50 protein-coding genes and 1 pseudogene (1 of these 51 running past the window's edge) are annotated in these 48,584 nt (G+C 66.5%); 31 read left to right on the forward strand and 20 right to left on the reverse strand.

Annotated elements, in window-relative coordinates; genetic code table 11:
* Positions 1–226, reverse strand: the 5' portion of a protein-coding gene (locus ACFWF1_RS33240; RefSeq protein ID WP_379290550.1) for a LysR family transcriptional regulator. It extends 677 nt beyond the left edge of the window; only the first 226 of its 903 coding nucleotides appear in the window; the start codon lies at positions 224–226; its stop codon lies off the left edge, out of view.
* Between the two features lie 103 nt (positions 227–329).
* Between ACFWF1_RS33240 and ACFWF1_RS33245 the strand changes: the two genes are divergently transcribed.
* From ACFWF1_RS33245 to pcaC, 10 genes are read left to right on the forward strand one after another with little or no spacing between them, the layout of a single operon-like run.
* Positions 330–1,562, forward strand: coding sequence for an MFS transporter (locus ACFWF1_RS33245; protein WP_379290548.1), 1,233 nt, complete (start codon positions 330–332; stop codon positions 1,560–1,562).
* Positions 1,559–2,737 (forward strand): 4-hydroxybenzoate 3-monooxygenase, encoded by a 1,179-nt coding sequence (locus ACFWF1_RS33250; protein WP_379290546.1) that lies wholly within the window; start codon positions 1,559–1,561, stop codon positions 2,735–2,737. Before ACFWF1_RS33245 ends, ACFWF1_RS33250 begins: the two co-directional genes overlap by 4 nt.
* Before the next feature lie 25 nt (positions 2,738–2,762).
* On the forward strand, positions 2,763–3,587 hold the full coding sequence (locus ACFWF1_RS33255; protein ID WP_379290544.1) for a CoA transferase subunit A: 825 nt from the start codon (positions 2,763–2,765) through the stop codon (positions 3,585–3,587).
* Positions 3,584–4,330 carry a CoA-transferase subunit beta gene (locus ACFWF1_RS33260; protein ID WP_379290542.1) on the forward strand — a complete coding sequence of 249 codons (747 nt, stop codon included), beginning with the start codon at positions 3,584–3,586 and terminating at the stop codon, positions 4,328–4,330. Before ACFWF1_RS33255 ends, ACFWF1_RS33260 begins: the two co-directional genes overlap by 4 nt.
* On the forward strand, positions 4,327–5,508 hold the full coding sequence (locus ACFWF1_RS33265) for a thiolase family protein (protein ID WP_379290540.1): 1,182 nt from the start codon (positions 4,327–4,329) through the stop codon (positions 5,506–5,508). The genes ACFWF1_RS33260 and ACFWF1_RS33265 overlap by 4 nt, the downstream gene beginning before the upstream one ends.
* Positions 5,505–6,233, forward strand: coding sequence for a protocatechuate 3,4-dioxygenase subunit beta (gene pcaH / locus ACFWF1_RS33270; RefSeq protein ID WP_379290539.1), 729 nt, complete (start codon positions 5,505–5,507; stop codon positions 6,231–6,233). Before ACFWF1_RS33265 ends, pcaH begins: the two co-directional genes overlap by 4 nt.
* Positions 6,223–6,768, forward strand: coding sequence for a protocatechuate 3,4-dioxygenase subunit alpha (gene pcaG, locus ACFWF1_RS33275; RefSeq protein WP_379290537.1), 546 nt, complete (start codon positions 6,223–6,225; stop codon positions 6,766–6,768). The genes pcaH and pcaG overlap by 11 nt, the downstream gene beginning before the upstream one ends.
* Positions 6,761–8,107: a 3-carboxy-cis,cis-muconate cycloisomerase gene (pcaB, locus tag ACFWF1_RS33280; RefSeq protein WP_379290535.1), complete on the forward strand. Its 1,347-nt coding sequence runs from the start codon at positions 6,761–6,763 to the stop codon at positions 8,105–8,107. Before pcaG ends, pcaB begins: the two co-directional genes overlap by 8 nt.
* A gap of 13 nt (positions 8,108–8,120) precedes the next feature.
* Positions 8,121–8,897, forward strand: a complete 777-nt coding sequence (gene pcaD / locus ACFWF1_RS33285) for a 3-oxoadipate enol-lactonase (RefSeq protein ID WP_379290533.1) — start codon at positions 8,121–8,123, stop codon at positions 8,895–8,897.
* Positions 8,894–9,277 (forward strand): 4-carboxymuconolactone decarboxylase, encoded by a 384-nt coding sequence (pcaC, locus tag ACFWF1_RS33290; RefSeq protein ID WP_379290531.1) that lies wholly within the window; start codon positions 8,894–8,896, stop codon positions 9,275–9,277. The genes pcaD and pcaC overlap by 4 nt, the downstream gene beginning before the upstream one ends.
* A 16-nt stretch (positions 9,278–9,293) precedes the next feature.
* On the opposite strand, the gene ACFWF1_RS33295 is transcribed toward pcaC, so the two are convergent.
* From ACFWF1_RS33295 to ACFWF1_RS33315, 5 genes are read right to left on the reverse strand one after another with little or no spacing between them, the layout of a single operon-like run.
* A complete protein-coding gene (locus ACFWF1_RS33295; protein WP_379290529.1) occupies positions 9,294–10,742 on the reverse strand; it encodes an NAD-dependent succinate-semialdehyde dehydrogenase in 1,449 nt (482 codons plus the stop codon).
* Entirely contained in the window at positions 10,735–12,027 is a 1,293-nt protein-coding gene (locus tag ACFWF1_RS33300; RefSeq protein ID WP_379290527.1) for an aspartate aminotransferase family protein, read from the reverse strand. Before ACFWF1_RS33300 ends, ACFWF1_RS33295 begins: the two co-directional genes overlap by 8 nt.
* On the reverse strand, positions 12,024–13,259 hold the full coding sequence (locus tag ACFWF1_RS33305) for an MFS transporter (RefSeq protein ID WP_379290525.1): 1,236 nt from the start codon (positions 13,257–13,259) through the stop codon (positions 12,024–12,026). The genes ACFWF1_RS33300 and ACFWF1_RS33305 overlap by 4 nt, the downstream gene beginning before the upstream one ends.
* Positions 13,256–14,518 carry a 5-aminolevulinate synthase gene (hemA, locus tag ACFWF1_RS33310; RefSeq protein WP_379290524.1) on the reverse strand — a complete coding sequence of 421 codons (1,263 nt, stop codon included), beginning with the start codon at positions 14,516–14,518 and terminating at the stop codon, positions 13,256–13,258. Before hemA ends, ACFWF1_RS33305 begins: the two co-directional genes overlap by 4 nt.
* Before the next feature lie 38 nt (positions 14,519–14,556).
* A complete protein-coding gene (locus tag ACFWF1_RS33315) occupies positions 14,557–16,275 on the reverse strand; it encodes an acetolactate synthase catalytic subunit (RefSeq protein ID WP_379290522.1) in 1,719 nt (572 codons plus the stop codon).
* A gap of 129 nt (positions 16,276–16,404) precedes the next feature.
* Here ACFWF1_RS33315 and ACFWF1_RS33320 point away from each other — a divergent pair, with 129 nt between their 5' ends.
* Positions 16,405–17,286, forward strand: a complete 882-nt coding sequence (locus tag ACFWF1_RS33320; RefSeq protein WP_379290520.1) for a LysR family transcriptional regulator — start codon at positions 16,405–16,407, stop codon at positions 17,284–17,286.
* Here the strand turns inward: ACFWF1_RS33320 and ACFWF1_RS33325 are convergent.
* The 11 genes from ACFWF1_RS33325 to ACFWF1_RS33375 all read right to left on the reverse strand — a co-directional run bounded on the left by ACFWF1_RS33325 (position 17,283) and on the right by ACFWF1_RS33375 (position 31,098).
* On the reverse strand, positions 17,283–18,119 hold the full coding sequence (locus ACFWF1_RS33325; protein ID WP_379290518.1) for a hypothetical protein: 837 nt from the start codon (positions 18,117–18,119) through the stop codon (positions 17,283–17,285). The genes ACFWF1_RS33320 and ACFWF1_RS33325 overlap by 4 nt on opposite strands.
* Positions 18,120–18,164: 45 nt before the next feature.
* Entirely contained in the window at positions 18,165–18,938 is a 774-nt protein-coding gene (locus tag ACFWF1_RS33330) for a DUF4239 domain-containing protein (protein WP_379290517.1), read from the reverse strand.
* A gap of 13 nt (positions 18,939–18,951) precedes the next feature.
* Positions 18,952–20,034, reverse strand: coding sequence for a polyprenyl synthetase family protein (locus ACFWF1_RS33335; protein WP_379290515.1), 1,083 nt, complete (start codon positions 20,032–20,034; stop codon positions 18,952–18,954).
* Complete coding sequence (gene ispG, locus ACFWF1_RS33340; RefSeq protein ID WP_379290513.1) at positions 20,031–21,155, reverse strand: flavodoxin-dependent (E)-4-hydroxy-3-methylbut-2-enyl-diphosphate synthase; 1,125 nt, start codon at positions 21,153–21,155, stop codon at positions 20,031–20,033. Before ispG ends, ACFWF1_RS33335 begins: the two co-directional genes overlap by 4 nt.
* Positions 21,152–22,105: a 4-hydroxy-3-methylbut-2-enyl diphosphate reductase gene (gene ispH, locus ACFWF1_RS33345; RefSeq protein ID WP_379290512.1), complete on the reverse strand. Its 954-nt coding sequence runs from the start codon at positions 22,103–22,105 to the stop codon at positions 21,152–21,154. The genes ispG and ispH overlap by 4 nt, the downstream gene beginning before the upstream one ends.
* Entirely contained in the window at positions 22,102–24,411 is a 2,310-nt protein-coding gene (locus tag ACFWF1_RS33350; RefSeq protein ID WP_379290510.1) for a germacradienol/geosmin synthase, read from the reverse strand. Before ACFWF1_RS33350 ends, ispH begins: the two co-directional genes overlap by 4 nt.
* 29 nt (positions 24,412–24,440) lie before the next feature.
* Positions 24,441–25,463 (reverse strand): polyprenyl synthetase family protein, encoded by a 1,023-nt coding sequence (locus tag ACFWF1_RS33355; protein WP_379290678.1) that lies wholly within the window; start codon positions 25,461–25,463, stop codon positions 24,441–24,443.
* Positions 25,464–25,595: 132 nt separating this feature from the next.
* Positions 25,596–27,020, reverse strand: a complete 1,425-nt coding sequence (locus ACFWF1_RS33360) for a family 2B encapsulin nanocompartment shell protein (protein WP_379290508.1) — start codon at positions 27,018–27,020, stop codon at positions 25,596–25,598.
* A 403-nt stretch (positions 27,021–27,423) separates the two neighbouring features.
* A complete protein-coding gene (locus tag ACFWF1_RS33365; RefSeq protein WP_379290506.1) occupies positions 27,424–29,007 on the reverse strand; it encodes a regulator in 1,584 nt (527 codons plus the stop codon).
* A 16-nt stretch (positions 29,008–29,023) separates the two neighbouring features.
* On the reverse strand, positions 29,024–29,713 hold the full coding sequence (locus ACFWF1_RS33370; RefSeq protein WP_379290505.1) for a cysteine hydrolase family protein: 690 nt from the start codon (positions 29,711–29,713) through the stop codon (positions 29,024–29,026).
* Positions 29,710–31,098, reverse strand: coding sequence for an allophanate hydrolase (locus tag ACFWF1_RS33375; RefSeq protein WP_379290503.1), 1,389 nt, complete (start codon positions 31,096–31,098; stop codon positions 29,710–29,712). Before ACFWF1_RS33375 ends, ACFWF1_RS33370 begins: the two co-directional genes overlap by 4 nt.
* Positions 31,099–31,223: 125 nt before the next feature.
* Between ACFWF1_RS33375 and ACFWF1_RS33380 the strand changes: the two genes are divergently transcribed.
* The 11 genes from ACFWF1_RS33380 to ACFWF1_RS33430 all read left to right on the forward strand — a co-directional run bounded on the left by ACFWF1_RS33380 (position 31,224) and on the right by ACFWF1_RS33430 (position 39,284).
* Entirely contained in the window at positions 31,224–31,505 is a 282-nt protein-coding gene (locus tag ACFWF1_RS33380) for a DUF2277 domain-containing protein (protein ID WP_357390138.1), read from the forward strand.
* A 100-nt stretch (positions 31,506–31,605) separates the two neighbouring features.
* The gene (locus ACFWF1_RS33385; protein WP_379290501.1) at positions 31,606–32,190 is read left to right on the forward strand and encodes a biotin transporter BioY; all 585 of its coding nucleotides are present in this window, start codon (positions 31,606–31,608) and stop codon (positions 32,188–32,190) included.
* Positions 32,183–33,298: a class I adenylate-forming enzyme family protein gene (locus ACFWF1_RS33390; RefSeq protein WP_379290499.1), complete on the forward strand. Its 1,116-nt coding sequence runs from the start codon at positions 32,183–32,185 to the stop codon at positions 33,296–33,298. The genes ACFWF1_RS33385 and ACFWF1_RS33390 overlap by 8 nt, the downstream gene beginning before the upstream one ends.
* On the forward strand, positions 33,295–34,428 hold the full coding sequence (locus ACFWF1_RS33395; protein WP_379290498.1) for a thiolase family protein: 1,134 nt from the start codon (positions 33,295–33,297) through the stop codon (positions 34,426–34,428). Before ACFWF1_RS33390 ends, ACFWF1_RS33395 begins: the two co-directional genes overlap by 4 nt.
* Entirely contained in the window at positions 34,425–35,105 is a 681-nt protein-coding gene (locus ACFWF1_RS33400) for an energy-coupling factor ABC transporter ATP-binding protein (protein ID WP_379290496.1), read from the forward strand. The genes ACFWF1_RS33395 and ACFWF1_RS33400 overlap by 4 nt, the downstream gene beginning before the upstream one ends.
* A complete protein-coding gene (locus ACFWF1_RS33405; protein ID WP_379290494.1) occupies positions 35,102–35,704 on the forward strand; it encodes an energy-coupling factor transporter transmembrane component T family protein in 603 nt (200 codons plus the stop codon). The genes ACFWF1_RS33400 and ACFWF1_RS33405 overlap by 4 nt, the downstream gene beginning before the upstream one ends.
* A complete protein-coding gene (locus ACFWF1_RS33410) occupies positions 35,697–37,130 on the forward strand; it encodes a class I adenylate-forming enzyme family protein (protein ID WP_379290493.1) in 1,434 nt (477 codons plus the stop codon). The genes ACFWF1_RS33405 and ACFWF1_RS33410 overlap by 8 nt, the downstream gene beginning before the upstream one ends.
* A 48-nt stretch (positions 37,131–37,178) precedes the next feature.
* A complete protein-coding gene (locus tag ACFWF1_RS33415) occupies positions 37,179–37,508 on the forward strand; it encodes an ArsR/SmtB family transcription factor (protein ID WP_379290491.1) in 330 nt (109 codons plus the stop codon).
* Complete coding sequence (locus tag ACFWF1_RS33420; RefSeq protein WP_379290489.1) at positions 37,508–38,200, forward strand: cation transporter; 693 nt, start codon at positions 37,508–37,510, stop codon at positions 38,198–38,200. The genes ACFWF1_RS33415 and ACFWF1_RS33420 overlap by 1 nt, the downstream gene beginning before the upstream one ends.
* Positions 38,201–38,439: 239 nt before the next feature.
* Entirely contained in the window at positions 38,440–38,805 is a 366-nt protein-coding gene (locus ACFWF1_RS33425; protein WP_379290487.1) for a hypothetical protein, read from the forward strand.
* A gap of 218 nt (positions 38,806–39,023) precedes the next feature.
* Positions 39,024–39,284, forward strand: coding sequence for a hypothetical protein (locus tag ACFWF1_RS33430; protein WP_379290483.1), 261 nt, complete (start codon positions 39,024–39,026; stop codon positions 39,282–39,284).
* A gap of 385 nt (positions 39,285–39,669) precedes the next feature.
* Here the strand turns inward: ACFWF1_RS33430 and ACFWF1_RS33435 are convergent, their stop codons facing one another.
* Positions 39,670–41,028 carry an IS110 family transposase gene (locus ACFWF1_RS33435; protein WP_379290481.1) on the reverse strand — a complete coding sequence of 453 codons (1,359 nt, stop codon included), beginning with the start codon at positions 41,026–41,028 and terminating at the stop codon, positions 39,670–39,672.
* 353 nt (positions 41,029–41,381) lie between these two features.
* On the opposite strand from ACFWF1_RS33435, the gene ACFWF1_RS33440 reads away from it, so the two are divergent.
* From ACFWF1_RS33440 to ACFWF1_RS33455, 4 genes are all read left to right on the forward strand, one after another.
* On the forward strand, positions 41,382–41,792 hold the full coding sequence (locus tag ACFWF1_RS33440) for a hypothetical protein (RefSeq protein ID WP_379290479.1): 411 nt from the start codon (positions 41,382–41,384) through the stop codon (positions 41,790–41,792).
* Positions 41,782–42,915, forward strand: a complete 1,134-nt coding sequence (locus ACFWF1_RS33445) for an acyl-CoA dehydrogenase family protein (protein ID WP_379290477.1) — start codon at positions 41,782–41,784, stop codon at positions 42,913–42,915. The genes ACFWF1_RS33440 and ACFWF1_RS33445 overlap by 11 nt, the downstream gene beginning before the upstream one ends.
* Before the next feature lie 158 nt (positions 42,916–43,073).
* Entirely contained in the window at positions 43,074–43,226 is a 153-nt protein-coding gene (locus tag ACFWF1_RS33450; protein WP_379290475.1) for a hypothetical protein, read from the forward strand.
* Between the two features lie 264 nt (positions 43,227–43,490).
* Entirely contained in the window at positions 43,491–43,997 is a 507-nt protein-coding gene (locus ACFWF1_RS33455; protein WP_379322249.1) for a GNAT family N-acetyltransferase, read from the forward strand.
* A gap of 205 nt (positions 43,998–44,202) precedes the next feature.
* On the opposite strand, the gene ACFWF1_RS33460 is transcribed toward ACFWF1_RS33455, so the two are convergent.
* Positions 44,203–44,394: a YegP family protein gene (locus tag ACFWF1_RS33460; protein WP_379290676.1), complete on the reverse strand. Its 192-nt coding sequence runs from the start codon at positions 44,392–44,394 to the stop codon at positions 44,203–44,205.
* 297 nt (positions 44,395–44,691) lie between these two features.
* Here ACFWF1_RS33460 and ACFWF1_RS33465 point away from each other — a divergent pair, with 297 nt between their 5' ends.
* The 4 genes from ACFWF1_RS33465 (at position 44,692) to ACFWF1_RS33480 (ending at position 47,445) form a co-directional block, all read left to right on the forward strand.
* On the forward strand, positions 44,692–44,997 hold the full coding sequence (locus ACFWF1_RS33465) for a hypothetical protein (protein ID WP_379290472.1): 306 nt from the start codon (positions 44,692–44,694) through the stop codon (positions 44,995–44,997).
* Between the two features lie 200 nt (positions 44,998–45,197).
* Positions 45,198–45,821: an MspA family porin gene (locus ACFWF1_RS33470; protein WP_379290470.1), complete on the forward strand. Its 624-nt coding sequence runs from the start codon at positions 45,198–45,200 to the stop codon at positions 45,819–45,821.
* A 479-nt stretch (positions 45,822–46,300) separates the two neighbouring features.
* Positions 46,301–46,915, forward strand: a complete 615-nt coding sequence (locus ACFWF1_RS33475) for a hypothetical protein (protein ID WP_379290468.1) — start codon at positions 46,301–46,303, stop codon at positions 46,913–46,915.
* Positions 46,916–46,959: 44 nt separating this feature from the next.
* On the forward strand, positions 46,960–47,445 hold the full coding sequence (locus ACFWF1_RS33480; protein ID WP_379290467.1) for a hypothetical protein: 486 nt from the start codon (positions 46,960–46,962) through the stop codon (positions 47,443–47,445).
* Positions 47,446–47,482: 37 nt separating this feature from the next.
* On the opposite strand, the pseudogene ACFWF1_RS33485 reads toward ACFWF1_RS33480, so the two are convergent.
* Positions 47,483–47,750: pseudogene (locus tag ACFWF1_RS33485) on the reverse strand (formylglycine-generating enzyme family protein); the annotation flags it as partial.
* A gap of 230 nt (positions 47,751–47,980) precedes the next feature.
* Here ACFWF1_RS33485 and ACFWF1_RS33490 point away from each other — a divergent pair.
* Positions 47,981–48,448, forward strand: a complete 468-nt coding sequence (locus tag ACFWF1_RS33490; protein WP_379290465.1) for a nitroreductase family deazaflavin-dependent oxidoreductase — start codon at positions 47,981–47,983, stop codon at positions 48,446–48,448.
* The last annotated feature ends 136 nt before the right edge of the window (positions 48,449–48,584 follow it).

Consider the following 48,584-nt stretch of genomic DNA (forward strand, 5'->3'; position numbering starts at 1 on the left):
TGGCGGTGCGCAGCGGCGGATAGAGCCGCTCGGCCTCCGAGCTGGGCACCAGACCGCCCGGACCGCGCGCGAACAGCTCGTCCCCGAGCCGCCTGCGCAGCTTGCCCAACCCGTAGCTGACGGTGGGCTGCGTGACGCCGAGTACGTCGGCCGCCGCCGTCACGCTGCGCGTCTCGTAGAGCAGGACGAACGTCCGCACGAGGTTCAGATCGAATTCGGCTCCCATAGACGCACTCTATATAGATCCGAAAAAACATCTATTGGATTTCTGATGTGGGCGATCGTAGCGTGATGGCAATCACGATTGCTCCTCCAGAAACGAATTCCCTATGAAGAAGTTGCTGTCCTGGTCCGCCGTGCTCTGCTGGTTGACCGTCCTGCTGGAGGGCTACGACCTCGTCGTTCTCGGCGCCGTCATCCCCACGCTCATCGATCAGCACCACATCGGATTCACTGCTGCCAGTGCGACTTTCGCCGCGACCATCTCGCTGGTCGGCGTCGCCATCGGCGCGACGGCCTCGGGACCCGTCGCCGATCGCTTCGGTCGCCGCCGGATGCTGCTCTGCTCGATCGCCCTCTTCTCGCTGTTCACCGCCGCCGTGCCGCTGGCCGGATCGGTGAGCGTCTTCGCCGCGTTCCGCCTGATCGCCGGGCTGGGGCTCGGTGCGTGCCTGCCGACCGCGCTGACCCTGATGGCGGAGTTCATGCCGCCGGCGCGCCGGGCCTTCGCGAGCACGATCACGATGACCGGCTATCACACCGGTGCGGTGCTCACCGCGTTGGTCGCGCTGCGCGTCATCCCGCATTGGCAGCCGCTGTTCTATGCGGGCGGGGTCGCCGGACTGCTGTTGCTGCCGGTGATCTGGGCCAAGCTGCCCGAGTCCGAGGCCTATCTCGCCGCCAAGGACGCACCGACTCGAGTAAAGCCGACCGTGTTGCTGCAGCCCGTGTATCTGCGTGCGACGCTGGGGGTTTGGGTCGGATCGTTCATGGGGCTGCTGCTCGTCTACGGCTTGAACACCTGGCTGCCGAAGCTGATGCGCGACGCCGGATACAACATGTCCACGTCGCTGACCGTGCTGCTGATGCTGAACATCGGGGCCGTCATCGGCTTGCTCACGGCGGGCACCCTCGCCGATCGGCGCGGCATCAAACCGACCGTGCTGGTGTGGTTCGGCGCGGCGGCGGTCTTCCTCGCGCTGCTCAGCGTCAAGATGTCGAGCACCGTGCTGCTCAATGCCCTGGTGCTGGTCACGGGCATCTTCGTGTTCTCGGCCCAGGTGCTCATCTACGCCTACGTGACCCAGGCGTACCCGGCCGAAATCCGCGCCACCGCAATGGGGTTCGCCGCGGGTGTGGGACGGCTCGGTGCGATCTTCGGTCCGACGATCACCGGCTGGCTCATCGTCGTCGGGTCCGCGAACCCTTGGGGCTTCTACCTTTTCGCCGCGGTCGCGGGCATCGGGTTGCTCGCGATGGCCGCGGTGCCGCGCACCACCGTCGACGGACTCGTTCCGGTCGAGTCCGCCGCGTCGGCAGACCGAGGAGCGAACGCGGCATGAAGAGTACCCGTACCCAGGTAGCGATCGTAGGTGCCGGTCCGGCCGGTCTCCTGCTCTCGCATCTGTTGCACCGTGCGGGCATTCACTCCGTCGTGATCGATCATCGCGGGTACGAGCAGATCGCGGGCACCATCCGGGCGGGGATTCTCGAGGCGGGATCGGTTCGGCTGCTGGTGGATTCGGGTGTGTCCGAGCGTGTGCTCACCGATGGCCAGCGGCACGACGGTGTCGTGTTGCGCTACGACGGGGAGAACCATCGGATCGACTTCCAGGAACTGGTCGGCGAATCGGTGTGGCTGTACCCGCAGACCGAGGTGTTCATGGACCTGTCCGTGCGGCGCACGGTGGACGGGGGAGACGTGCGCTACAACATCACCGATACCGTCGTGGACATCTCCGGTCGTCGCCCGACGATGACGTTCGCCGAAGCGGACGGCAATAAGGTGTGCGTCGAGGCCGACCTGCTCGTCGGTGCGGACGGCTCCCGATCGATCTGCCGCCACGCCTTCCCCGACGGCACCCGCGCGGAATGGTTCCGCGAATATCCGTTCGCCTGGTTCGGCTTCCTGACCGAGGCACCGCCCTCGCACGACGAGTTGATATACACCCGTTCGGATTACGGTTTCGCGCTGATCAGCCAGCGCACGCCGACGATGCAGCGGATGTACTTCCAGTGCGAGCCCGGTGAGCATACGGAGGCGTGGGACGACGACCGGATCTGGACCGAGATGCGAAGACGGGTGAACGGCAACGGTTTCGAACTCCAGGAGGGTCCGATCAGCGCGAAAATGGTGCTGCCGTTCCGCTCCTTCGTCACCGCGCCGATGCGGCACGACAAACTGCTGCTCGCGGGCGACGCCGCGCACACCGTTCCGCCGACCGGCGCGAAGGGCCTGAACCTCGCGCTCGCCGACGTGGCCGTACTGGCGGAGGTGATCGCCGACTTCTACCGCATCGGCGAAGCCGACGTGCTCGATCGATACACCGAGCGAGCCCTGGACCGGGTCTGGCGGGCCCAGCACTTCTCTTACTGGGCGACCACGATGCTGCACGCGCTCGGCGACGCATCGCCCTTCGATAGACAAAGACAGCGCGGTGAACTGGCGATGGTCACTGGATCGCGTTATGGCGCAGCGTATTTCGCTGAGGCATACACCGGCTGGCAGCAGAAATAGACCCTACGAAAGGTAAGGAGTGATTGTGGCCCGGATTTCGTCCTTGGCGGACGCGGTGGCAGAGCTCGTGCACGACGGCGACATCGTCGCGCTGGAGGGGTTCACGCACCTGATCCCGGTCGCGGCCGGGCAGGAGATCATCCGGCAGCGCAGGCGCGAGCTGACGCTGGTCCGGATGACCCCGGACATCGTGTACGACCAGTTGATCGGCGCCGGGTGCGCGGCCAAGCTGGTGTTCTCCTGGGGCGGCAACCCGGGTGTCGGCTCGCTGCACCGGTTCCGAGATGCGGTCGAGCACGCCTGGCCGAGGCCGCTGGAGATCGAAGAGCACAGTCACGCGGGCATGGCCAACCGGTATGTGGCGGGCGCCTCCGGTCTGCCGTTCGCGGTGCTGCGGGGCTATGTCGGCACCGATCTGCCGACGGTCACCGAGACGATCAAGCCGATCACCTGCCCGTTCACCGGCGAGCAGCTGACCGCGGTGCCCGCGATCAACCCGGACGTCACGGTGATTCACGCGCAGCGCGCGGATCGGTCCGGGAACGTGCAGCTGTGGGGTCTGCTCGGCGTGCAGAAGGAGGCCGTGCTCGCCGCGCGGCGCAGCCTGGTCACTGTCGAAGAGATCGTCGATGAGCTCACGCCCGTGCCCGGCGCGATCGTATTGCCCGCCTGGGCGGTGACCGCGGTCGCCGAGGTACCCGGCGGCGCGAATCCTTCGTATGCCCATGGGTATTCCGAACGGGACAACGCCTATTACGCGGCCTGGGACCCGATCAGTCGTGATCGAGTGCGGTTCACCGAGTGGCTCCAGGAGCACGTGTACGCCGATATCGCTGGGAGTGTGGCATGAGCGGGTCGACTGCTGACGAGACGATGACCGTCGCGGCGGGGCGGGCCTTGCGTGGCGGCAAGCGGTGCTTCGTGGGCATCGGGTTACCTTCTACGGCAGCGAATTTGGCGCGGACCACGCACGCGCCGGATCTGGTGCTCATCTACGAGTCCGGCACGCTGGGATCCAAGCCGGGCAGGCTGCCCGCCTCGATCGGCGACGGCATTCTCGCGGAGACCGCCGATGCGGTGATCAGCGTGCCGGAGGTGTTCAACTACTGGCTGCAACCGGGGCGGATCGATATCGGGTTCCTCGGTGCCGCGCAGTTGGATCGGTTCGGCAATATCAACACCACCGTCATCGGCGACTATCACACTCCGAAGGTGCGGTTGCCCGGGGCGGGGGGTGCGCCGGAGATCGCGGCGTCCTGCGGTGAGGTGTTCGTCGTCGTCCGGCAATCTCGCCAATCCTTTGTCGAGCGAGTCGATTTCGTCACCTCGTTCGGGCACGGGCGTGGTGGTGGCGAGCGCGCGAAGCTCGGGTTACGTGGGGCCGGGCCGACTCAGGTCATTACTGATCTGGGCATCATGCGGCCCGACGAGAACGGCGAGTTGGTGCTGACCGCGATACATCCGGGGGTGACGGTCGACCAGGTGCGTGCGGCGACGGGCTGGGAACTGAAGGTCGCCGACGACCTGGCGGTCACCGAGCCGCCGACCGACGCCGAACTCGCGGCCCTGCACACGTTGCAGGCGGCATCATGAGCGGCGCGTTCCTCTATGACGGTGTCCGAACGCCTTTCGGCCGCTACGGCGGAGCGCTCGCCGGTGTCCGTCCCGACGATCTCGGCGCGCACGTGCTGCGCGCGCTGACCGAACGCACCGGGCTGGACCCGGCGACGGTCGATGACGTGCTGTTCGGCGCCGCCAACCAGGCAGGCGAGGACAACCGCAATGTCGCGCGAATGGCCGCGCTGCTGGCGGGCTGGCCGACCTCGGTACCCGGCACCACCGTGAACCGGTTGTGCGGGTCGAGTCTGGACGCGGTGCTGCACGCTTCGCGGGCCATCGAGACCGGCGACGCGGCGACCGTGGTGGCGGGCGGGGTCGAATCGATGAGCCGCGCGCCCTGGGTGATGACCAAGCCGCCCAAGGGATTTCCTGCGGGCGATGCCACGCTGCATTCGACCACGCTCGGCTGGCGGATGGTCAACCCGGCGATGCCCGATCAGTGGACGGTGACGCTGGGCGAGAGCACCGAGCTGCTCGCCGACCGCTTCGGCATCGATCGCACGGCGCAGGACGAGTTCGCCGCGCGCAGTCACCAGCTTGCCGCAAAAGCTTGGGACAACGGGTTTTACGACGACCACGTCGTGGCTGTCCCGGATACCGACCTCGCTCGTGACGAACCGATGCGCCCGGACACCACCGTGGACAAGCTGACGCGACTACGGCCGTCGTTCCGCCCGGCCGGAACCGTCACCGCGGGCAATGCCTCGCCGCTCAGTGACGGTGCATGTGCGCTGTTGCTCGGTGACGAGACGCTCGCCGAGCGGATCGGCCGAGCACCGCTTGCCCGGATCGCCGGACGCGGTGCGGCAGGTGTCGACCCCGACGAGTTCGGTATCGGTCCGGTGCAGGCCGCACGAAATGCGTTGCGCCGAGCCGGAATCGGCTGGGGCGATCTCGGCGTGGTCGAGCTGAACGAGGCGTTCGCCGCGCAATCGCTGGCCTGCCTGGCCGGGTGGCCCGACCTGGACCCGGAGCTCATCAATGTCAATGGCGGCGCACTCGCGCTCGGCCACCCGCTCGGCGCGTCCGGCGGCCGGATCGTCAACCAGCTGGCCCGCGAAATGCGGCGCCGCGGCAGCCGATGGGGACTTGCCGCATTGTGCATCGGTGTGGGCCAAGGCCTCGCCGTCGTCCTGGAGGCAACATCATGAAGACTCGACCGCATCCGGCCAGGTTTCGGCACGACCCCGACGACATTCATCCGCCGCTGGACTATCCCGACTACACCTCCACGGTGTTGCGTCATCCGCGGGAAGCACTGATCCTGTTGCCGCAGCGGCTGACCGAGCTCACCGGTCCGGTGTTCGGCTCGGATCGGTTGGGCCCCAGGGACAATGATCTGACCGCGCAGCATGCGGGCGAGCCGATCGGTCAGCGCATCATCGTGCACGGACGGCTGCTCGACGGCGACGGCAAGCCGATCCCGCGCTCGCTGATCGAGATCTGGCAGGCCAACGCGGGCGGCCGCTATCGGCATGATCGCGATCGCTGGAACTCCGCGCTGGACCCCAACTTCGACGGTGCCGGGCGCACCTATACCGATGATGCGGGGCGCTACGAGTTCACCACCATCAAGCCCGGCGCTTACCCGTGGCGCAATCACCACAACGCGTGGCGGCCCGCGCACATCCACTTCTCGCTGTTCGGGCAGGCGTTCGCGCAGCGGCTGGTGACACAGATGTACTTCCCGGACGATCCGCTGTTCTTCCAGGATCCGGTCTACAACTCGGTACCCGAGCACGCTCGCGAATTACTGGTCAGCCGTTTCGATTACCAGCGCACCGAGCCCGCGCAGGCGTTGGCCTTCGAGTTCGACATCGTGCTGCGCGGGCGCGACGCCACACCTTTCGAACACGAGGAGGACGATGATGATTAGCTTGCGCAGCACCCCGTCCCAGACCGTCGGCCCGTTCCTGCACATCGGCCTGATCCAGGACGACAGTGTGTTCGCCGTGCCGTCGGGAACGCCGGGCGCGGTATGGATCACCGGCCGGGTGTTCGACGGTGCGGGCACGGCCATCGACGACGCCATGGTCGAGACCTGGCAGGCCGACCTCGCCGGACTGGTGGACGATGACGAGAGCCCCAGTGACCGAAGGGGTTTCGCGCGCAGCGACACCCGGCTCGGGCAGTTCGCGATCTACACTGTCGTCCCCGGCCCGGTGTGTGACGGCGCGGGCGGACGGCAGGCCCCACACCTCGATATGTCGGTGTTCTCTCGCGGCCTGCTGCATCGAGTGGTCACCCGGATCTACTTTCCGGAGCACGCCGACCGGCATTCGGTCGACCCGGTGTTGGCGACGGTGCCGCCGGCGCGCCGCGACACGTTGATCGCGGTGCGCGAAGGTGACGGCTACCTCTTCGACGTGCACCTGCAGGGCGACGGCGAGACGGTGTTCTTCGATGTCTGACGGTCTGTTCGACGGCGTGCTCGCGGCGGGACCCGTCGCCGAGCTGGTCAGCGATCGGGCCTGGGTGCAGGCGATGCTCGACTTCGAGGCGGCGCTCGCACAGGCCTGCGCCGCGGCCGGAGTGATTCCGGACGATGCGGCGCAGGCCATCGAAAGAGGCTGCTGTGCTGAGGATTACGACATCGCAGCGCTCGGCACCGAGGCGGTGCGGATCGGCAACCTGGCGGGCCCGCTGGTGCGGGAACTGACCGCGCGGGTCGCGCCAGGGGCCGCCGGATATGTACATCTGGGCGCGACCAGTCAGGACGTTATCGACACCGCCGCGATGCTGGTGACCGCGTGGGCACTGGCCGCGCTACGCATCGACCTGCACGCCTGCGCGGTGCGGCTCGCGACGCTGGCTGAGGAGCACGCGAGTACGGTGCTGGCCGGTCGCAGCCTGCTCCAACAGGCACCGCCGGTGACCTTCGGGCTCACCGCGGCAGGGTGGCTCGGTGGCATTGTCGCGGCGCTGGACCGCATCGACGTGATTCGCGAAGAACGGCTCGCCGTGCAGTTCGGCGGCGCGGTCGGAACCTTGGCGTCGTTGCGCGGCAACGGTATTCCGGTCCTGCGCGAGCTCGCCCGTCGCCTCGAACTCGCCGAGCCGGTGCTGCCGTGGCACACCGAGCGCAGCCGGATCGGCGAGATCGCCGGGGCGCTCGGGCAGACCTGCGGCGCGGTCGCGAAGATCGCCCGCGACATCACCCTGCTCGCGCAGACCGAGATCGCCGAGGTGTCCGAGCAGGGCCCACCCGGCAGCGGTGGCTCATCGACCATGCCGCACAAGCGAAATCCCGTCGCCGCGGTGCTCGCGGCCGGGTCGGCGGCCCAGGCTCCTGGGCTGGTCGCTACCCTGCTGGGTGCCGCAGCGCATGAACACCAGCGAGCCGCCGGATCGTGGCATGCCGAGTGGCGGCCACTGGTCGAATTGTTGCGCAGCACCGGGTCCGCCGTGCACTGGCTTCGAGTGAGCCTGGATCGCCTTCAGGTCGATTCAGACCGCATGCGCGCCAACCTCGACAGCACCGGCGGCCGGCTGTTGGCCGAGCAGGTCGCCATCGAGCTGATGTCGGCATCGCACGGCGCAGTGGGCAGGCAAGAGGCAGGCGACCTGGTCGCGGCCTGCTGCCGACAGGCCGGAGCGGACGACCTTGCCGATGTGCTCGCGGCCGATGTCGTGATCGGAAAGTTCTTGGACCGCAATCGAATCGGCGAACTGCTCGAGCCGTCCGGCTATCTGGGGTCCGCCGACGAGTTCATCCGCCGCGCACTGAGCGATTGGCAGTCGCGACTATGAGCGAGGTGCGGTGGTGACAGCAGTTGAGGTCGACTACGTCATCGACGGACCACCAGAAGGCCGTCCCGTCGTGCTCAGCGGCTCACTCGGCAGCGACCTGCGCATGTGGGAGCCGCAGGTCGCCGCGCTCATTGCGGCGGGCTACCGGGTCGTGCGCTATGACCATCGCGGCCACGGACATTCGCCGGTGCCACCCGGCCCGTACGCACTGGCCGATCTCGGGTCCGACGTGCTCGCGCTGCTCGACCGCCTGGACATCCGCCGCTGCCATTTCGTCGGCCTGTCCCTCGGCGGCATGGTCGGCATGTGGGTCGCCCAGCACGCGCCACATCGCCTGCGCACTCTCACGCTCGCCTGCACCTCGGCCGAACTCGGCCCGCCCAGCGGCTGGGCCGACCGCGCCGCCCTCGTGCGCGCCGAGGGAACCCAGGCGGTCGCGGCCGCGGTCGTGCGACGCTGGTTCACCCCGCAGTGGCGAGCCGCCAACCCCGAACGAACCCGCGACTACGAGGAAATGGTCGCCGCCACCCCCGCCGAGGGCTACGCGTCGTGCTGCACGGCGATCGAGACGATGGACATCGCCGCTCGCCTATCAAGAATCAGCGCACCGGCATTGGTCATCTCGGGCGCGGACGACCCGGCGACCCCGCCGCCGCACGGACAGCGGATCGCCGACGCGATACCGCTGGCAAGGCTCGAAACCATCAGTCCAGCAGCGCATCTCGCCAACGTCGAACTACCCGGCATTATCAACGACCTGATCCTCGCCCACCTGAAGGAGAATTCGTGAACGAGCGCGCACAACAGGGTGCCCAGGTGCGCCGCGAGGTCCTCGGCGACGCCCACGTCGACCGCGCCGAAGCCAACACCACCGACTTCACCCGTCCGTTCCAGGACTACATCACCGAATCGGTCTGGGGCGGCATCTGGACCCGCCCCGGCCTGGACCGCCGCACCCGAAGCTGCCTCACCCTCGCGATCCTCACCGCCCTGGGCCGCCACGAGGAAATAGCCATGCACGTCCGCGCCGCCATCGGCAACGGCGTCACCCCCGCCGAAATCGCCGAGGTCCTCCTGCACACCGGCGCTTACGCCGGCGTGCCCGCCGCCAACGCGGCCTTCGCCATCGGCCAAAAGGTCCTCGACGAACGCGAGGATCCGGACCGGTAATTACGGATCGCGTGGGTTAAGGCAGGGCGATGTATTTGGTTTCGAGGTATTCCTCGATGCCTTCGGTGCCTGCCTCGCGGCCGAGGCCGGATTCCTTGACGCCGCCGAAGGGGGCGGCTACATCGGAGATGACGCCCCGGTTGATGCCGACCATGCCGGTTTCGAGCGCCTCCGCCACGCGTAGGGCGCGGTCCAGGTCGGTGGTGTAAATGTAAGCGGCCAAGCCGAATTCGGTGTTGTTGGCGGCGATGATCCCCTCCGTCTCGCCGTCGAAGCCGGTGATGGCGGCCACCGGACCGAATACCTCCTCGCGCAGGATGCGGGCGTCGGCGGGGACTTCCGCCAAGACGGTCGGCTCGTAGAAATAGCCTGCGCCTGCGATGCTCGCGCCGCCGGTGGTGACGCGTGCGCCCTTTTCCGTTGCGTCCCTGACCAATTCGCTGACGGTGGTGCGTTGCTTCTCGCTGATCAGCGGACCGACCTGCACCCCGTCGAGGTGGCCGGGGCCGATCTTCAGCGCGCGCATGCGGTCGGTCAGTTTGGCGGTGAACTCCGCGCGGACGGCGTTGTCGACGTGGAAACGGTTCGCCGCAGTACAGGCTTCGCCGGTGTTGCGCATCTTGGCAGCCATCGCGCCGTCGACCGCGGCATCGAGGTCGGCGTCGGCGAACACGACGAACGGGGCGTTGCCGCCGAGCTCCATCGAGGCGCGCAGCACGCGGGTAGCCGCTTGTGCGAGTAGGAGTTTGCCGACGGCGGTCGAGCCGGTGAAGGTGATTTTACGCAGCCGGTCGTCGGTGAACATCGGATCGGTGAGCGGTGCGGCGTCGGCGGTCGGCAGGATCGACAGCACGCCGGGTGGCAGTCCGGCGTCGGCGAAGACCTGGCCGAGCAGCAGCATGGTCAGCGGCGTCTCGGCGGCGGGCTTGACCACCATGGTGCAGCCTGCCGCGAGCGCGGGGGCGATCTTGCGGGTACCCATCGCGAGCGGAAAGTTCCACGGCGTGATGGCCAGCGTCGGGCCGACGGGCTGTTTGGTGACGAGGATGCGGCCGCTGCCCGACGGTGCGTGCGTGTAGCGGCCGTACACGCGGACCGCCTCTTCGGCGAACCAGCGCAGGAACTCCGCGCCATAGCTGACTTCGCCGTAGCTCTCGGCCAGCGGCTTACCCATTTCCAGCGTCATCAGCAATGCGAAGTCGTCGCGTCGCGCGATCACCAGTTCCCAAGCGCGGCGCAGGATTTCGGCGCGGTCCCGGGACGGTGTCGCGGCCCAGGCGGCCTGCGCCCCGGCCGCGGCGTCGAGTGCGTGGGCACCGTCGGCGGCCGACGCGTCGGCGACCTCGATCAGGACCTCGCCCGTTGCGGGGTTGTCCACGGCGAAGGTGCCGTCCGCCGGTACCTGCTTGCCGCCGATCCACAGATCGGTGGGCAGCGCGGCGAGTAGTTCCGCTGCCTCACGCATTGTCGGCTCCGATCCCGGCGACTGCGGCCAGGGCCTTGTCGAGCCGCTCGGCGAGCTCATCGATCAGCTCCGGCGTGCTGTTCAGCGGGGGAGCCACGAGCACCGAATTGGTCGTCTTGCCGATACCGGCCGTGCACAGCACGAGCCCATTCATCTTGGCAGCGGCGATGATTCGCTTGTTGGTATCCGCAGGCTGGTCGGCGTTGATGTGCACCGCCCGCATCAGCCCGATACCCGATTGATCCGATAGCAGTTTCGGATAGCGACCGCACAGGGTGGTCAGCGCCGCCGCGAGGTGCCCGCCTGTCGTGGCCGCGTTGCTCAACAGCCCCTCGTCCTCGATGACACTCAGCACCGCATTCGCGGCGGCGCAGGCGAGCGGATTCGCGGACATGGTGTGCCCCAGCGCAATCGGCCCGAGCGGCTCCGCGATGGCGGCGGTGATCGTCTCGGCGATCAAGGTGACGGCGAGGCTGGTGTAGCCACCGGTGACCCCCTTTCCCGACGTCAGGATGTCCGGCGCGATGCTGGAATGGTCACAGGCCCACCACTTTCCGGTGCGCCCGAAACCGGACATCACCTCGTCGGCGATGAGCACGATCCCGTTGTTCTTTGTCTCCCGGCGCAGCCAGTGCATCGTCGGGATATCGATCGGCGCGGCACCCGAGGACGCACCGCCGAGCGGTTCGATGACGATCGCGGCCACCTTGGACGGACCGACGCCGAGCAGGGCCTGCGCCCACTCTTCGTGGGTCGCCCGCCGCCGACCGGGCTTGGGCCGCACCAGAACTCGGTCCCCGCTCGGCTGACCCAGCAGCGGCTCCACCGACGGATCGCGCTTGTTCGGGCTGCCGGTGATGGATAGTGCCCCCGCCGTCATCCCGTGATAGCTGGGCTCTTCGGACAGCACCACGGTGCGCTGCGGCTTGCCACGCCGGTGCTGGTAGGCGAAAGCCAGCCGCAGCGCGCATTCATTGGCTTCGGAGCCCGAGTTGCTGTACTCGATCGCCGCGGTCTTGGCGGGTGCGATCGCGAGCAGCCGTTCGGTGAGCCGCAGCGCCGGGTCGTTCCGGAATTGCGTGCGGTGCACGAAGGTCAGCTGCCCGAGTTGAGCTTCGATGGCCTGCAGGACTTTCGGATGCGCGTGTCCGACGTTCACATTGAGCACGCCGGAAGATCCGTCGAGATAGTCGTTTCCGTCGGCGTCGTAGATGTAAGGGCCCTGAGCCCAGGCGGCGACAGGGAGGGCGGTGCGGCTTGGCGCCGTGGCCGGAGCGGGAATCATGCTGGCTGACGGTCCTTTCGAAGGAGCACGAGCAGCGCGGCCGCGACCAGGGCCGCCGCGATGCCGAGGAGGCCGGTCAACCCGGCGAAGGCGGTGCCGCCGACGGCGAGCGTGCCGAGCAGCGTGGTGCCGATCGCGATGCCCGCGTTCATCATCGAGTTGTTCCAGGCGACGACGGACGCACGCTGGGTCGGATCGGCCGATGACAGGTAGGCCTGCTGGCTGGAGTAGAAGGCCCCGCCGAAGACGCACCACAGGGTCAGCGCCACCAGTGCGAGGATCATGTTCTCGGTACTCAAAGCCACTGCGGCACAGGGCGCGAACGCCGCCGCCGCAATGACCGACACCCAGACACCGCTCACCTTGCGCCGGTGCAGGTGATCCAGGATGGTCCCGGTGCTCAGCGAGCCGATCAGCGACCCGGCCCCGACGAGCAACCCGACGAGACCAAGTGCGTTGAGGCTGAACCCGAACCGCTGCGCGAAGATCACCCCGACGAAGGTGTACGCACCGAGCCGACCCGCCTGCAGGAACAGTGTCGCGATGAGTCCCAGGCTGATTCGCGGTTGCGCCCACGGCGCCAGCAGCGCCTTGAAGCCGCGCGAGGTCCCGGTCGCCGGAATGTGATCGAGCCGCAGGTACAGCACCGCCGACGTCGCGATCATCAGCAGGCCGACGGCGAGGAACGGCCACCGCCAACTGGTCAGCGACGCAAGGCCCGCACCGAGCGGCACGCCGAGCACCTGGCCGAGCGAATAGACACTCGCCCCGAGCGAGATCACCCGGCCGCGCTTGTGCTGTGGCGTGCGTTCGGCCAGGTAGGCCCAGATGGCGGGTGCCGCGATCGCCGCGCCGAGGCCGGTAATGCCGCGGCCTGCGATCAGCATGGCCAGCGAGCTCGACGCCGCGCACGCCAGGTTTCCGAGCATGAAGACGAGCGAGCCCAACAGGATCGACCACCGCCGCGGGTACCGGTCGGCGAGAATGCCGAACGGCGGCCCGGCGACGGCATAGACGAGAACGTAGGCGGTGACGATGGTGGCCGAGGCGGCCACCGACGCGTGCAACGACTGGGCGATACCCGGCAGCATCGGTGCCACCAAGTACATTTCGGCGCCCATGAGGAAGAACGCGGCGTAGAGAAGTATGTGCTGAGCCCACGGCGTTGGGGACTCAGCCTCCGCCACCGGCTGCAGGCTCCGGGGTGGCTTGGGCCGCGTCTCGACACTCATACCGAAACCTTCTCCAGCGCTTCGTGCGTGGCGATCGGGAGCGTCGGACGACGCGGCAGGTTCAATCGAGACCAGACGGTGTCGATGATCTCGGCGAAGCGGTGCACGGCCGCGGGACTGTGCACCGGCGACGGGTTGATCCGGAGACGCTCGGTACCCCGCGCGACGGACGGGAAATTGATCGGCTGGGCGTATTGGCGGTATTCCTCGAGGAGGATGTCGGCCAGTTCTTTGCATTTGTACGGATCACCTACGAGAACGGGAACGATATGGCTTTCGGTGGACACCAACGGGATTTCGGCGTCGGTGAGCAGATCCTGGAGTAGTCGCGCCCGGTGGTGCAGCAGGATGCGCTCGTTGTCCGACTCCCGCAGGTGCCGCACGCTGGCCAGCGCGGCGGCCGCGAGGGCGGGCGGCATGGCGAGGGTGAAGATGAAGGCGGGCGCGAAACTGCGCACGGCATCGAGGATCGGCGCGGGCCCGGTCAAGTAGCCGCCGAGGGTGCCGTAACCCTTGGCGAAGGTGCCCATCAGCAGATCGACCTGATCCGCGCACCCCATGTGGGCGGCCATGCCGGACCCTTCCGGGCCGTACATGCCGACGGAGTGCGCCTCGTCGACGTACACCAGCGCGCCGTGTTTCTTTGCCACGGCACACAATTCGGGCATCGGCGCGACATCGCCGTCCATCGAGTAGATCGATTCGAAGGCCACGATCTTCGGGCGATCGGGATCGGTGGCCGCGAGCAGCTCGTCGAGATGGGCCGGATCGTTGTGCCGGAAGATCTGCCGCTCGGCGCGCGAGGCGCGCATGCCGAGGATCATCGACGCGTGGTTCTGTTCGTCGGAGAAGAAGATGGCGCCGGGCAATTCCTTGCCGAGCACGCCGAGCACGGCGTCGTTGACCGCGTAGCCGGTGATGAAGGTGAGGCCGGCCTCCTTCCGATGTAGCTGCGCCACTTCGCGTTCGAGCAGGATGTGGGTGTGGTTGTTGCCGGAGATGTTGCGCGAGCCGCCTGCCGCGACACCCGAGCGATTCACCGACCGGTGCATGGCCTCGACCACGGCGGGGAACTGACCCATGCCGAGGTGATCGTTGCTGCACCACACCGTGATCTCGCGCAGCCCGTCCCGGTGGTGGTGCACCGCGTGCGGGAATCGCCCTGCCAGGCGCTCGATTTCGACGAATGTCCGGTACTGACCTGAAGCCCGGATGTCGTCGATTCGTCTCTCGAAGAAGGCCGTGTAGTCGAATGCCATGGGAGTCTCCGTGTTCTCGAAGTGTGTGATCTGTTCGGTCAGTTGCGTTTCTGGTCGGCAAGGTGGTCGGTGAGCGCCCGGTTGGTGTCCCACCCGGTGATGGGTGGATAGGCGTCGGAATCGGTGACGATGTCGAGCACGGTGGTAACCGGATCGACGATCGCCTTCGAGAGTGCTTCGCGCAGTTCCACATCGGTGCGGATGGTGTGACCCTGTGCACCGCACGCGGTCGCGATCTGTGCGTGATCTACGTGACCGAGTTCGACGGCCGAGGTGGGCCTGCCGAACTGGACGATTTCGGCGTGCTTCTGGTAGCCGAGGATGGAGTTGTTCAGCACGAGCACAACGACATCCAGGTTCTCCCGGACGGCGGTCTCGATCTCGGCCCAGCAGTGCGCGAAGCCACCGTCGCCGACGAGGCAGATGACCGGCGAGGCAGGTCGTGCCGCCTTCGCCCCGATCGCCAGCGGGAGTCCCCAGCCGAGCCCGGCCATGCCGCGCGGCAGGATGAATCGCTGCCGGTGGGTGGTGGCGCGGATGTAGTTGGCCACCCAGATCGAGGAGTAGCTGGCATCCGCGACGACGATCGCGTCCTCGGGCAGCAGGGTGCTGATCTCGTCGGCGACCCGTTCGGGGCGCAGCGGCTGTCGCGTCGAGGTGCGCACGGCGGCCGTCGTCGTCTCGAATTCGGCCCGGGACCGGGCGATTCGGGCGGTGATCGCGGGCCGGTCGGCGCTGCGCTTGCTCAGGTCGAGGTCGCGCAGTGCGGCCGAGAGGTCGTCGATGCCGGTCCGGACGTCGCCGACCAGTCGTAATGACGGGTAGTTGCGGCCGATCTCGGTGGGATCGATGTCGAGGTGGATGAAGGTGGCGTCGCGGGGGAACAGGCTCCAGCCGTCGGTGCCGTTCTCGTTGGTGCGCGAACCCGCGAGCAGGACGGTGTCCACCTCGGCGATCCACTCCCGCATGCCGTGCGAAACCCCTTGTGGGCCCATGTAATTGCCGACGACACCGACGCTCAGATCGGCGGTGTCCGGCACCACGCCCTTGCCCATCGGTGTGGTCGCGACCGGCAACGAGGCCATGTCGCTCAACCGGGCCAGCGCGGCACCCGCGTCGGAGGAGACCGCGCCGCCGCCTGCGACGACGAGCGGCCGCTTGGCACTGGCGAGCAATTCGGCAGCGGTGCGGACGGCGTCTTCTGGCGGGCGGATCCGATCGAGCGGGAACACGGTCGGACCGAGGTGCTCGGGTGCGGGCGGTGCGGCCAGTTCGAGAACGTCTTTCGGCAGCATCAAGACCGCGGGACCCGGCCGCCCACTGGTCGCCGCCCGGAATGCCGCATCGATATAGTCGTGCACGCGATCCGGATCGTCGAGCCGGTCGAACCATTTGGTGCAGCCGGAAAACAGACTCTGGTGATCAATCTCCTGAAACGCATTTTTGTTGCGAATCGGGCTCGGCACGTCTTGAATGAGCGCGACCACCGGAATCGAGACCTTCGCAGCCTCGGTCAGCGGCGGCACGAGCAGCGTGGCCGCAGGCCCGTTCTGTGCCACCACCACCGAACAGCGTCCGGAAACCCTGGCAAAGCCGTCGGCCATGGTGCCGCCCGCGTTTTCGGTGCGATAAACGATCTGGCGGATGCCCAGATCCTCGGCCGCCAAAACCAGCAGCGACGGCAGGCTCTGGCCGAAGAATTCGGATATCTGCCTGGCTCGAAGATTCTCGGCTATGGCGGCGGCGACTGTCGGCATCGGAACACCTTCTCGCGGTAGCGGACGGGACTGGATCGGTAGCTACAGTCTCGGCCTGCGCAGAACGCCAGGTCCAATACGTATTTACTTCCCGTTGATAAGGAACTCTTATCTGGCTAGGCTGACCGCGTGGACGACCTACGTCGCGTTCGTTACTTCCTAGCGGTAGCCGAGCACCGACACTTCGGTCGCGCGGCCGAGGCGCTGCACATCACTCAACCCGCGCTATCTCAGCAGGTCAAGGCGCTGGAGAAGGAGCTGGGCGTCGAGCTGCTGGCCCGCACCGGCCGCGGTTTCGTCATGACACCGGCCGGACTAGCGCTGCAGGCGGGTGCCCAGCAACTGCTGTCGGCCGCCGCTGACCTGGAACGCACCGTCCGCGCTCGCGCCTCTGGCACGGCCGGGGAACTGAAGGTGGCCTTCACTCGATCGGGCTCCGACAGCGATATTTCTCAGCGCATCAGGTCCTTCCGTAAGGAATTTCCGGACATCGATGTGTCGACCATCACGGGGTGGACCTCGTGGAATCTCGACCTGCTCGAATCGGGCGAGGTCGACGTCGCATTCGTGCGCGGGAATATCGCCCATCCGCGGGTGCAAACGCATCTGATCGGGCTACAGGAAGCCGCAGTGGTGGTCTCCAAAGGGCATCCGCTGGCCGAAAAGGCCAGTGTCGAAATCGGCGACATCATCGACGAACCGATCGTGCTCTGGTCACGCCAGACCGGACCCGACTTCTACGACGAACTGGTCGGCCATATCTGGGGCGACGGCGCGCCGAACCTGGTCGCCGAGGAATCCGACGCCGAACAGGTCCTCGACCTGGTATCGAGCGGTACCGGAATCAGCGTGCTCGATCGCAAGCGGGCGACCCGAATCGCGCACGAGAACATCGTCGTCATTCCGTTCGGCACCAACGCGCCGCAAATCGCCATTCAGATCGCCTGGATGCGCGGGTCGGAGGCCCCGGCCCTGGCGCATTTCCTCGAATGGTGGCGGCGGTGTAGTTAGCCTGCATGCCTGCTGCGCCGGACAACGGTGACGCCACGCACTGTGGTGAGGATCGCAACCACCATGATCGTCAGCAGCTGCATGATGTTCCAGGCCACGGGGTCGGGCTTCGGTTCGGCTTCACCGAGACGCATTGGCAGGGGCCGGCTTTCGATGACCGGCAGGTTCGGTATCGGCGGCGTCGGCTCGGGTTCGGGTGGCGGCGGAGCCTCGACCGGGGGAGTAGCGATGACCGGCAGCGCCGGGACCGGTGGGCCGAGCTGCAGCGGCGCACCGGGAAACGGCGGCAAGTCGCGCGGCCACAGCAGGCACGCCAGCCCGCTGCCCGTGGCGGCGCTGCCGACGACGACGCTGCCCAGCGCGGATCCACTGGAGCCGAGGATGCCGTGCGAGCTGCCGGTCACCAGGCCGAGCAGAATCAGCGCACCGCCGACCGCGACGCTGCCGGTGCAGGCGTTGCGGGTGTCGTCGGAGTCGAGATCGGGCATTTCGGCAGAACCACCGGGCAGGGGCTGCGCGGCGATGGGCTCGTCGGCCGGGGCCGGTGTGGGATCGCTGGTTTGCCCAGTGCCGGCGGCAGTTCCGAGACCGAGACCGGGGCCCGCGCTGCCGCTGCTGAGATAGCCGTGCCCCGCAGGTGTGCTCGGTCCGAGGCCGAGTTCCGTTCCGGCGAAAGCACTTCCGGTATCAGCCGATCCCGAAGACGCACTCCCACTGACAATTTCGCCGATCGACGGCAACGGATCCGCGGCCGCGACAGTATGCTGACCGGCCAGCAACGCCGCGGCCAGCGGCAGCGCCGACGCGATGGCAAGTCCCCTGGTGTGTGCCATGAGCGCACATCCCATCCGTAATCGGTGTTCAGACAAAGAGTTCCGCTAGGTGATGTGCTGGAAACGGGACAGCGCCGAGGTGAAGGCATCCTTCGGCACGATGTTCCCGCCGGAGAACGGCCGATCGAGGCCGTAGATCGCGACGATCGCCGCGCCGACCACGACGCCGAGCAGCGCGGTCATCAAGATGCTGCGTTTGGTGACCTGGACGCCGGAGAGCACGGCCGTGCACAGCAGCAGCACCGTGGTGAACCACAAAGCGGTGTACAGGAATCCGGGCATGCCGAGGTCGGCGTCCATCGAGCGATCGTGGCGGGCCTGCGCCACCGCTTCCAGTGCGGCGATGGCGCTGGCGCGCAGGTCGGTGACGTTGGAGTCCTGCGACTGGATGGCGAAGACGGTGTCGCGCAACGTATCCAGGGTGTCCTGGGTGGACTGGCTCATCCGGCCCTCGTTGTCCATCTCCGGCCACTCCACGGTCACGACCTGCTCGGTGTAGTCGTGCACCAGCTTTTGCACCTGCTGGTGTGCGGGGTCGGGCATCTCGTGCGCGGCCCAGTAGACGTCGATGAGCGCCTTGGACTCGGCGATCGTGTGATTGTGCGCGTTGTCGTACTGCTGCCAGCAGATCACCACGACGAAGGCGGCCACGGCCATGAAGAGCGTGTTGATCAGGTCGATGACCAGGGTGCCCGCCGCCTCGTCGTCGGTCTCGCGCCACGAGGCGGGCCGCAGCCGGTCCCCGATCACGAAGACGATGACGGCCACGACGGCGACGGCGACGGGCACGAGCAATTGCTGAATGAGCTCACTATCCATGACGCGGCCTTTCCTAGGTGTTCCTCGAGACGACTACATCGGCGACATGGCGCAGGGCCTGGCCGACCGCGGCAGGGAAGGGTGCCTCGTCGAGGGCGCGGTTGGCCTGCGCCCATCGGGTGCGAATCATCGCCTCGACGTGGGGACGCCCGGTGGCGGTGAGGATTTCGCGGCAGGTCTCGGCCTGCCCGCTGTCCAATTCCGGATTACCGAGCAGGGTGAGCAGCTGTGCGGCTTGCGCCGGATCCGCGTATTCGAGGGCCAGCGCGACCAGCGCGGTGTGCTTGCCGTCGCGCAGGTCCTCCAGATCGGACTTGCCGGTGCTCGCCGGGTTGCCGTAGACGCCGAGCAGATCGTCCTGCAGCTGGAACGCCTCGCCGATCGGCCTGGCGTAGGCCGTGAGCGCCTCGCGCACCCCTGGATGCGCGCCGGCCAGGACGGCACCGAGTTGCAGTGGGCGTTCGCAGGTGTAGGACACCGTCTTGTACCTGACGATCTGCATCGCATGGTCCAGGTTGGGTGACGGACGTGCCGTGGTGATCAGGTCCAGGTACTGGCCGTACATGACGTCGGCGCGCATGCCGTCGAGCACCGTGAGCGCTTCGGTGAGCTGGGTGGCGGTCAGCCGTGCGGTGTGCAGCAATTCGGCCGACCAGACCATCGTCAGGTCGCCGAGCACGATGGCGGCGTGCGCGCCGAACCGGCCGGGGTCGCGGCGGTCCTGATGCCGGGCCGCCAGCGCGCGGTGCACGGTCGGGTGATCGCGGCGGGTGTCGCTGTTGTCGATGATGTCGTCGTGGATCAGCACGGCGGCGTGGAACAGTTCGAGCGAGGCGGCGGCGCGCACGATCGGTTGCGGAACGGGCATCCGCCCGCCCGCGGCATGCCAGCCGAGGACGCACAGCAGCGGGCGAATTCGCTTGCCGCCCGCGAAAAGAAAGTCCCGCACGATATCGGTGACCTCGTCGGGCAGCGCCGGTTCGGTGGCGGCGGCCTTGTCTCGCAGGAACTGGTCGAGCTCGCCGTCCACCCTGGTCCGGATCGCGGCCAGATCCACCGGTGCGGGTGTCGCGGGCTCGGCGTGCGCGGTGGTCATGAGATCCCTTCCGCCGGTGCGTCTTCGAGGTGACCGGTGAGTGCGACGGCCTCGGCCACCAGCGTTTCGACGATCAGGTGCTCGGGCACGGTGCGAATCACCTTGCCCCGGACGAAGATCTGCCCTTTGCCGTTGCCCGAGGAGACGCCGAGGTCGGCTTCGCGGGCCTCGCCGGGACCGTTGACGACGCAGCCCATCACCGCGACCCGCAGCGGATGCGGGAAACCCTCGAACGCCGCCTCCACCTGACCGGCCAGCCGATGAATATCGACCTGGAGCCGGCCACAGCCTGGGCAGGAGACGATTTCGAGCTTGCGCGGGCGCAGGCCGAGCGACTGCAGAATGTGACAGCCCGCCTTGACCTGATCGACCGGCGGTGCCGAGATGGACACCCGGATGGTGTCGCCGATCCCCTCGCCGAGCAGGATGGCGAAGGCGACCGCCGATTTGACGGTGCCCTGGAACATCGGTCCGGCCTCGGTGACGCCGAGGTGCAGCGGGTAGTCGCAGCGTTGGGCGAGCAGCCGATTGGCGGCGATCATGGTGCGCGGGTCGTGATGCTTGACCGCGATCTTGAGGTCGGTGAAGCCGTGCTCCTCGAACAGCGCGGCCTCCCACAGTGCCGATTCGACGAGGGCTTCCGCGGTGGCGGCGCCGTGCTTGGCGAGCACGCGCGGATCGAGCGAGCCTGCGTTGACGCCGACCCGGATCGGAATGCCCGCTGCCGCCGCCGCTTTCGCGATGTCGCCGACGCGATCGTCGAACTGCTTGATGTTGCCGGGGTTCACCCGCACCGCCGCGCAGCCCGCGTCGATCGCGGCGAAGACGTAGCGCGGCTGGAAGTGGATGTCCGCGATCACCGGCAGCGGGGACCGGGCCACGATGGTCGGCAGCGCGGCCACGTCTTCGGTGGTCGGCACCGCGACTCGGACGATGTCGCAACCTGCCGCGGTGACCGCGGCGATCTGCTGCAGCGTGCCGTCGATATCGGCGGTGCGGGTAGTTGTCATGGTCTGTACGGAGATCGGCGCGCCGCCGCCGACCGGGACACCGCCGACATTCAACCTCTTGGTGCGGTGGCGCGGAAGTGCGGTCGGCAGGCCGAGATCACTGGTGTTCATGGCAAATGCCTGACGTCGGGTGGCGGGGCGAAGGCGATGTTCTCGACGGCCGTGACGTGTTCGCGAACGGTGACCGGTCCCCAAGCGCGCAGCGCCTCGATGACCGCGTCGACGAGAGGCGCGGGTGCGGAGGCGCCCGCGGACAGGCCGATGGTGTCCGCGGCCTCGATCCAGGCCGGCGAAATAGCCGACGCGTCTTCGATGAGATAAGCCGGAATACCGTGACGCTCAGCGACTTCCACCAGTCGCTGGGAATTGGACGAGTTCTCCGAGCCGATGACGAGTACGACGTCGCTCTGCCGCGCCACCGCCTCCACGGCCTGCTGCCGGTTGGTGCTGGCATAGCAGATATCGGCGCTGCTCGGCCCGTGCAACTGCGGAAAGCGTTGGCGCAGTGCCTGTATGGTCTCCTCGGCCTCGTCGACTGAGAGGGTGGTCTGGGTCAGGAAGGCGACCTTGCCTTCGTCGGGAACCTGGAGCGCGGCGGCCTCGGCCGGACTGTCGATCACCACGGTCACCTCGGGCGCCTCGCCCGCGGTGCCCTCCACCTCCTCGTGCCCAGCGTGGCCCACCAGCACGATGGTGTTGCCGCGGGCCGCGAAACGCCGGGCCTCGGCATGCACTTTGGTGACCAGTGGGCAGGTGGCGTCGACCACGGTGAGTCCACGCGCCTCGGCCTGTTCGTGCACGGCGGGGGAGACGCCGTGCGCGGAGAAGACGACCGTCGCACCCGTCGGCACCTCGTCGAGCTCCTCGACGAATATCGCGCCACGCTCGGCCAAGTCGGCGACCACGTGGGTGTTGTGCACGATCTGCTTGCGCACGTAGACCGGCTCCTGACGATCCGGCGCGGCCAGTAACCGTTCCACGGTGTCGATGGCCCGCTCGACGCCCGCGCAGAAGGACCGTGGCGCGGCGAGCAATACCGTTCTCGCGCGGGCCGTGGTCATGGCGACACCGTTTGCGGGGCGGGCAAATTCGCCTTCAGTGAGCGGCAGAGTCCGTCGATCCGGACGGCTCCGGTGCCGAGTCCGCTCGGTCGCTCGAAGAACGGCGCCGGGCCCGCCTCGATCGGCGGCTCGGTGACCGGTTCGTCGGGCACGGACCGATAGCGGTCCTCCAGCTGCGCCTCTTTGTAGCGGCCACACGATATGTGCCAGTTGACGATTCCGGCCATCCAGTCCTGCAGTTCGACCGCGCGCCGGTCGAGCGAATCGCGCACGTCCTGACCGAGGCCGTATTCCTCGTAGAGGGCGGGCAATTCGCTGCCGACGATGCGTTCGAACTGCTGCATCCGGGCGGTCAGCAGGTCGTTGACGATGGCGACGCCGTCCTCGGAACTACAGTCGAAGAAGTTCTGCATGACCCGGACCGCGTTGTGGAAGTCGCCCTCGTACTGCGTTTCTTTCTGATACGAGAACAGGTCGTTCACCATCGTGGCGTAGTCGCTCGCGGTGTGCTCCAGGTCCATGATCGTCTGGGTGCGATAGACATCCGGCGGTACCAGATGACCGTGCGAGAACCGCGACAGCGCCATGGTGAGATCCGAACCGAAAGTGCGGCGGCGCATTTCGACATAGTCGACCGGATCGGGAATGCGATTGGCGATGTCGTTGGCCACCTCCCATTCGCAGCTCTCCAGGAAAGCCACTACGGCGCGGTGGAATTCCCGCCTTTGCTCGTCATCGAGGACGGCGGTGGTCCGGTGCCAGAGGTCGGCGAGGGCGCGCTCCATCGCGTTGGTCGCGGGCGGGACCACCTCGGCGTCCAGCGGCATGAACGCCGAGAGTCGTTTGCCCTGCAGCTTGGCGGCGATCATGTCCTTGTGCTGACCGAACACCTGCGGGTAGTAGTCGTCGACATAGGTGCCCCAGGCGAGCCAATTGGCCGAGAGATCCAATTCGGCGAGGGTCGCGTCGGGATCCAAACCCGCTGAGCACAGCGCGAAGTCGAACTCGGCGAGATCCACCGGCCGCCACAGTGCGCGGCCGCCCAGCTCCGGCACCGGGCCGTGGAAGCCCATCTCCCTGCCCCAAGCGAGCAGATTCTCCCGCGCGGCGTCCACGAACGGACTCACCTGGAGTTTGTAGGGCAGATACAGCTCCGGCAACGCCGTCGGCCCCACCTCCTCGAAGCGCGGACGCAGGAAACTCTTCATCCGGCTCGGCCCGAGCGCCGCGTTGGGGGCGAACAGATACACCGCGGAACTGCCGAGGCCAACGGGTTTGAACAAGCGTGGCAACGGATCGCTCGCGGTCGTGGCGCCCTTGTTCATGTATCTGCTGGAGCGCATGTGCCATTCGTGCCCGCCGGACTGCCAGTCCTGCAATCCTTTCGCGTAGGCGACCACCGCGGCCTGATCCGGTGGGCTGGCCGCGTATTCGGCGAACAGCATCGGCAGCTCAGTGAGTGCGGTGTGCTCGAACTGCTGCAGGCGTGAGGTCAGCAGATCATTGACGACGTCCGCGGCATGCTGGGTGTCGTAGCCGAAAAACTTTTCGACAACCAGGATTCCGTTGGCGTTCTCACCCTCCTCACGCACCTCGCGTTCGTAGGAGAAGATGTCGTTGCGCAGGTGCACCGCGTCGGCGAAGGTGTCGCGCAGCACTTCCAGCGGTCGTGTCGCGGCGAGCTGAGCCGGTACCGCCGCACCGACGGCGTGCTCGACCAGGTTGGCCGACCACGGCGCGCCGCCGACCTTGCGCCGCATCTCGATGTATTCGATCGGATTCGCGATCCGGCCCTCGGTGATATTGGCCAGCTCCCACCGCGACTCTTCCAGCAGCGCAGTGGTTGTCGCGACGAAGCGCTGCCGCCAGTCCATCGGCATCGACGGCACGGTCCGAACCCACAGGTCGGCGAGTCCGCGCTCGACGGGATTCGTCGGCTCCGGCATCGGGCCGCCGGCCAGCGGCATGAAGTCGCGCAGCCGCTCCAGATATATTCGCGCGCCTTCACTGTCCCGAGTTCGCTTGAACAGTTCGAGGAAGTGATCGTCAAAATAGAACACCCACACATACCAGTCGGTAATGAGAGACAGTTCCTGACTGTCGCATTCGGGATGGGTGTAGGCGCACAGCAAGCCGTAATCGTGCTTTTCGAGATCGGTCTCGTCCCAAATGTGGTGTCCCTGCTGGGGTTCGAAGAAACCCATCGCATCGGCCCAGATCCTCGTGTGCGCGCGGGCGCTGTCCACATGAGGGTTGAGCCGGGCCGGATACGGCATGTAGAAATCGGGAAGTTCGAAGGGCTGCATGTCATCTCCTTACGATCGCCACTCGCGGCTCAGTGGTTCCGGCGCGAAACCATGCCTGCCAGCACCATCAGGTCCGCGGCCGCGGCGGGATCGGCCAATGCCGCGATGGCCGCGCGCACCCGGCCGTCGGCGAGCTGCTGGGTGCATTCGCGCCCGCCCGCCGACTCGACCAGGGCGGTGGCCCGGGCGATATCCATCGAGTCCGGATCGCGGCCGTACATCGTCGCCAGCTCCGCGGCCGCCGCGGTGCCCGAACCAAGAGCCGTGACCACCGGTAGCGACATCGTGTGCCGGGCAAGGTCGCTCGCCGGTTTGCCGGTGACCTTCGGGTCACCCCAGATGCCGATCAGGTCGTCGACGAACTGGAACGCCATGCCCAGTTCCCGGCCGAACGTGTCCATCGCCGACACGGTGGGCAGCTCCGCCTGCGCGCACACGGCCCCGAGCGCGCACGCACACCCCATCAGGGCGCCGGTCTTGCCCATGGCCATTCGCGCGTATTCCTCGATATCGACCTGCCCGCCCGACCGGAACTGACAGTCTCTCTGCTGCCCCTGGCACATCTCGATGACCGCCGACTCGAGCCGGGCGACCGCCGCGGTGGCCGTCCGGCCGGGCAGGCCGGTCACCAGCACCCGGGCCGCCAGGGCATGCAGCGCGTCGCCGAGCAGCATCGCGTCGGGCACGCCCCAGATGGTCCACACGGCCGGCCTGCCGCGCCGGACCTGATCGACGTCCATGATGTCGTCGTGCAGCAGCGTGAAGTTGTGCACCAGTTCCACGGCGGCCGCCGCGGCGAGTGCGACCCGCGGGGTGGCACCGCACGCCACGGCCGCGCAGACGGTCAACGCGGGCCGCAGCGCCTTTCCGCCCGGTTGCGGGGTCGCGGTTCCCTCGGCATCCCACCAGCCGAAGTGGTAGCCGCCCATCAGGCACAGCGGTTCGGGTAACGACGAAACTGCCTCGCGCAGTAGCGGATCACACATCTTGCGAGCGCTGGACAGGATCTCTGTGGCCCGGCGGCTCGTCGCCGCCGAGGTGCTCTCGACCATCAGCACGTACACCTTCCCTTGCGGTGTCGCCGACGCCGGATCGCGGTCGCCGACGACCTGGGAACGCCGCGGCTGCTTGGTATTTCGTGGCCGCCGCGGCGTCGAAGACATCGAGGTCGCTGATCGTCTACGTCAGTCGGTCTGGCGTGCGACGAGGACGTTGTCGAGGATGCCGAGCGCGTCGGGGACGAGGATCGCCGCCGAGTAATAACAGCTCACCAGGTACGAGATGATCGACTGGTCGTCGATGCCCTTGAAGCGGACGTTGAGACTCGGCTCGTACTCGTCGGGCAGACCGATGGTGTGCAGGCCGATCACGCCCTGATCCTTCTCGCCGAGGCGCATGGCGAGAATGGACGTGGTCTGGGTGCCGCTGACCGGGATCTTGCCGCAGGGGAAGATCGGCACGCCACGCCAAGCGGGCACCCGGTGGCCGTCGACGTCGACGGTGTCCGGGTACAGGCCGCGCCTACTGCACTCGCGACCGAACGCGGCGATCGCTTTCGGGTGCGCGATAAAGAGATTGGTGCTGCGCCGCATGCTGAGCAGCTCGTCCATGTCGTCCGGGGTGGGCGGGCCGGACTCGGTGTAGATGCGCTGCTTGAGATCACAGTTGTTCAGCAGTCCGAAGTCGGGGCTGTTGACCAGGTCGTACTCGCGGCGTTCGTAGAGCGCTTCGATAGTGAGCCGCAACTGCTGCTGGGTCTGGTTCATCGGGTCGTTGAACAGATCGGCGACGCGGGTGTGCACCCGCAGCACGCTCTGCGCCAGGCTGAGTTCGTATTCGCGCGGGCTGGCGTCGTAGTCGACGAACGTGCCGTCCAAGAGGGGTTCACCCTCGTGGCCCGAGTGGATCTGGATAGCCGCCTCGCCCTGTTTGTTCTGTGGTTGCGCGGCGGCGGCCGCTACCTCGGAGAGTTGTTCCCGAAGTGCCGGTGCGTTGTCGAGTACTTCCTGGAACGCTTCCCGAGGCATGACGAGCATGGTGGTCTTGGTGACCGCCTTGACGGTGGCCGGCCAAATGGCGGACTCGTCGGTGAGGCATTCGTCGCCGAAGAAGTTGCCGCCGGCCAGCATGCCGAGCTTGGTCTGCTCGCCGTATTCACCGGAACCAATCTTGGCCAATTTACCGTGCACGATGAGGATGATCTGGTTCATCGGATTTCCGAATTCGGCGACGACCGTGCCGGGTTCGAGATCGCGCTGTTCGAATCGTTGCGCGAGCGCCTGCAGCACTTCCTCGTCTTCGACGTTGTGCAGCGCGCGCAGCTCGCGCAGTTCCTCGGGGATGACCTTGGCCTGGGAGCCGTCGATGACGAACTCGATCTCGCCGTTGCCCAGGGTGTGGGTGAGGCGGCGGTTCACCCGGTAGACACCGCCGTTGACCTGGATCCATGGCAGCATGCGGGTCAACCAGCGGGAGCTGATGCCCTGCATCTGTGGTTCGGATTTGGTGGTGGTCGCCAACTGGTGAGCGGCTGCGGTACTGAGGCTCTTGCGGCCATTACCATTGCCGTTGCCATTACCGTAACCATTGGTCTCAGTAGAAACTGGCATTTCGATTGTCATATTTGATCCTCACCTCGAAATGGTCACCCGTGGACGGTTTGTCATGGAATGTCCGAATAGGTGATCGTTCAGATTCGACGGTTGTGCACAGCGGGTCGGCAGGCGGCACGAGGCCCGCGCAACTAGTTCACTGGAGCGAATATTGGTGTCTGACAGTGCATTTCAGACGATGTCGATCTTAAACCTCGGAACCTGTTGGACGCACCCGAACTTCGATAATTAGCCGTTATTATTCGGATGGTTACGACACGTGTTCGATTGGGACACCGGCAGATAACACCTTTGCCTGGATCGTGAAAGTCCGGACAGATCACCCTCGAGTAGCTATCTTCCGGTCACAGTGCGAAACGGCGCCACCTGGTCAGGTGACGCCGTTCCGAGGCGGACTGGATTATTCGCCGGGCGGCGCGGGGGCTGCCTCGTCAGGTGGCTCGGTGGTGCGCAACAGCGAGTAGCCGAGACAGACGACACCGAAGAACAGGTACCCCAGCGCGACCTGCGGCGCGGCCGCCCAGTCCACCTCGGCGGCGTGGATCAGCCCGATCCAGCTGAGCACCGCGCCGACCAGCGAGGCGAGTGCCGCAGCGACAAAACGCTTTTCGAGCACGAACGTCACTATGGCCCCGAGTACGAGTCCGGCCAGCACCGCGCCGGAACCGAGCGTTTTCAGGCCGTCGTAGACGACTCCGGCCTGCCCGAGCGCCGCGCTGCCGACCTTGTCCGCGGACGTGCCCGCCGCACTGAGCGCGTTATCGATCAGACCGACCGCCCACTCCGCGAGGTTCGGCAGCAGCGCCGCCACGACGGCGACCGCGTGCAGTCGCGGCACCGCCTGGAAGGCCTGGGCGCCGATGAGCAGTCCGATATAGAGCAGGATCGGCACGATGGCCGGGATCGGCAGCACCGTCGCGAGCAGCCCGAAAAGCCCGAGCAGGCACATCAATCCGATGGCCGCGCCGCTGGCCAGCGAGTATCCGGTGCGTCCGCCCGCGTCCTTCCAGCCGGGATGACCGATGTAGACGGCGGGCGGGAAGGGCGAGCCGAAACCGGACCCGATGATCGCGCCGAGGCCGTCGGCGAGCAGCACGCTGCGCAGGTTGTAGTTGTCGCCGGCCGCCGCGGCGCTCTCCACGTTGCTCATCGCCTCGGTGAAGTTGTAGACGCCCAACGGAATTGCCGTCGCGAGCAGCGGAGCGAGATTGCTCAGCCCGTCGAAGAGCAGGTCGAGCCGGAGGTCGGGCAGGCCGAGCGCGATATCGTGCGCGGCCTTCGAGACGTCCGGCGCCGACATATAGCCGCCGATCCAGCCGATCGCGGTGCCGACCAGCAACGCGACCAGGCCGACCGGAATGTTGCCCGGCAGCTTCACATCGGTGAAGAAGCCGATCAGGATGATGGCGAGCACCGGAAGCCCGATCCACGCGGCCTCCCACATCTGCGCGGCGGGCCGCATGGCGATGAACGTGATGGAGATGCCCGCCAGGGTGCCGAGCATGGCTGCGCGCGGGGTGATCCTGCGGATGAACGGACCGACGAACGCGCCGATCATCACGATGACGCCGATCATGAACGCCCAGGCCAGGCCCGCCGACCAGGCCTTCATGGGGTCGTTGGTTTTCAAGTAGATCGGCAGCATGACCACGAACACGACGATGAACATGTGCGGCACGCTCGGGCCGTACGGCAACGCGGTCACCGTCGCGCGGCCCTCGCGGCGGGCGAGGCGGCGCGCCAGCAGCATGTAGTACAGGTTGCCGAGCACCAAGGCGACGCCCAGCGCGGGCAGCACCGTGCCCAGTACGTCATCGCTCGGGATCTTGACGACCACGATGGACAGGGTGGTGAGGGTCAGCACGTTCACCAGGATGTTGAACGCGAGCCCGAAGAAGGCATTGGTGTCACCGCGCGTCCACCAGGGAAGGGTAAGCGCGGCAACAGGTTCGGCTTCGTCAGTGGTTTTCGTATCGACAGACATCGGGATTTCCTCTTCGCTAAGCCGGGATGTGCGCGGACTCGAGTGCGCCGATGACCGGCGCGGAATCGGCGACCCAGCCGAAGATGCCGCCCTGCGCGGCGATCATCGCCAGCCCGGCCCGCTGGAACTCGGGGAAATACGAACCGACACAATCGGATACGACCAGACAGCGGTAACCGCGGTCGTTCGCCTCGCGCACCGTCGTATGGACGCACACCTCGGTGGTGACACCGGTGACCAGCAGTGTCTCGATCGAGTGTTGCTGCAGGACCGCCGCGAGATCAGTGGCGTAGAACGCGCCCTTGCCCGGCTTGTCGATCACCACTTCGCCTGCGAGCGGAGCCAATTCGTCGATGATGTCGTGGCCGTACTCGCCGCGGACGAGGATGCGCCCGAACCGGCCCGGATCGCCGATGCGCTGAGTTGGGTTGCCCCGCTCCAGTTTTGCCGGTGGGCAGTCCGACAGGTCCGGTAGATGGCCTTCGCGGGTGTGGATCACCGGGATGCCCGCCGCGCGTGCCGCCGCCAGCAGCCGGGCCAGCGGGTCGATCACCGTCCGGAGTAGGGCGATGTCGTTGCCGAGGCTTTCGCCGAACCCGCCGGGGAGCAGGAAGTCGCGCTGCATGTCGATCACGAGCAGGGCGGCGGTGGTTCGGTCGAGGGGGAAGGGTGTCGGTTGTGCCGGAATGTGTTGTACTGCGGTCATCTTCGTTCTTTCTGTACGAGCCGGATATCCAGATGCGCCTCGGCCAGGCGCGGCTCGTCGAGGAGTCGGGCGGCCGCCGCGAGCACCGTGTCGTCGGCGAGCGCGGGTCCGAAGACCATCGCCGACACGGGGCGTCCGTCCGATGTGCTGCCCACCGGCACCGCAATGGCGGTGAGGTCGAGCAGGTTCCCGAAATGGGTGTAGTGGCCCAGCATGGTGTTGGTGGCGATGGGGTCGGCGAGCACCTGCTCGACCGTGCAGGTGGTGCCGATCGTCGGGACTACGACGACGTCGTAGTCGACCCACATCCGGGCCACCGCCGCACGCAGTTCCTGCAGGCGCTGCTGGGCGCGGAATACGTCTACCGCGGTGAATCCGTAACCGCTGGTGAATATCTCGCGGACCACGGGCAGTATCGACTCGGGATGCTCAGCGAGGAAGGTGCCGAATTCGACGAGCCGCTCGGCGACCCACGGGCCTTGATAGAGCAGGGCGCCCGCATCCAGGAATGGCCGCAGTGTGGTTGTCACGCAGTCGAATCCGAGTCCGTACAGCCGATCTCGCACGCCGAGGTGCGCGGTGCGGAAGGCCTCGTCACCGAAGAACTCCAGCTCCGATTCGACGGGCAGCCCCACCCGGATGGGCCCGCCGCGAAAGCGTTCGCCGCGCGACCTGCTCCACGGGTCGGCCGGATCCGGGGCCGCGATCACCGCGAAGACGCGGTCGAGATCCTCGATCCGCGAGGCCATCAGCGTCAGGCAGTCGAGCGATTTGCACGCGGGCACCAGTCCGACCGTGCTGATCAGTCCGCGCGACGGCTTCCAGCCGAGAATCCCGTTGAGCGCGGCCGGAACTCGTCCCGAGCCCGCGGTGTCGGTGGCGACACAGAACGGCACCTGGCCGAGGGCGACGGCGAGCGCGGAACCCGAACTGGAGCCGCCGGAGATCAGGTCGCCGCCGAAGACGCTGCGCGGCATGGGGTATGGCGTCCGGGTGCCGTTCAGTCCGGTCGCGAACTGGTCGAGATTCGTCTTCCCGGCATACAGCGCGCCCGCGTCGAGCAGGCGCTGCACCGCCGGCGCGGTTTCGGTAGCGACATAGGCGAAGTCGGGGCAGGCCAGCGTGGTCGGCCAGCCCGCGACATCGATGCTGTCCTTCACGCCGAACGGCACGCCGTACAGCGGGAGGGTGCGGGCGCCGGGTCGCCGCTCGAGCTCCGCGGCCGCGGCCAGCAGTTGCGCGCGCGGCACCGGGGTGATCCAGGTGCCGTCGTTGCCCCGCGCCTCGACGGCATCCGCGACCCGGGCCGCGGTGCTGCTCGGCGAGCCGCTGCCGCCTGCGTGCGAGGCGAGAATCTCCGCGACAGTCGGCCCTGGATTTCGCATCTGTCGATTGTCGGCAGCGCGTGTGAAGCGGACGGCCTCACAATGTATCCGCTGTGTTAGCTGTTTCTGGGCGGCGGATGCCGCTGGGCCGGTATGTGTCGGGGTGGCGGATTAGCCTCGGGGTTATGTGTCGAAACATCACTGCCCTGCGGGGGCTAGAGCCCGCGGCGACGCCGGAGGAGATCCAGGCCGCCGCGCTGCAGTACGTGCGCAAGGTCGGCGGTTTGTCGAGTATCTCGGCCGCCACTCAGCCTGCGGTCGATGCCGCCGTCGCCGATATCGCCGCGATCACCACCCGGCTGCTGGACCAGCTGCCGGATCGTAAGGTGCCGCCGAAGTCGGTGCCGCCGTTGCGTCGGCCCGAGGTGCAGGCGCGGATTCAGGCCAGGGCACACACGCACGACTAGCCTCGCCGCCTCGGCATCGGTCGCTGTGCGTGAGTGCGGTCGGCCGATAGGTGCCTGCTATCTTGAACGTCGTTCAAGCTGGTAGTTGGAGGAAGTCGTCGTGGACGGTGTCGAGAACTCTCGTGGCTCGAGAGTTGCCTTTTCCGCGCGGGACATCGCGCAGGTCGCGGTGTTCGCCGCGCTGATCGCGGCGATGGGACTGCCCGGTGCGATCACGGTCGGATTCAGCGGTGTGCCGATCACGGTGCAGACGCTCGGCGTCATCCTGGCCGGCGCGGTGCTCGGCGCGCGCAAGGGGACGGCAGCGGTGCTGGTGTTCCTCGCGCTGACGCTGATCGGGCTGCCGCTGTTGTCCGGTGGCCGCACCGGACTGACCGCGATGGCCGGGCCGAGTGCCGGATATTTGGTCGGCTGGGTGCCCGCGGCGTTTGTCATCGGCTTGCTGACCGCGCGGATCCTGCCCAAGTATCCGCTGGTGCTCGGACTGCTGATCAATGCGCTCGGCGGGCTCGTGGTCATCTATCTCTTCGGCACACTCGGGCTGTTGCTGCGCACCGATCTGGATATCCGGCATGCGGTCAGCACCAACTTCGCGTTCATTCCCGGCGACTTGGCGAAGGTAGTGGTCGCGACGGTCGTTGCCAAGGGTGTGCATCGCGCGTATCCCGGTTTGATTCGTGCGTAGTCCGGAGCTCGGCGGCTCGGGAGATCAGCCCGCCATCGAATTCGGCGGTCGCGCTTACACTTACGGCCAGCTCGATCGTGCGATCGAGGAGTGGATCGCACGGGATGGCGCGCCCGTTTACGACGCGTCGGCGTTGTTCGTTCCGGACGCGTTGATCTGCGTCTGCGCTGCGGCTCGGCGGGGCGTGCCGGTGATCGTCGAGAATCCCGAAGCGCGGCCTGCGCGTTCGACCATTCCTTCCTCGGCATTTCTGCTGGTGACGACCTCGGGTTCCACCGGCCGTGCACGACCGCTCGCCCGTACCGCGGCGTCCTGGTTCGACAGTTTCCCGGCGTTCACCGGCATCACTGGCGTCGAGGCCATGGATCGTGTGCTGATCACCGGTCCCTTGCACGCCACCATGCATCTGTTCGGTGCGCTGCACGCATTGTGGCGGGGCGCGTGCGTGACCGACGATCCGGCGCGAGCGACCGTCGTGCACGCGGTACCTGCCGTGCTTCGTGACGTAGTCGATAAGGCACCGAAACTGCGGACGGCCATCGTCGCGGGCATTGCCCTGGACGACGGTGCCCGTGCGGCGGCGGACGGTCTCGAGATCATCGAGTACTACGGGTCCGCAGAGGTTTCGCTCGTCGCGGCACGTCGAGTGCCCGAGCCGCTTCGCCTGCTGGACGAAGTCGATGCCGAAATCCGCGACGGGCTGCTCTATGTCCGGACCCCGTATAGCGTGCTCGGTACTCCCGAATGGTTCGGCGTCGGAGACCTCGCCGAACTCGGTCCGAACCGCGAGCTCACCGTCCGGGGCAGGGGAGAATCGGCGATCAATGTCGGCGGCACCACGGTCCTCGCCGAGGACGTCGAGCGGATTCTCGGGACGCTGGCAGGTGTCGCCGCCGTAGCCGTGATCGGCTCGCCGCACGCGGTACTCGGCGAGATCGTCACGGCCGCAGTGCAACTCGACGGCGTCGGGATCGACGCGGTGCGTGCGCAGGCCCGCGGCCTGCTGATGAAAGAGGCCATGCCGCGCCGCTGGGTGCCGCTGCCGGCGCTGCCACGGACCGCCAGCGGGAAGGTGGCCAGAGGTCAGCTGAAAGACTTGCTGGCATGAACTCGGTCCCCGTGCTGGTAGCGCCGCGTCGAACGCCGATCGGCAATGCCGGGCACGGGTTCGCCGCACTGACGACCACCGACCTGGCCGCGCCCGTGTTGCGCGAGGTGCTGTCGACGCTGCGCGGGGCGGGCGTTGCCGCCGAGGTGGACGACGTCGTGCTCGGTAACTGCCTGGGACCGGGTGGGGATCCGGCCCGGATCGCGGCGTTGGCGGCGGGGTTCGGGGTCGAGGTTCCCGGCGTCACGGTTGATCGGCAGTGCGGGTCGGGTCTCGATGCGGTGATGCAGGCGGCGTTGCGGGTGCGCAGTGGGGCCGATGAGCTGATTCTCGCCGGTGGTGTCGAGTCGGCGAGTACCGCGCCGTGGCGATTCTGGCCGCCGGTCGCCGGGGCCGAGCCGGTCCGGTACACGCGCGCTCCCTTTGCCCCGCAAGGCTTTCCGGATCCCGACATGGGGGTGGCGGCCGACGATCTGGCGCGGGTTCGTGGGATCAGCCGGGAGCGGCAGGACGCGTATGCGGCGCGTTCGCACACCCTTGCCGCGGCGACCGACTTCACCGCGGAGATCGTGCCGATCGGGGAGGTGCGTCGGGACGAACGTATTCGGGCGGGGATGACCGAGGCGCGGCTCGCGCGGTTGCGGCCGAGTTTCGGGGTCGACGGGACTGCGACGGCGGGTAATTCGTGTGGCATCTCCGATGGGGCGGCGGTGGTGGCGGTGACCAGCGAGTCGCTCGCCGCGGGGCTGCCGGCGTTACGGATACTCGGGTCGGCGGTGGCCGGATCGGATCCCGCGTACCCAGGTCTCGGGCCGGTACCCGCGATACGGAAGTTGTTGCGGCGCACCGGAGTCGATGTGCAGGAGCTGGGGATCGTCGAGATCACCGAGGCTTTCGCTTCGGTAGTGCTGGCGGTCGCGGACGAGCTGGGTGTGGACGAATCGAGGATCTGCCCGCAGGGTGGCGCGATCGCGATGGGGCATCCGTGGGGTGCGTCGGGAGCTATCTTGCTGGTGCGGTTGGCAAGTCAGATGCTGCGCGCGGGCGGGCCCGCGCTCGGGCTCGGGCTCGCGGCGTGTGCCATCGGCGGTGGGCAAGGCATTGCCATGCTCGTGGAGCGTGTGTCGTGAGTGAGATCGTCTTCTCCTCGGTCAGTCACCGCTTCGGTGAGCGAAAGGTATTGCGCGGCATCGACCTTCGGATCACCGAGCGGCGGGTCGGCATCATCGGGGCCAACGGTTCCGGGAAGTCGACCCTGGCGCGCATGATCAACGGGTTGCTGGCCCCGACCGCGGGCACCGTCACGGTGGACGGCATCGACGCGGCCCGCAAGGGTGGGCAGGTGCGGCGCAAGGTCGGGTTCGTGTTCACCGATCCCGACACCCAGATCGTGATGCCGACCGTCGCGGAGGATCTCGCTTTCTCTTTGCGCAGAACAGGTTTGAGCAAGCAGGAGGTCGCGGCGCGGGTCGAGGAGATGCTGGTCCGGTTCCGCCTGCACGAGCACGGCGACCACCCGTCACACTTGTTGTCCGGTGGGCAGAAACAACTGCTCGCCATCGGCGCGGTCCTCATTCGCAGGCCCGAGGTGATCATCGCCGACGAGCCGACCACCCTGCTGGACCTGCGCAATGCCCGCGTGGTCGCCGACGCGCTGGATGCGATGGATCAGCAGGTCATCGTCGTGACGCACCAGCTGGCGCTGCTGGACAGTTTCGAGCGGGTCATTGTGATCGACGAAGGTCTCGTCGCGTTCGACGGAACGCCCGCCGCCGCCGTCCCCGCCTACCGGGAACTGGTCGAATGATCGGGCTGTACCGGCCCGGTGACTCACTGCTGCACCGAATGCCCGCGGGGGCCAAGCTGTTGCTGCTGATCGTATCGATCGTGGCGGCAACGGTGTTCGTGCGCAGCCCGATCGAGGTCGGCATCGTGGCCGCGGCGGTGGCGGGACTATTCGCCCTCGCCCGCATTCCGTTCAAAGTCGCTGTGGCGCAACTGCGTCCGATGGTGTGGATGTTGCTGATCATCGCCGTGTTCCAGGTCCTGATCACCTCGCCCGCGCGGGCCGTTGTTGTCTGCGGCGTGCTGTTGATCTCGGTGGCACTGGCCGCACTGGTCACCCTCACCACCCGCGTGACCGACCTACTCGACACGGTGACCCGCGCGCTCGGGCCGCTGCGCAGACTGGGCGTCGACCCGGATCGCATCGGTTTGCTACTGGCACTTGCCATTCGATGTGTTCCGCTGCTGGCCGGAATCGTGCACGATGTCGCAGAGGCGCGACGAGCCCGCGGCCTGCAATGGTCGATGACGGCCCTCGCGACCCCGGTCTTGGTGCGCGCCTTGCGCACAGCAGACGCGATGGGCGACGCCCTCGCCGCGAGAGGGGTCGACGATGACTGAGCTCCTGGCCGAGCGCATCGCCCGCCGCGCCGCCGAGCACCCGGACGCAACCGCCGTCATCTCCACTCGCGAGCGCGTCGGCTACCGCGAGTTCTGGTCCCGCGTCACCCGCACCGCAGCGGGCCTGCACGGTATGAATCGTGTTGCTGTACTGCCGACCTCGGACATCGATTCAGTGGTCACCGTAACCGCGGCCATGCACACCGGCGTCAGCATCGTGCTTCTGCACCGTCACCTCATGCCCGAACAACTGACCCGCGTCCTCGCACTCGCCGAACCAGCTGCCATCGTCGCCTCACCTCAACAACACCGCCGACTGCGAAAAATGGGATACGACGGACCCATCCAGACCGCCACGGCCCTGGAATCCGATGGCCCAGCCACCCGGGCTCGACCCGACACCGAACTACTGGTCGGCATCACCTCCGGCACCACCGGCGAACCAAAACTGTTCGTACGCAACCAGCAATCCTGGTCCACCACCCTCGACCGCTCCGACACCACCTTCGACATCGGCCCCCGCGACCTCGTCTCCACCCCCGGCGTCCTCGACCACACCCACTTCCTCTACGGCGCGCTACACACACTGACCCGAGGCGCGACGGTCGACCTCCGCCCAGTAATCGAATCGCTCGAAGATGGTGCGACGCACCTGTATTCAGTACCGACCATCGCCTGGGACATAGTCCGATCAGGCGCCGGGCCGTTCCCCGACGTCCGCGAGGTTCTGTCCTCCGCCGCTCGCTGGCAACGCACGGGACGGCAATCGCTACAAGAGGTCCTGCCGAACGCCTCCCTGGTGCACTTCTACGGCGCGTCCGAACTGAGCTTCGTCTCCTTCGACCGAGGACTCGGCAACCCCAACGAGAACTCGGCGGGCCAACTGTTCGACGGTGTCGACATCGACATCCGAGACGACCTCGTATTCGCCCGCAGCAACATGCTTTTCGACGGCTACCTCACCGAACACGGCGTTGCCGACGGGCCTGTCGACGGTTGGATGTCGGTAGGGGACAGAGGCCGAATGCTCGGCAACGAACTACATCTGTTCGGCCGAGCGAGCGAAATGTTGATCCGCGCCGGCCTCAACGTAGAACCCGCCGCCATCGAATCCGCCCTCACCGCCATCCCCGGCATCGCCGAAGCCGCCTGCATGGCCGTCCCCGACCATCGCATGGGCGAAGCCCCCGCCGCGGCAATAGTCGTCGACGAATCCGCCCCGAGCACCGACAAAATCTGGCGCCACCTCCGCGCCACCCTCCCCAGCCCCAGCGTCCCCATCCAAATCCTCACCCTCCCAAGCCTTCCCCGCACCCCACGCGGCAAGCTCGACCGCCAAGCCCTCGCCGCCGCCTTCAAGGACAATTACCGAGATCGGCGCGTGAACGAGACGATTCCCAAGCCTGACTACGGGGCGGCAGGCTAGCGTTTGTACAGATTGACGTGAATACAGGATTTTCTGTACTGTTCGCGCATGGTCACCTTGGTGCACAGCGACGCGCTGTCTCGGTTCGGGTACGCGCTGTCGGATTCGACGCGGTCCCAGATCCTGCTCGCGCTGCGTACCGCGCCGAGTTATCCGTCGGAGCTCGCCGATCGCATCGGTGTCTCGCGGCAGATTCTGTCCAACCACCTCGCCTGCCTGCGCGGCTGCGGGTTGGTCGTCGCCGTTCCGGAGGGGCGACGCAGCCGGTACGAGCTGGCTGATCCCCGGATCGGCCGCGCCTTGGACGATCTGGTCGGCTTGGTGCTCGCGGTCGATCCGGCCTGCTGCCCCGACTCCGACGCCGAGGGGTGCTGCTGATGGCCTCGGACCTCGGGTTGCCGAGTGTCCTCGGTGGACCGAATCCGGCACGGCGACAAGTGCTTTCGCGGCGTATCCGACTGTTCGTGGCGGCGACGATCAGCTACAACGTGATCGAGGCGGCAATCGCGTTGACCGAGGGCACTCGGGTGTCCTCGGCGGCGTTGATCGGCTTCGGACTCGACTCGGTCATCGAGGTGTCCTCCGCGGCGGCGGTGGCCTGGCAATTCTCCAGCAAGGACCCGGCAGCGCGAGAACGGTTGACGCTGCGGATCATCGCGTTCTCGTTCTTCGCGCTGGCGCTGTATGTCACCGTCGATGCGATCGGCTCGCTGCTCGGAGTCGGCGAGGCGCGGCATTCACCCGTCGGGATCGCTTTGGCCGCAGTGAGTTTGGCTGTCATGCCGGTGCTCTCCTCGGCGCAACGCCGAGCTGGGCGGGAACTCGGTTCACGGACAGCGGTCGCTGATTCGAAACAAACCCTGCTGTGCACGTATCTCTCCGCGGTCCTGCTGGTCGGCCTGCTGCTCAACACCCTGTTCGGCTGGTCGTGGGCGGACCCGATCGCGGCACTAGTCATCGCGGTCATCGCGATCAAGGAGGGCCGCGACGCGTGGCGCGGCGACGCCTGCTGCGAGATGCCGATCGCGGGCCGATCCGAAGACGCCGGCCACGACTGCGAGTGTTGCTGAAGCCTGTCACCCGGCAGCGACAGACGGCAGTGTTCTCGCACTATCAGGTGGCGCCACCGCAGCCGAATGTAGTTCTGCGGCCTGGAGCTACAGACGATTTCAACGTCCCATAATGCCGAGGAGCGAGCGCTTCTCTCTTCCAAATTCGGACTAGCACAACCGATCTCGTGGTCCCATGTCCATCGCCATGAGAACATCTGTACCAGTTGGCAACGAGCCGACCAGAAGGAGGCAACGTCATGTCCGACCAGCAGGCCACACCCAACGACAAAGGTCCGGCCCCGGTCACGATCGGGCCGTCTGGAACGACCGAGCCCGTTTTCATGCTAGTACCGACGTCGGAGGTCAAAGCCGAGGATGTGTGTTCAGTGGCTGTTCACTATGTTGATGGCGTGCCCGAACTGGTGGTCACGGGTGGAAACTGGTTCCCTGAGACACTTTCGGTCAAAGATGCTTCGGGGAGCATGATCGCCATCTACACAGTCGGCGCGGTCCCCTCGGCATCCCGACGACTTAGCGGCAGCATGATTAGCGGGGCGATCGACTACGTGTACCCGAACGCTGTCGTAATCTCGACGCCGCTGACGGGCGAGCAGGACCGGTAGGCATTAGCCTGCCGGGCCAGGTCCGGGCATCGGATGCCCTGTAACTAGCCGCTTACGGGGCGGCTCGGATCGGCCGAGCCGCGGGTCTGCCGAACGCACCATAATAGCCGATTACCGCGCGTCGCCCTTGAGGCACAACCGATTTGGCGTTGCGAAGTCCTTCGATATGGGAACATCTGTAGCGGTCGGTATCGGGCGGACCGGGAGGAGGCACTGCCATGTCTGACGAGCAAGCCACGCCCAACGCGAAGGGTCCGGCCCCGGTGACGGTTCCAGCGCAGGAGGCCGAACCGATCGCAGCCACGCTGGCTCTGGAGTATCGGGATGGCGCACCCGCGGTCGTTGTGACTGGCGGCAACACGATTCCTAGCCATCTAGCAGTGGTGGACAAAGACGGGCAGGTCGTCGCGTTCTACAGCGCGCAAGCGTCGCGCATGTTCCACCCCGAAGAGATTTCGGCCATGGTTCTCGGGAGGTGAATCAAGATCGCCATCCCTCGGTAGCCTTCCATCCGCCGGGGGGCTTTGCCGAATGGGAACGACCCGCAGCCTTGCTGGAAACGTGATGGAGTCCGGCATCCGATATTGCCGCGACCCGCGCGTTGGTCGATCGTCCAAACTGGCTGGCTGACACCACTTCCCAACGCGCGCACATCAGCGTAAGTCGTTTTGTGTCAAGCGGGTTGGTCGGTGCCCCGTGGTCTGTCGTCGTCCCGGCATAGCGGTAATGGGGTTGATTGCCCCGGCAGCGTGTAATCGGGTTGTGGGACGACAGGTCGGGGCTGCCCATGATGTGCGACGAGATCACCGGGGTGTCTCGATGCCGCGTGGGGCTCGCCCCGACCGTCCGCTCGACGGGCCGCCGTTAGGCGGCGGTCGAGATCATGGTGGTTCCCGATGCGGTGGTGCCGTGGGTGGCGATGTGTGGGTTCCAGGGTTGTCGGGTCGTGACGACCGCGTGGAGCTGGCGAAGGATCGCCGCTGCGATCACGGCCTGAGCTTGGGTGGCAGTGAGCGGGTTGGTCTCTCGGGTGGTCAGATGTCGGTAGCGGGCGGCATAAACCGGGTTGGCGCGTTGGGTGCCCCACACGCCTCGCCAGGCGGCCAGCCGTAGTCCGGGACGGCCTGCCCCGGTGAGTCGGGCGCGGCCGGTGAAGGCCCCGGATTTCTTTTCCCGGGGTGCGAGACCGGCGTGTTTGACCACTGCCCGGGCGGTGGGAAATCGTGCGGGGTCGCCGGTTTCGGCGAGGATCGCCGCGGCTCCGACCGCGGACAACCCGACGATCGAGGTGACCAGATCGGTGAGCTTGAGTTCATCGAGGATGCTGGTCATCCGGGTCTCGGTCTCAGCCAGGCGCCGCTTGGTCTCGACCCAGTCCTCGACCAGCAGGTGCACGCGTTCCAGGGCGCCGCGTCGATGCGCGAGCACCCCAGCCCGATCATCGAGTGCGGCAAAGAGTTTCCCGGTGATCCGAAAACACGGCCGCTTCGCGCCGCCGCGGGTGACCTCGCCACGGACCAGGCGCTCGAGCCGGTCTCGGCCCAACCGGCGGCTGCGCGCGAAATCGCCGCCATCGCGACCGCAGATCACCCGTAATGCCGCCATCCAGGTCCGGGACTTGAACGGTTGCTGGGCGGCGTCGAGCGCGGCCGGCCACACGCACTCGAGCAGAGCTCGGACCTGCTGGACCTGCGCGACGAGATCGACCAGCAGTTGTTCGCGGCGAGCACCCAGATGCCGCAGCCGACCCCAGGTTTCATCGACCGGTTCGGGTGCATAGCAGCGCAGTTGCGCGGTCAATCGCGCGATCAGCACCGCGTCTTTCTCGTCGGTTTTGTCGGTGGTGAGGTCCTCGGCACGGCGTGACCAGGCGGTCATCGCTGGCTGCACACACACGAACAACATGCCCCGATCAGCGGCCAGCTGTCCCAGCACTCGCCACCGATGCCCGGTCGGCTCGCACGCCACCGTCACCCCGGCGAAACCTGCCGTCGCGGCACAGGCCCCGGCCCAGTCCAAAGCAGAGCCCATGTCCCAGGCTCGGCAGCGGAACGTTCTGCGGGCCAGCACTTTCGAATCGTGGTCACACACAACGACCATCTGCTTACGGTCGGCCAGATCGATCCCGACGATCGCGTTCGTGGTCGGGACCAGGGTCCGCAACCGGGCCAGTCGCGCGTTGCGGTTGCGATCACCCCGGGACACACCGCTACCGTTATTCATGGAACGTCCTCCTCACGGCGATGGGACACCAAGCCCGACAAGCGCATCAGGAGGACGTTCCCCACGTCCCCGGAATCGACGCACTAAACGTCTTTCTATGCCGATTATGTGACGTCGGGCGGACGACCTCTCTTGCTCCGCAGCGTCGCGTCGTTCGTCTGGCCGACATCGCAGTTGCGGACCTATCGGCCGCCCCTGCCATCCAGTCGGCGCAGTTATTCGGCCAACTGGCCGGTTTCGCCGGTCGTCGCCGCGTTCTAGGTTCGAACCGTGCTCGCGATCGTAGCCAGTCGGTATCACAGACGCAGCGAACCGTGTTCTCGGTTCCTACTCTCGCCCAAAGGAACTCGGTCGTGACCACAGCAACTACCCTGTCCGGCACCTCGTCTCGACGATGGGATCGCCTCGGCCGCGCCCTGATGGCCCTCAACTCCGTAGCCGCCTTCGCGGTGTTCATCAACGGCTGCTTGCTGATGGCGGACGTGAACGAGGACCGGCTGATGGTAGAGGGCTGGCGAACCTTCGGATACCTGGTGTTCAGCGCGATGTGGGCGATGCTCGCCTACCGGCCGCGCCGGGTTCCAGCGATCTGGGAAGTGGTGATCTTCCACAAGGTGGCGGTAGCGGTGCTCGCCTTGACCATCCTGGACACCACCGAGGGTATACAGTCCGCGATCACCGACTCCACCGTCGCCGCACTCACGATCTTCGCCTACGTTGCCTGCCGTGGGTGGCAATCATGGAAGGTCATCAATGGAGATTGAGAAGCCCGGCGCCTGCGTATCATTGCTCGACGCTGCCCGCAGTGCGGCAAAGGAATTGGCGGTCGAAGCCGCCACGACCGAGCGGGATCGCAGGGTCACCGAGGCGAGCGCCGAAGCCGCTCGGCGCGCGGGGGCGTTCGCCTTGGGCGTGCGCCGATCCGAGGGCGGGCTCGAGGCCGACCTCACCACCAGGGTCGGGTTCCTGGGTGAGCTCGGGCGGGGCTGCCCGTCCACGGCGTGGATCGCGGCCACGACCTACGAAGCGAAGCGATTGTTGCAGATCGGGGTGTCGGACAAGGCGTATGCCGACGCGTTCGACGACGTCGACATCGTGGTGTGTTCCTCGGCGCGGCCGGGGCAGGCCGTGCGTGAGCCCGGTGGCCTGCGCATCTCCGGCCGGTGGCCCTACGCTTCGGGCTGCGAACTGGCCGAGTGGGCGATGCTTTCGGTGCTACTGCCCGGCGACGCTGCGCCGCAGCCCGCGGCGGTATTCGCCCGCACCAGGGACCTGGTCGTCGAGCGGGACTGGCATATGGCGGGACTGGCCGGCACTGGAAGCCATACCCTCGTCGGCCATGACGTGTGGATCCCGGACTCCCACGAACTCGACTTGCCCCGGATCGCTGCCGCACTGTCCAACATCGCGATCGCGGTGGGCCTGTTCGCACCGCTGTGGGGTGCGGCGCGCGGTGCCCTCGATGTGGTGGCCGCTGTCCTCGCGGCGCGGCCGTCGCCCAACCCTGCCCATGCCACGCTGGCCGACTCGCCCGGTGCCCGGCGAAATTTCGCTGTGGCCGCACACAAGATCGATACCGCCCAGCGCCGCATGCTCGGAATCGCCGCCGCTGTCGACGCCACCTCGCCCGGCGAGGCGCTCGCGGCCCAGGAGCGCGCGCGGCTTCGGATGGATCTGATCACCGCGGTACGTGAGTGCCGCAGCGCGTTCGAGGACCTGTTGGACCTGCACGGATCCAGCGGTCTGGACAACGCCAACCCACTGCAACGGTACTGGCGGGACTTCGCGGTGGGATCGCGCCACGTCCAATTCACCTCACACGTCGTCGAGGAGGACTACGGCGTCCTGCTGCTCGGGGTAGACGACGCACCCTCCGGGATGCTCTGAACCCTGTCGGCCGCCCGGCCGAAGTGCCGATAAGACCGGCTTACCGACTCAAACGCTGTGGCGGGGTCCGGCCGATTCCTCGCCACCGCGGCCGGCTTCGCCTGAGTCTTGCTGAACGAGAAGAGATCTCGCAGCTCGACCCCGGTAGATACCCATCCGTGCACAAAGCCGGGACGCACCTGCGCGACCACGACGACCGCGAGCAGTTCCTCAACGGCATCGATCTCATCCTCGCCGGTATCGCCCCGAATTTCCGGCCGGCTTGGGCCGGAAACTCGGGGCGGTTCACGCGGATACGCTGCTGGAACTAGGACGACTCGCCGCTGTCACCCATGCGCGCCGAACCGTAGTGCTGACTCCCGTTCGCGAACATCCGCTGCCAGGATTGACGACCGGAGCAAACAGCTCACCTCGCCGTCTCTCACAGACCGGAGCACGATGATGAACCTCAGCGGCGATTCACCGAATACTGCACGTTCGGAATACCGATACGTCACCAGTCGATGTTCGTACCTTTGGGCGGTGTGTGTCGTGGTTGAATCCGGTTTGTGGGGAATGGATTCGACACCGTGTCGGTGCGACGGGCGACCAAGTCGGATATCGGAGCGATTCGGCGAGTGCTCGCCGCGAATGCCGCCGACGCGTCGTTGTTTCAGCAATCCGGCCATCGGATTCGCCGCGATCTCGACGACTTCGTGATCGCGACGGAGGATGGGCGTCCGGTGGGGTGCGCGGCGCTCCATCGCCACACGCGCGCGAACGCGGAGATCTTGGCGGTCGCGGTCGATCCGGTCGCGCACAGCCGAGGCGTGGGCGCACTGCTCATGCGGGCGTGCTTGACCGAGACAGCACGATCGGGGGCCACTTTTGTGTGGCTTGCTACCGCAAAGCCCGAGTACTTCGCTCGCTACGAATTCCGCCCCATGACGAAGTGGACACTTCCTCCGCGAGTTGTCCTCCGCAAGTTTCGACTGGTGTTCGAGCAGCCAGTTCGGCGTTGGGTTCCGGCACTACTCGGGCGGCACACGTTCATGAGATTGCCGGTTGCGCCAAACTCTGGAGTTCCCACTCCTTCCCAGTGATCACCGGCCGTACAAGGTGCGGCGTCGTGACCTCGCCGATTGCTCAGAGCGATGTGGCCTCAGCCGACTCCGGCAACGCACTCTCATGCCGCTGGTCGGGGGTTCTTCGCGGCGAGATCGGCCGCGCCACTGAACGTCTATGCCGCAGAGTGCAGGCTCGGTCCGACATCGGGTAGGGCCGGACCGAGCTAGTGGATCGTGCGCGCTAGACCCCGGCCATCGTCTGGTCGTCTATTCCTGCGACTGGGGCGTTCTTTTCGATCGACTCGATGCCGTTCTTGCACGCAGCCTTGGGCTCATGGGCTTCACCGACTGCGATGATTTCGCCGTTGGCGGCCTTGAGTCGGAAGCGGTACTTGTTGGCTTTGTCCTGGTAGATCTCGAACTTCGCGGCCATTCCAGTTACCTCAGCTCTTGTTGACTGGATAACGCCTGACCTCCCGACGGGTAGGTGATCCGTGCGCCCGTCAATCGGCAAAATCGCCATCTGGTTGTCGAACAGCAACCAGCCGGCGGTGTCGTCGCGCCGATGTGTCGGATGTGGTGCGATCGTGGCCCAGTGGGTCCAGACGGCGATGGGATCCATCGGTCGCTCGAATCTGGGTTCCGTTCGCTGGCTTCGGGTGTCGAGGCGTTGCTGCGGGACGGCTGGCTCGGTGCGTCGGCAGGCAAGTTCAGTGAGTTGTTTCAGTCCGTGCGAGGTGAACTCGAGCAGCTGCTGAGTGAGGCCGATCAGATCGCGGCCACCGTGCCCGAGGTGGTCGACAGTGTTGTCGGCAGTGACCAGTCGCGCGCAGATGGTCTGAGTAAGACTCAGAGTTCGTTGGACTTGCAAAGGGGACAGGTGGATTCAGGGCAGGGCTATGCGGTCGATCTGGAGATGCTCGAGAACGTCGAGACTCGGATGACCGCGTTCGTGGGATTCTGTCGGGACCAACTCGACGCGATCGAGCAGTCGGTAGTGCCCGATCACGGTGATGATGGGGCACCGCCGGGGTAGTGGCTGAAATGTCGTGCACGTTCGTGAACACCCGTCGGTGGACACGCAATTATCTTGACATGACAAGAATATGAACACGAATCATGTTCATGCTAAAGTGCAGGCGGAGGTTCTGAAGGGGGACCTTCTGGCGGATTCGCCTGTGGCTCAGGCCAATTCGATTCATTTGATTGCTCGATAATTTGCGCACGGGGGCGTTCATGCGTATTCGCAGCTCAAAGGCGGGACTTTTCGGATTACTGACCAGCGTGATGGTCAGCGCGATAGGTAGCGGCACCGCCGCTGCCGAACCGCTAGCGGATAAGTCGCGGGAGACCACCACCGACGACGGCTGGCAGATACGAATCACCAAAACCGACGAAAACCTCGACAGATACCCGAATCTCGCCGCCACACCGTTCACCCGGGAAGGATTCGTCAGCCTCAAAGCGATCACCGACATCGACGGCACGGGTACCGCACCGGTGAACGCTGGAACTATCTCACTTGGCTATCAGATCGGTTGCCAAGTCGACGTAACCAACGGTCTGACAATCGGATTGGCTATCGGCCCGAACATCAGCATCGGTATCACCACTCTGGGTGTGGGCGGTAGTGCGAGCATCGCACCGACGGTGAACCTCAAACCCGGCACCATTACCACCATTCCGTTCGCAACCAAGCCCTTGGCCGGACCCCATGGCTCGATCACCTCCGACCAGGTCCACGTCAAAATCGACGGCTGTATGGGCCCGGTGAGCCTGCGCTCCTACGCGCAAGTCAACATCTCCACCCCCACCGCGGACAACTCCCTGGCCGTCTACGGCGACCCGATCTACCTGTGAGACAACCGATGTCACCTCACAGGACAGCCGCGCGGCGCGCGTTGGTCCGGCGTCGCGTCAGCATCGTCGTCGCGGTCGCGGCCCTGGCCGCCGGTATCGGTCTGATAGTCGCCGCGAACGGCACTCCCGATGCGGACGCCAAACCGATCAACCCGAACGTGCCATGTCCACAATGGCAGGAAATGCATCCCGGCTGGCCGTGCTGGGGCAACTTCCCCGAGATCGAGGAACCCACAGCCCCCACGCTGCCATCGACACCCGCGATACCCACCGGACCGCCGTCCGCCCTGCCGGCTCCACCGCCTGCCGCGGCACTGACCCCGCCGCCGCCGGCCCCGCCGCCCGACCCGTGCCGGGCGATCGTGCCCGTCATCGACTATGTGCCTCCGGCATTGCCGGGAAACGACCCTGTCGCACCATGTTCCGCGGGCGGTGGCCCCCGCGCGGGCGCTCCCACACCACAGTCGTCGGGGCCGGAAGTGAATCAGCCGGGTCCGGAGGCGAACCAACCGGGGCCGGTCCTGAAACCGGGTAACACCGTTCCTCCGCCGACACCGCTACCGGCTGAAATCCCGGTCGGGCCGAAGACATGGGAGATAGCGAAGCTTTCGCCTATCTTGAGCGACCAATGGCACCAACTCGTCAAATCAGGGTGGCAGGTGAAATACGGCGACCCAGGTGGCGGCGACTACACCGAATATCGAACCAAGACGATCGTCGTAGATCCGAGCGAAAAGGACGCAGGCCCCGTCCTGGTCCAGACGCTGGCGCACGAATTCGGTCATGTCTTGTATCCGAGTGGGGACAATGTGGATAGTCGATTGCAAAGCGAAGGCGCGGCCACGTTGAACAACATCCGCGTCCAACGCGAAATCCTGGCAGCCGGCGGACCGGATATCACAATCGCTGGAGCCGACACACCCGAAGTGGTGACTATGTTCAACGATGCCTACGATGAATACGCCAAGAGCGGCTACACCCAGGACGCTCACGACAAGGCCGCGCAGACGATCGGAAATTGGTACGCCGACAATGTGCACCCATCAACATGTACTGCGAAAACCTATCGGCAGTACTACGAGGAAGGCTGCTGATGGCGAGTCGAATACGGCCCCGCAGAGCACTGTCCAGCCTGACCATGATCGCAGGGGTGATGGTGATAGCCGTGACTGCATGTGGAACCAGCGACGGCAAGGAGCCGTCGAACGACGTGCGGTCGATGGACCTGTGGCAGTTCGTCGATTTCGCCGAGCAGAACACTCCGCTGACTCCCGACCGGGTCTCGAAACTGCTTGGCATCGAGCTGAAACCAGAAGACCAGAACCCGCGACGCAACTCAGGGGGGCCGGTCACGCTGTCAGGAGTCGAGATCACGAATATCACCGCCGCAGGCAGCGGTGACGACTGGTTCGCGTCGTTCGACATCAAGAGCGGGCAATGCATAACGCAAGGTGATGTTAAAAAACGGTATCCGGACCTGAAGCCGACCGGCGCTGTCGAACGCAACGCGCCGGGTCAACCGGTCGAAATGAGTTCCTATCAACCAGCGGCCCAGATCATCTTTTCCTTCCGGCAATCCGACAAGTGCATGGCAGGGTTCGGGCTACAGCCACCGAAGAAATAGCAGATCTGGTATCTGGGCCTTCCTGATGGGTAACCGCTTATTTCGAACCGTCGGCTGGTCCTGCTGAGACGGTGCGGAAGCCTGCGTTGCCCCATGGTGGCGTCCGGGGTGTTCGAGGATCGGGCGGCCGTGCGGTATCTGGTGCAGTAGCTGTCGTGGCACAGGTATGAGCCGCCGCGCAGTACCCGCGACTCCCCGGCGGCGGCGCCTTGTGGATCCCGAACATGCGCTGTTCGGGCGTCGTGGCAATAGGTGTTCGGGGAGAATCGGTCGTAGCACCATTCCCAGACGTTGCCTGCCGTCTGCCGCGCGGGGATGGTGCCGCTTAGCCGGGGTTGGGCGGTATGGAGTGCGTGGCGGTGGGCGACGCGGTGTCGCGTGGGTTGCCGAGTTTGCGTTTGAAGGCCCCGCTGAGGGCGAAAGCATTGGAGCAGCCCACCTCACGGGCGATGGCCCGACTGTGGCGTCGGTGTCGCGCAGTCGTTCGGCGGATCCGTCTCACAAAAGAGACAGATCTGTCTTGTTGCTATCGTTTGTGTCCGAACTGGCATTTTCGTTGTCCCGCATCGACATCCGAATCAACGATCGGAACGGAATGTTCGAGTACAACCCTGAAATCATCGCCGAGTTCCGTGCCAACAGCGGCCGGGTCGGCGGCCGATTCGCCACGCTCGATCTGGCATTGATCACCACTGTCGGCGCCCGAACCGGCCTGTCGCGCATCACCCCCGTCGTCTACTTCACCGACGACGGCGACATTTTCGTCATCGCCTCTGCCGCCGGTTCCGACCGGAATCCGGCCTGGTATTACAACCTCGTCGCCAACCCGGAACTCACCGTTGAGGTCGGCGCCGACAGGTACCGGGCCAAAGCGACGCCCACCGAGGGCGAGGAACGCACCCGGTTGTTCGCGAAGGCCGTAACCGTCCAACCGGGTTTCGCCGAGTTCGAGACCAAGACCCGGCGGCGGATCCCGGTGCTGCGCATCACCCGAATCAGTTGATTTGTAGCCCGGCCGCGGAACTTCCGATAGACGTCCTGTATTGGCTCCCCTTTAGGTCAAGCCCCTAGCAGTGGTCTTGGGGTTAATCTGTTTGATGGGTCCGGGTTGTGGCTTGTCCGAAGGATCGGTGTGCGGG

The sequence above is a fragment of the Nocardia sp. NPDC060255 genome (assembly GCF_042727395.1).
In the GTDB taxonomy this organism is placed as follows: domain Bacteria; phylum Actinomycetota; class Actinomycetes; order Mycobacteriales; family Mycobacteriaceae; genus Nocardia.

Bases quoted from the DNA above. Each gene is read 5' to 3' on its own strand.
- ACFWF1_RS33305 (WP_379290525.1), bottom strand. From the start codon at position 13,259: ATGAGTGTCGAGACGCGGCCCAAGCCACCCCGGAGCCTGCAGCCGGTG.
- ACFWF1_RS33360 (WP_379290508.1), bottom strand. From the start codon at position 27,020: ATGCCAGTTTCTACTGAGACCAATGGTTACGGTAATGGCAACGGCAAT.
- ACFWF1_RS33260 (WP_379290542.1), top strand. From the start codon at position 3,584: ATGAGCGGGTCGACTGCTGACGAGACGATGACCGTCGCGGCGGGGCGG.
- ACFWF1_RS33410 (WP_379290493.1), top strand. From the start codon at position 35,697: ATGACTGAGCTCCTGGCCGAGCGCATCGCCCGCCGCGCCGCCGAGCAC.
- ACFWF1_RS33330 (WP_379290517.1), bottom strand. From the start codon at position 18,938: ATGGATAGTGAGCTCATTCAGCAATTGCTCGTGCCCGTCGCCGTCGCC.
- ACFWF1_RS33470 (WP_379290470.1), top strand. From the start codon at position 45,198: ATGCGTATTCGCAGCTCAAAGGCGGGACTTTTCGGATTACTGACCAGC.
- ACFWF1_RS33375 (WP_379290503.1), bottom strand. From the start codon at position 31,098: ATGCGAAATCCAGGGCCGACTGTCGCGGAGATTCTCGCCTCGCACGCA.
- ACFWF1_RS33295 (WP_379290529.1), bottom strand. From the start codon at position 10,742: ATGCGTGAGGCAGCGGAACTACTCGCCGCGCTGCCCACCGATCTGTGG.
- ispH (WP_379290512.1), bottom strand. From the start codon at position 22,105: ATGACCACGGCCCGCGCGAGAACGGTATTGCTCGCCGCGCCACGGTCC.
- ACFWF1_RS33365 (WP_379290506.1), bottom strand. From the start codon at position 29,007: ATGTCTGTCGATACGAAAACCACTGACGAAGCCGAACCTGTTGCCGCG.
- hemA (WP_379290524.1), bottom strand. From the start codon at position 14,518: ATGGCATTCGACTACACGGCCTTCTTCGAGAGACGAATCGACGACATC.
- ACFWF1_RS33480 (WP_379290467.1), top strand. From the start codon at position 46,960: ATGATCGCAGGGGTGATGGTGATAGCCGTGACTGCATGTGGAACCAGC.
- ACFWF1_RS33350 (WP_379290510.1), bottom strand. From the start codon at position 24,411: ATGCAGCCCTTCGAACTTCCCGATTTCTACATGCCGTATCCGGCCCGG.
- ACFWF1_RS33250 (WP_379290546.1), top strand. From the start codon at position 1,559: ATGAAGAGTACCCGTACCCAGGTAGCGATCGTAGGTGCCGGTCCGGCC.
- ACFWF1_RS33445 (WP_379290477.1), top strand. From the start codon at position 41,782: ATGGAGATTGAGAAGCCCGGCGCCTGCGTATCATTGCTCGACGCTGCC.
- ACFWF1_RS33395 (WP_379290498.1), top strand. From the start codon at position 33,295: ATGAACTCGGTCCCCGTGCTGGTAGCGCCGCGTCGAACGCCGATCGGC.
- ispG (WP_379290513.1), bottom strand. From the start codon at position 21,155: ATGAACACCAGTGATCTCGGCCTGCCGACCGCACTTCCGCGCCACCGC.
- ACFWF1_RS33405 (WP_379290494.1), top strand. From the start codon at position 35,102: ATGATCGGGCTGTACCGGCCCGGTGACTCACTGCTGCACCGAATGCCC.
- ACFWF1_RS33435 (WP_379290481.1), bottom strand. From the start codon at position 41,028: ATGAATAACGGTAGCGGTGTGTCCCGGGGTGATCGCAACCGCAACGCG.
- pcaG (WP_379290537.1), top strand. From the start codon at position 6,223: ATGATGATTAGCTTGCGCAGCACCCCGTCCCAGACCGTCGGCCCGTTC.
- ACFWF1_RS33415 (WP_379290491.1), top strand. From the start codon at position 37,179: ATGGTCACCTTGGTGCACAGCGACGCGCTGTCTCGGTTCGGGTACGCG.
- ACFWF1_RS33370 (WP_379290505.1), bottom strand. From the start codon at position 29,713: ATGACCGCAGTACAACACATTCCGGCACAACCGACACCCTTCCCCCTC.
- pcaH (WP_379290539.1), top strand. From the start codon at position 5,505: ATGAAGACTCGACCGCATCCGGCCAGGTTTCGGCACGACCCCGACGAC.
- ACFWF1_RS33300 (WP_379290527.1), bottom strand. From the start codon at position 12,027: ATGATTCCCGCTCCGGCCACGGCGCCAAGCCGCACCGCCCTCCCTGTC.
- ACFWF1_RS33425 (WP_379290487.1), top strand. From the start codon at position 38,440: ATGTCCGACCAGCAGGCCACACCCAACGACAAAGGTCCGGCCCCGGTC.
- ACFWF1_RS33335 (WP_379290515.1), bottom strand. From the start codon at position 20,034: ATGACCACCGCGCACGCCGAGCCCGCGACACCCGCACCGGTGGATCTG.
- ACFWF1_RS33380 (WP_357390138.1), top strand. From the start codon at position 31,224: ATGTGTCGAAACATCACTGCCCTGCGGGGGCTAGAGCCCGCGGCGACG.
- ACFWF1_RS33325 (WP_379290518.1), bottom strand. From the start codon at position 18,119: ATGGCACACACCAGGGGACTTGCCATCGCGTCGGCGCTGCCGCTGGCC.
- ACFWF1_RS33355 (WP_379290678.1), bottom strand. From the start codon at position 25,463: ATGGTCGAGAGCACCTCGGCGGCGACGAGCCGCCGGGCCACAGAGATC.
- ACFWF1_RS33460 (WP_379290676.1), bottom strand. From the start codon at position 44,394: ATGGCCGCGAAGTTCGAGATCTACCAGGACAAAGCCAACAAGTACCGC.
- ACFWF1_RS33315 (WP_379290522.1), bottom strand. From the start codon at position 16,275: ATGCCGACAGTCGCCGCCGCCATAGCCGAGAATCTTCGAGCCAGGCAG.
- pcaB (WP_379290535.1), top strand. From the start codon at position 6,761: ATGTCTGACGGTCTGTTCGACGGCGTGCTCGCGGCGGGACCCGTCGCC.
- ACFWF1_RS33420 (WP_379290489.1), top strand. From the start codon at position 37,508: ATGGCCTCGGACCTCGGGTTGCCGAGTGTCCTCGGTGGACCGAATCCG.
- ACFWF1_RS33265 (WP_379290540.1), top strand. From the start codon at position 4,327: ATGAGCGGCGCGTTCCTCTATGACGGTGTCCGAACGCCTTTCGGCCGC.
- ACFWF1_RS33245 (WP_379290548.1), top strand. From the start codon at position 330: ATGAAGAAGTTGCTGTCCTGGTCCGCCGTGCTCTGCTGGTTGACCGTC.
- ACFWF1_RS33430 (WP_379290483.1), top strand. From the start codon at position 39,024: ATGTCTGACGAGCAAGCCACGCCCAACGCGAAGGGTCCGGCCCCGGTG.